This window comes from Streptomyces sp. JJ66 (assembly GCF_019303495.1).
Classification (GTDB): domain Bacteria; phylum Actinomycetota; class Actinomycetes; order Streptomycetales; family Streptomycetaceae; genus Streptomyces.
On the sequence record NZ_JAEVFI010000001.1, the window covers coordinates 224,675 to 282,345 of the forward strand.

The following is a 57,671-nucleotide window of genomic DNA, read 5'->3' on the forward strand; positions in this document are numbered from 1 at the left end:
GCCCGGCCACCTCGCCGGTTGGGTCCCGGCGGAGCACGTCCTGTTTGGCGGCGCGGCAACGCGGTCACCCGGCGGGGATGGACGGTATGGGGAAGCGGTGTGACGTGGTGGTCGTGGGCGCGGGGCTCGCTGGGCTCGCCGCCGCCCGGTCTCTGACCGCGCGCGGACTGGAGGTCCTTGTCCTGGAGGCGGGCGACGCCGTCGGCGGCCGCATCCGCACGGACAGTGTGGCCGGTTTCCTGCTGGACCGGGGCTTCCAGGTGGTGAACACCGCCTACCCCGAGGTGCGCCGCCGCCTCGACACCCAGCGGCTGGATCTGCGCCCCTTCGACCGGGGCCTGAGGGTGTTCGCCGACGGCCGCCTGTTCCGGCTGGGCGACCCGCGCCGTGACCCGCGCGCCCTCGCGCAGGCGCTGCGTGCCCCGCTCGGCCCGCTGCGCGGCCGTCTCGCACTCGGCGTGTACGCGGCGGCCACGGCCGCGCTCCCGGCCCGGTGGCTGCTGCGCCGCACCGACGAGCCCGCGCTGCGCGCCTGGCAGCGCCGTGGGCTGTCCGAACCGGTGATCCACACGGTGCTGCGGCCGTTCTTCGCTGGCGTCACCCTCGACCCGCGCGGCACGACGTCCAGCCGCTTCGTCGATCTGATGCTGCGGGTGTTCGTGCGCGGCGAGGCGGCCCTGCCGGACGCGGGGATGCAGCAGATCCCCGAGCAGCTGGCGCACGGCTTGCCGACGGGCACGGTGCGGCTGCACACGGTGGTCAGCGAGGTGACGCCGGACCGGGTGGTCACCGACAGCGGCACCGTGCACGCGCGTGCCGTCGTGCTCGCCACGGACGCCGACGCCGCCGGGCGCCTGCTGCCCGGGCTGACGGTACCGCGCTGGAAGGGGCTGACGACGCTCTATCACGCGGTGGACGGCGCCCCCGCCCCGGGCGCCGCCACCCTGCTGGTGGATGCCGACCGCTCACCCGTCGCCAACACGGTCGCCGTCAACGCGGCGGCGCCCAGTTACGGCCCGGCCGGGCGCACGCTGGTGGCGACGACGGTCCTGCACGACGACCCGCATGCGCCCAGCACGGAGGTCGAGCCTTCGGTGCGGGAGCGGCTGGCAACGCTGTACCGCACGGACACCACCGGCTGGGAGCACCTGGCCACGTACAACATTCCGCACGCGCTTCCCGCCATGACGGCCCCGCACACCTTCCGGCGGCCCGCCGAGGTGGGTGGCCTGTTCGTGTGCGGCGACCACCGGGCTACCAGCTCCATCGAGGGTGCGCTGGTCTCCGGACGCCGCGCCGCCGAGGCGGTGACGGCACGCCTGGGTCTGCCGACCGCAGCCCCGGGGGCGTCTGCCCAGGGGGCTGGTGCCGCCGATGACGTCCGCGACCGCTGAGCAGTGCCGTCAAGAGGTAAACCAACGCGGTCCCACAGCCTCACGTCCCGTGAACAAGCTGAACCCGTTCATGGCAACCGGCACCGCGCCACCCGGCCGTCACCACGCCGCCCCGCTGGTACGGACGGGTGAGCGGCCCCAGCCTGCTCGACGCCGGAGGGCGGACTGGAGGACGACGGCTCCCGGCCCTGCCCCCGCACAGCGGGCCACGCGAGCGGCAGCTACGCCGAAACCGCAGCTGACGACCCCAGTGTGAGCAGCCCCGCATCCCCCATCTCGCTGAGCCCCAGCGCCAGTGCCCCCAGCACCTCGGACCGCCCGCCGAGCGCGCCCGGTACCACCGACAGCCGCTGGGCCGCACTGGGGATCGCGTACCGCGCGACGGACTCACGGATCGGGTCGAGCACCAGGTCACCGGCGTCGGCGAGGTCTCCGCCGAGCACGACGCGGCTGGGGTTGAGCAGGTTCGTCAGATTGGCGATGCCGCTGCCGATGTGCCGCCCTATGTCGGCCACCACCCGGCGGCAGCCGGGGTCGCCCTCGCGGGCGAGCGCCACGACGCGCGGCATCGTCAGCTCCGGCCCGTGGCCCGGGGTGAGCAGCGGCAGCACGTACCGTGCGGCGGTGAACGTCTCCAGGCAGCCGCGGTTACCGCAGCGGCACACCGGTCCGGACTCGTCCAGCGTGATGTGCCCGATCTCACCCGCCGTCCCGCCGGGCCCCCGGTAGACCTGCCCGCGGAGCACCAGCCCGGCGCCAACGCCGCTGGCCACCTTGATGTAGGCGAGGTCGGCCACGCCCTGCCCGGCGCCCCACACCAGCTCGCCCAGTGCGCCGAGGTTGGCGTCGTTGTCCACGTGCACGGGCACGCCGAGCCGGGCGGCGAGGTCGTCACGCGGGTTGGTCCCGGCCCAGCCGGGGAGGATGGCGGTGGAGCCGAGCACACCGGTCTCCACGTCGATCGGGCCCGGCACGCCCAGCCCGGCGCCGATGATCTTCTCGGTGCCGATCCCGGCCTCGGCGAGCAACCGGGTGACGACGGCCTCGGCCCGGTCAAGCCCCTGCGCGGCGGAGGCGTCCACGTCGATGGGTTCGGAGTCCTCGGCCAGCACCTTGTGAGCGAGGTTGCCGACGGTGACGCGCAGGTGAGAGTGGCCAAAGTCGACGCCGAGCACGATTCCGGCGTCCCCGGAGAGCGAGACGCTGCGCGCGCGGCGTCCGCCCACGGAAGTGGGCGTGACGTCCACGGTGCCGCCCTTCTTCAGCTCGCGGACGATGTTGGAGACCGTGGCGGCCGACAGCCCGGTGGTGCGCGCGATCTCCGCCTGGGTCAGCGAACCGGCCGTGCGGACGGCCCGCACCACGCGCTCAAGGTTGGCGCGGTGCAGCGAGGACTGCGACCCCGGTGTCTCCACTGTTGATCCACTCCCGCCTGGACGCGGCGGTACGCCGCCCGCCCGCGCCGACCGGCCCACTGCGTCGGCAACGGCCCGCTTCCAACATCTGAACTCTAAGGGGACCGTGTGCGGTTCTCCTCAGTCAAGCCCGTGAGCGGGGTGGGTGCTCAGATGTGGCGTACCTGACGGCGCCGGGCCGCTCACGGAACGTGCCGGGGCGGCGGCCGGATCACTTCACCGCGCCGGCCGTCAGTCCCTCCTGCACCTGACGCTGGAAGACGACGTACACGACGAGGATCGGCAGCATGGCGATCGTCAGACCGGCGAAGAGGGCACCCCAGTCGCCTTCGTACCCCTGGTTGACGGACAGTTCCGCCAGGCCCTGGGTGAGCAGTGCCTTGTCCCGGCCCTCGGAGTTCAGGGCGAGGGGCAGGAAGAACTGGTTCCACTGCCCGAGGAAGTTGAAGATGCCGATGCTGATCAGGCCGGGGCGGGCCATGGGCAGCATGATCTGGAAGAAGGTGCGGGTGTGTGAGGCGCCGTCCACCATGGCCGCCTCGGCGACGCTGCCGGGCAGCGTCCGGAAGAAGGCCGTCATGAAGAACGTGGTGAAGGGCAGCGAGTAGGCGATGTAGACCAGCATGAGGCCGGGTCGGGTGTCCAGCAGGCCCATGTTGTCCATCACGAAGAACAGCGGCACCACGGCCAGGATGATCGGGAACATCATCCCGCCCGCGAACAGCAGGTAGACGGCCCGGTTTCCGAAGAAGGCGAAGCGCGCGATCACGTAGGCGGCCATGGAGCCCAGCAGCATGGTGCCCGGCAGCGAACCGGCCAGAATGATGACCGAGTTGAGCGCGTACCGGCCGATGCTGGCGTCCGACCAGGCGTTGGCGAAGTTCTCGAAGCTGAGGTCACTGGGCCAGCCGAAGGGCTGGCCCTGGATCGATCCGGACTCACGCAGCGAGTTGACCATGACCCACAGCAACGGGCCCGCGGCCATGATGGCCCACAGGATGAGGAAGGCGCCGGAGAACACGTTCAGCGCCGCCCCGTCCCGGGGCGGCCGTTCGCCGGAGGGCGTGGGACGCCCGGGGGTGCGGACAGGCCCGCGGCCCGGCGACTCGCCGGTGGCCTGGTCAGTGTGAAGGGCGCTCATCGGTAACCGTCTCCCCGCCTGTCTCAGTACTCGATCCGCTCACGGCGGCCGAGCAGCATCATGATCGCCGCGAACGCCATGGTCACCAGCAGCAGGACGACACCGATGGCGGTGGCATAACCGGCCTGGCCGGAGTCGAACGCCTTCTGGTACAGGTACACCGGGGTGACGAGGGTGGAATTGCCCGGTCCACCCTTGTTGATCGTCATGATGTGCACGAGGGCGAACGCGTCCAGCGCCTGGATACCCATGTAGATCCATCCGGTCCGCACGCTGTCGCGGATCAGCGGAAGCGTCACCCGGAAGAACGTCACGGTGCGGCCGGCGCCGTCCAGCAGGGCCGCCTCGTAGATGTCCTTGGGGATGGCTCCCATCGCGGCTGAGAAGAGCACGACGTAGAAGCCGATGAAACTCCAGCACAGCACGAACATGACCGACCACAGCGCCAGATCCGGGTCGGCTAGCCAGTTCACGGCGAGTGCTTCGAGACCCACGGCGCGGAATAGCCCGTTCAGCGGGCCGGTGATCGGGTCGTAGACCGCGGCCCACACGACGCCGATGATCGCCACCGAGATGACCTGCGGGAAGAAGTAGAGGACCTGGTAGAACTTCGCGCCGCGCACACCGGCGATCGCCTCGCCCCGGGCCCGCCGTCCGCCTGCCCGGAGCATGAAGGCGAAGAACAGCCCGAGCGAGAGGGTGGCCACCGGGGCGAGGACGAGCAGAGTGAGACTGTTACTCAGGGACGCCCAGAAGTCGGAGTCCTCCAGCAGCCGCGCGTAGTTGTCCAGGCCGACGAAGGTGAACTCGGCGCTGTAGCCCGTCCAGTCGGTGAGCGAGTAGGCGAACGCCTGGAAGAACGGGGACACGACGAACACGGCGTAGACCAGCAGGGGCAGCGCGAGGAAGCCGCACACGAACCGGTACCGGTCCAGGGTGCGGTAGCGCCGGTCGTGTTTCACCCGCCGGGGGGTGAGCCGGGGCGGCAGCACGAAGGCCGCCGCGAACAACGCGATATCGCCGGGCCGCAGCCGCCGGGCGGCGGGTGCGACGGCAGCCGCCGGACCCGTCGAAACGCTGCCGTCGCTCGCCATGGCCTCCCGCTTTCCTCGATGGACCGGTGAACGGCCTGCGCTGGCCCGGCTCACCCTGCTGCCCGCTGGCCGCCTCGCCGCGCCTAGGCGGCCACCGCCTGACGTCAGCGCTCGTACTTCTTGACGGAGTCGTCCCTGGCCGTCTCGTCGGCGAACTTCTGGCAGCGGGTGACGGCCTCCGCGGGCTGCACGTCACCGGCCATCAGGGCGGCGATCGTGCCGCCGATCTTGTTCTTGTGCAGGTCCAGGTACCAGTCGGGCAGGCGCGGACCGACGACGTTCTCCCCGGCCGCCTCCAGCGCCGCACTCGCCGAGCTCAGCCCTGAGCGCAGGTCCAGTCCTTCGGCGGCACCCCGTACACAGGTCAGGGCCGACACCAGCTGGGTGAAGTTGCTGGTGGACTCCTTGCCGAGCATGACGCGCAGCCACTCCAGGCCGCCGGGGATGTTCTTCGCCTGCGCGGGGACCATGAAGGGTTCGGAGGCTTCCGCCCACAGCGTCTCGAACGGCATGGCGTCGGAGGAGTCCAGACCGGTCGGCGGCGCGACCTTCATCTGGAAGTTTGGCGGTGTCGTCTTCCTGGCCTCGTTCTCCACCCAGGAGCCGTTGGGGATGAACAGGGCCTTGCCCTTGTTCCACTGGGTCTGGGACTGGGTGTGGTCGATTCCGGGCGTCCCCTTGAGGATGTAGCCCTTGGCGTACAACTCGTGGTAGGCGTCGAACGCGGCCCGGACGGCGTCGTGCTTCCAGGCGTTCGGCTGGAGGTTGTCGATGTTCCTCAGGACGTCCGCTCCGCCGATCTTGGCGATGAACGGGTACAGCGTGAAGGCCAGGTAGTACGGGTGCTTGCCCGCGTACGTCCAGCCCGCGATGCCCTCGCGTTTCGCCTTGGCGCAGACGGCGAGCATCTGGTCCCAGGTCTTCGGGTACTCCACTTCGAGGCGGTCCAGCGCGGTCTGGGAGTACCAGGTGCCGTAGACGGTGAAGGAGTAGTTGAGCTGGTACATCTCCTCCCCGCCGAACTGGCCCTTGGTGATGGTGCCGGGGACGAGGATGTCCCGCACCTTGCGGTCCGGGTCGTCGAGGGTGGGCGCGTCCAGCAGGGCGTCGAGCGGCTCGACCTGGCCCTCCGCGATGAGGCTGGCGATGTCCATCTGCTCGGCGCCGGAGTTGTTGATGACGTCCGGCGGTTCGCCCTTGATGATGCGGGGCTGGAGCAGGGTGCGGATCTTCTGCGTCTTGTCGTGCGTGACCGTGCCGTAGCTCGCCTCGTAGATCTGGTGCGCGTCCCGGGCGTACTGGTCACCGTAGCCGCCGTTGAAGATGACGACTTCCAGCGGCGCGTCCTTGTTGACGCCGAGCGGGTTGTCGGCGGTCTTCTTGCCCCCGGCCGCCTTCTCGCTGGCCCCGCCGCCTCCGGTAGCGCAGGAGGTGAGGGCGGCCAGGGCCGGGGTCACGGCCAGGCCGAGGGCCGTCGCCCTCTTGATCACGTCGCGGCGGTTAACGTCAGTGGTACCCATGCTCAAGTCCTCGCCTTCTTCAGGACTTCAGGCGGTGTACCGGCTTTCGTGGACGCTGCCGGCGAAGGGCCTTACACCGCGGTTCGGGTGGAGCTCGGGTCGTACGGCCGGGGTGCGGCTGCCGCGTGCTGGCGGGCGGCCCCCCGATTGCCGACAGGTATAGTCCACTCCCCCGCCCCGGGCAAGATCGAGTGCAAGGTTCCGCCCGTCTTTCCCGAGTTGAGACCTCACGCGCGGCTCCCGCCGCCGGTTCAGACCTTCGCTGCCGGGCCTCGCCCCGCAGCGCACCGCACCCGACCCCGCCGTCCGGCCGGACGCGCGACGGCACCGCCCCCGCCCGGAGCGGGATGCGGTGCCGTCGGCTGACGCGAACCGGGTGCGGGGCCCGGCACGGGCCTTACTTGCGGATCAGCGAGCGCAGCACGTACTGCGACGTGCTTCAGCTACGCGGTAGTTCTGCTGGATCTCGACGACGGTGGCGCTCTGAGCAGTGATCCTCGCGACAGATCACCACAATGACCATGGTTTCCGGGCGTGGAGAGCGCATCTGGCCGAGTTTTCCTACCGCTAACGCAGCACCTCGACACGCGCGGCACCGCGAGTCAACGTGCTCCGCTGGCGGTTGCCCCGTGTTCCCGAGGGGCGAGCGAGAACATGCGGAAGCGGCGGATCGTCCCCGTCACCACCGCGACCGCCCACGACAACCACTACCTCGCGGTCTTCCCCACCGAGCCACCTGCACATGGCTGCCGCCCACGTCCGTACGCCGAGCCCCGTGGTGACCACCGCCTCGACGCCCTCGTCCCTGACCACCACACCGATGGTGTCCGTCATGGCGGAACCCGCCCAGAGGACCGCGCTTCCGGCAGGCCGAGCCCCGACGGTATCGGCCGACTCCTCAAGCGAGAAGGACGGAGAAACCGCGCCCACACCTGCCGAACGCCGACAGTGCGCCGCCGCCCAGGCTCGTGCGGGGCGGCGGCGCGCGGTCGGCACCGGTCGGGAGTGGTCCTCAGCTACTGCCGAGCAGGAGGTCGCGGTGGGCGACGAACTCCGTGTTCGCCCGGTCGTAGTCCTCCGGGCGCCCGATGTCCAGCCAGTAACCGTCGAACTCGTAGGTGGCCGGGGGAGTGCCCTGCTTCAGCAGGTCCAGGACCAGTTCGTCGAAGCCCAGCGGGAGGCCAGGTTCGTAACTCCCGAGGGTCTCGCGGCTCAGCCCGTACACACCCATCGACACCTGGTAGGCCAGACTCGGCTTCTCCCGGAACTCGGTGACGTGACCGTCGCTTGTGGAAAGCACGCCGAAGTCGATGGTCACCTGACGGTTGTGCGTGGCGATGGTCAGCGGAGACCCCGCGGCGCGGTGCCGTTCCAACAGGGCGGCGTAGTCCAGCGAGGTGAGGATGTCGCCGTTCATCACGAGAAAGTGCTCGGGCAGACGGTCGCGCATCGCGACCAGCGGCCCGAGTGTGCCCAACGGGCTCTCCTCCACGGCGTACTCGACCTCCAACCCCCACTGGCTGCCGTCTCCGACGTAGGCTCGGATGATGTGGCCCAGGTGGCCGATCGCGAGGGTGACCCGGTTGAAACCGGCCGCGGACAGCTGCCGCATCACGATCTCCAGGATCGCGTGCTGGTCGCCGATGGGAACCAGGGGCTTCGGCAGCGCGGTCGTGTAGGGCCGCAGCCGGACGCCCTTGCCACCGGCCATGATGAATGCGTGCATGATCAATTCCCTTCCGCGAAGGTGGTGCGCTGCGAGGCGAGTGGTGAGGGTCAGGCGCGGGTGCCTAAAGTGAGCGAGATCGTGCTGTCAAGCCCCCCGTGGTGAGGTCGTGTTGTTCCCCTACATCGGCTCCGGCCCGTACTGCTTCTCCAACTCGCTCGCGATGGCGCTGGGCCCAGGCTCGCCCGGCACGCCGGTGCTGGAGGTGCTGACGGGGTCACCGTTCGGATTCCAGCTGCTCGAGGGAACGCTGCCGCTCTTCGACCCTTTCGGCTGGGACCCAGAACACGGACTGGAGTCGGCCCTCGGACTGCTCGGCTGGGAGTGCCGACGCACGGACGGCAAGAGCCCGGAGGAGGCTGAGGAGAGGTTGCGCAGAGCGGTCGAGCACGGCCCGGTGCTGGCGGGTCCGCTGGAGATGGGCCTGCTGCTCCAACAGCCCGGTTCCGGTAAGGCCGTCGGCGCCGACCACTTCGTCCTTGTGGTGGCCGTCGAGAGGGACACCGTCGTCTTCCACGACCCGCACGGCCATCCGTGGGCGACGCTGCCCGTGCCCGACTTCCTGGCCGCCTGGCAAGCCGAGCAGATCGACTATGTGGACCGGCCCTTTGTGATGCGGACCGGCTTCACCCGCATCCGGGACACCAGCCCGGCTGAGGCCCTGCGAGCCTCGCTGCCACGCGCCGCGGAGCTGCTGCGGGCCCACGAGACCGCCGCCGCGTCCGACCTTCCGCCCGGATCGCTCGGCGGCGCCGCGGGCCTGGAACGGCTTGCCGAGCAGGTGGCGGAGGGGCTGGACCCCGACATCCGACACGTGATGGAGAGCTTCTCGCTTCGCGCCGGTGCCCGCCGCACCTCGGACGCGGCCGCCTGCCTCGCGGGCATCGGCTTCACCGAATCCGCAGGAGTGCTGACCCGCCAGGCGCGGATTCTGGGCGGCCTCCAGTACCCGCTGGTCACCTTGGACGACGCGGCGGTGGTGGCCGGCCTGCGCCGACTCGCGCCGACCTACGAGGAACTCCGGACAGCTCTGCTCACGGAACTCGCCAGGCAGGAGGGTGCGGCCGCCCCCGAAACCCTGACCGCCGACTGAACCGCGCCGCACGCCCGGCCGCCGGACCAGCCGGTACGGTCCGCCGTGGCGGACAAAGTGCCGTCCCGGTGCGGCATGACCCGCGGACCCGGCCGGTACCGCCGACAGCGCCGGTCCAGTCGGCGGGCGTGCGGAGCCGCGCGCGGAGCGGCCGGTCGGCGTCGCGGCTACCAGCTCAGTCTGCCGCATTGAGACGCCCTTCCAGACGGCGCAGTTCGTCCCCCGGCGGTACCGGCGCGCCAGCCGGCAACTCCGCGACGATACGCAGCGCGTCGCAGGCCGGTCCGGCGACCCGGCGGCCACCGCCCTGGAGATCGAAGGCGGAGTGGTGCAGCGGGCAGCGGATCACCATCCGGTCGGCGTCCAGGTGGCCGTAGCGCATCCGGCCCTTGCGGTGCGGGCAGGTGGCGTCGGCGAGCAGCTGCCGGCCTCCCGCCTCGATGAGGATCAGCCGCTCGCTGACCTGCTGGACCCGGGGGCTCTGCGGAGCCTGCCTGGAGTCCGGATGAAGCTGGGCGCCCTCCGGGCAGGGGGTGTTCGGCAGGTCGCCCCCGGTGCCCCGCGCGTCCTCGGAAGCGGCCGTGGTCATGCCCGACCCGCCTCTCGCGCCAGGGAGATCGCCGTCTCCGTCGCGTCGTGGACGATCGCACTGGTCAGCTCAACTCCGGCCCACACCTTCGACAGATCGAGCCCGCGCGCCGCCTGGGTCTCCCGGATCGCCACCCGCATCTGCTTGCTGTGGTAGGTGTCGATGTAGAGGTGCTCGGTGTAGTACCGGGCCGACTTCAGGCCTAGCCGCCTGGCGGCCTGGGCGAAGCTGCGGAACCCGTAGAGCACACTGGCCTCGAAGTACGCGTAGCCGCCCAGGAAGTACTCCGGGGTGGGCGCGCGGGAGGCCAGCCAGTGGAACATGTTGACGTAGGCGTGACTCTGCGGGCTGGAGCCGGTCCGGTAGTCCTCGACCTCGGTCGGCATGTCCAGCTCGCGCAGCAGCTCCCGGTAGAGCTCCGAGTGCGCCTGGTCGTCGTTGCCGCAGCCCAGTTCGTCCACCATCACGCGGAAGACGGCCATGCCGGCCTTGTAGGGAAGCCTCGGCACCACCGGCAGCAGGTTCAGCGACTCGGTGAGGCCGTCGAGCGCGAACTCGCCGACGACAACCCGGAACTGGTTGAGGGTCGCCTCCTCCGCGAGGAACCGGTGGCTGTCGGAGGCCACTGTGCCCTCCCGCGCCAGGAAGCCGGAAAGCTCGCGCAGCAACTCGGTGTGCGAGGCGAACCGGGGGGCGCGCTGCCGGTGCCGCTCAGCGATCGTGTCGATCCAGCGCCCCTCCATCTCCAGCATCTCCTCGTACTCGGCGGCCGTGGGAACGCTGACGTACAGGTCGTACAACCGCTTCTGGTCGATGGCGGTGCAGGGTATCCAGGGGTCGGTCGGTGCCGTGGTCATCGCGGTGCTCCAGTGCGGCTCGGGTTGAATGTCACCGATTGGCGGAAAAGGTCAGTTGGTAGGGTGAAGCAAGTTGATCAGAGGGCGGATCGTCCTTCCGGCCATGGCGAACCGCGGGACGCGGAGGGGAACGGGGTGGTCGGGGTGGCGGCGCGACGTTTGAGAGTGGATCACCGCGATCCCTGGTTCCGGCGCTACCGCGTCGACGGCGCCCGGGTGCGCCTGGTGTGCTTCCCGCACGCCGGTGGCGCCGCGACCAGTTACCTCGGCTGGCCACAACTGCTGCCGGAGGGCGTTGAGATGCTGGCCGTTCAGTACCCGGGACGCCAGAGCCGCATCGCCGAGCCCTGCTTCGAGTCTCTCCCGGAACTCGCAACGGCGGTGACCGTGGCCCTGAAGGCCCACTCCGACCTGCCTCTGACGCTGTTCGGGCACAGCATGGGGTCCGCGATCGCCTACGAGGTGGCCCGCGCCCTCCGGCAGGACGGACGGGAAGTGCCGCGGCTGCTGGTCTCGGGCCGCGGCTCCCCGCACGTCGGGTACGGCGATCGCCGGCCCCCCGGCCTGGACGACAGGTCGCTGATCGCCGTGGTGCGGGCACTGTCCGGGAGCGACGCCGACGCCTACGAACACCCGGAAATGCGCGATCTGCTGATGCCGTCGCTGCGCGCCGACTACACCATGCTGGACCGCTACCGGCCGACGGCGCCCGCGGAACCGCTGGACGTTCCGGTGACCGTGTTCGGCGGCGAGGACGACCCCGCCTGCCCGGTGTCCGAGCTGGCCAGCTGGGCCCACGTGACCAGCGCCGGATGCGAGGTACTGACCTACCCCGGCGGCCACTTCTACCTGCGCGAGCACGAGCGGGCCCTGGTCGCCGAGGTGGCCCGCAGGCTGCCCGTCCGGAAGGGCCCTGCGGCCTGATCCCTGTCCGTCGCGGTCGGTCGCCCCCGCGCGGCGCCTGTATCCCGTCATCCGACGCCCACCTGGTGGTCGGGGTCGGCAGCGATCCGCTCCAACACCGCGAGGTAGCCCTCCGCGAGTTCCCGGGCGGCCGCCGTTCCGACGCGGAGGAAATCGTGCTCCAGCCGACCAGTGAGGCCGCCCGCGCCGTCCTCGTCCAGCGCGAGTGTGAGGTCGAACTTCGCGGTGCCGGTGTCACAGGGCACCAACTCGCATTCCAGGCCCATTAGTTGTGGTCCTCGGTGTGGAGTGCTGCCGTAGGAGAGCATCAGCTGGAAGAACACGCTATGCCCGCGGCCCCGGGCGGGCCTGAGTTCCTCCACGACTCGCTCGAACGGCACGTCTTGGCAGGCGAGCGCCTCGCGCACGGTGCGGCGCGCCGAAGACAACAGCTCACGGAAGGGCTGCCGCGGTTCCAACTCAGTGCGCAGGCACAGCGTGTTGACGAACATGCCCATGACGCCGTCGAGTTCGGGGCGGTCGCGCCCTGAAGTGAGGGTGCCCACGACCAGGTCGCGGACGCCCGTCGCCCGGTGGACCTGCTCGTAGAAGGCGCTCAGCAGCACCATGAACAACGTGGCGCGCTCGGCCCCGGCCACTTCCCGCAGCCGGGCGGTGAGCGGCGCGGGTACGCAGAAGGTGTGCACGGCGCCCCTGCCGGAACTCCTGCCACGGGACCCACGGGCCGGTGCAGGGCCGTCCGCCAAGGCGGGCAGCCGGGTTGTCTCCGGCGCGCCCGCGAGCTGCTTGCGCCAGTACGCCAGCTGCTCGTCGTACCCCTGCTCCGTGGCCTGCTGGTGCTGCTCGCGCGCCCAGTCGGAGAACTTCAGGGCGGGGGCGGGCAGCGCGGCTTCGGTGCCGGCCGCCGCGGCGGAGTACAGCGGGCCGAACTCATCGAAGAGAACCCGCGTCGAGCCACCGTCAAAGACGATGTGATGCAGCACCATGACCAGCAGGTGGTCCTCGGGCCCGCGGCGTATCAGGGAGGTCCGCAGCAACGGGCCCCGGGTCAGGTCGAAGGGCTCGCGGACCAGCCGCGCCACCGTCTCTGCGGCTCCTTCCTCGTCCTGCCCGGTCATGTCCAGCAGGGGCAGCTCCACCTCGTACGGCTCCTGTGGGACCTGCACCGGCAGGCCGTCCTCGGTTGTGAACACGGTGCGTAGCGCCGCGTGCCGTGTGACCAGGGCGCCCAGCGCCGCTTGCACCGCGGCCCGGTCCAACGGCCCGGAGAGTCGCAGCACCACCGGCTCGTTGAAGCGGGGGGAGCCAGGGGCGAGTTTGTGAAGCAGCCACATCCGTTGCTGGGCGAAGGCAGCCGGCACGGTACCGGCACTGACGTCGCCGTCCGCCGGCACCGGGTCCGGATGCGTCTGCGGCCTGGCGGCGGCCCCGGCGGTGCCGTCAAGCTGCGCTGCCAGCCCGGCCACCGTGGGCGTCCGGAACAGGGCACTCTGGTGGATGTCACCGCCGAGCCGGGCGCGGCAGGCAGCGGCCAGCCGGACGGCGGACAACGAGTCGCCGCCCAGTTCGAAGAAGTCGTCGTCCGGCCCGATCGGGGCGGTGCCCAGGACCTCCTCCCAGACCTCGGCCAGCGCCGCCTGAAGAGGGGGCAGCGGCTCGCGCGGCCCACTGCCGGTCCGGCCGGGGGCCAGGTCCAGTGGCAGGGCGTGCAGGGCTTTCCGGTCCACCTTGCCGTTGGCGTTGAGTGGCAGCGAGGGCAGGGCCGTGAACCGGGCGGGGACCTGGGCCGGCGGCAGCACCTCGCGGAGCCGGGCACGCAGGGCACGCACCTGCGGCTCCCCCGCCCACACCACGCAGGCGACGAGTTGGTCGGCGCCGGAGTGGTCCGGCCGGGCCAGTACGGCGCTCTCCAGGACGCCCGGGAACTGGACGATGGCGTTCTCGACCTCGCCGGGCTCGATGCGGATGCCGCGGATGTTGAGCTGGTAGTCGATGCGGCCCAGGAACTCCAGCGTCCCGCCGGGCAGGCGGCGACGAGCCAGATCCCGAGTCCGGTACATCCGGCCGCCGGGCCGGTCGGTGAACGGGTCGGGCGGAAACCGGTCGGCGGTGAGGGCGGGCAGCCCGACGTAGCCGCGTGAGACCCCGGGGCCGCCCAGGTAGAGCTCCCCGGCCTCGCCGTCGGGTACCGGTTCCAGGCGGTCGTCCAGGATGTAGGCGCGGACGCCCGGCAGCGGTGTGCCGATGGGCAGGCGGTTCCAGCCGCGGATCTCCTCCGGGGCGGCCGGGGCCTCGTACAGCACCTGCGAGACGGTGGCCTCGGTGGCGCCGTACTCCTGGACCAGTCGGACGCCGGTGGCGCACCAGTCGGCGACCCGGTCGACCGCCACCGGCTCGCTGCCGACGACGAGCAGCCGGAGCGAGGGCGGGGCGACCGGACCCTGTCCCCCGTCCAGCTCACGCAGCCATTCGTACCAGTAGGACGGCGTCAGCTGGAGGACGGAGACGCGTTCCCGTTCGACGAGGTCGAGCAGCCGGGCGCTGTCGGCCAGTTCACCGTCCGGATCCATCACCAGGCAGGATCCGGCAGCCCAGGTGGACAGGATCTCCTCGGCCGCCACCGAGAAGCCGACGGAGGCGAACTGCAGGACACGGTCGGCCGGAGTCAGGTCCAGGCGGTCGGCGATGCCGCGGGCCAACGCGGCGAGGGCCCCCTGGGCCAGCGGGACCCCCTTGGGCAGGCCGGTGGAACCGGAGGTGTAGGCGATCCAGCCCAGGTGGCCGGAGCTCAGCCGGGCGCCGGCGTCCGCGCCCCCCGTGGTGGGGCGGGCACCGGACGGCGCCGCCCGTGCGGTGTCCTCCACGAGCAGGACTCGGGCGGTATGCCCCGGGAGCCGGCCGGCCAGGTCGGCGCTGGTGAGCAGCACCGAGGCTCCGACATCGCCGAGGACAAACGCGAGCCGCTCGGCCGGGTATGCGGGGTCCAGCGGTACGCACGCGCCGGCCGCCTTCAGCACACCAAACACGGCGACGGCCAGTTCCACCGAGCGGTGCAGGTGGATGCCGACGGGGACGTCCGGGCTGACACCTGCCTGGCGCAGCCGGTCGGCCAGCAGCGAGGCACGGCGGTCGAGTTCGCGGTAGCTGAGCCTGGTTGCGCCGCAGCGGAGGGCGTCGGCGTCGGGGGTGGCACGGACCCGTTCCGCCAGCAGGGTGGGCAGCGTGTCCGGCACGCCCTCGGGGAGGCGGGGGGAACTCACGGGACCAGGACCACCTTTGTGGCCTGGCCGCCGTCGAACAGCTTGAACCCCTCGGGGGCCTCGGCCAGCGGGAACCGGTGGGAGATGACAAAGGTGGGGTCGAGGCGTCCTCCGCGGATCAGCGGCATCAGCCTGTCACGGGAGCTGATCGGATCGCCCACGGCGAAGCGGAGGGTGAGCTCCTTGCCGAAGGCGAGGCCGGTGGGCATCGGCATGGCCGCTGAGGCGTGCGCGCCCACGGCACAGACGGTTCCGAGCGGCCGGACGATCTCCAGCGAGCTGAGCAGGGAGGCGTCCACTCCGACGGCTTCCAGGACCACGTCGGCGCCGCGGCCCCCGGTCAGTTCACGGACCCGCTCGCCGAGGTCGTCCCCGGTCTCCAGAGGAACCGCGCCCTGGGACTCGGCCATGGCCCGCCGGCCGGCGGACGGGTCGACCGCCAGGACGCGGGCCGCGCCCATCAGCTCGGCGGCCTTCAGCGCCATCAGGCCGACCGGGCCGCAACCGACCACCGCGACCGTGTCACCGGGCCGGACCCCGGCCCGTTCGGCGGCGGCGTAGCCGGTGGCGAGGATGTCACCGACGAACAGCGCCTGTTCGTCGGTGACTCCGTCCGGGATGTGGCTGAGCACGGTGTCGGCGAAGGGTATGCGGACGTACTCGGCGTGACCGCCGGCCACCGCGGTGGCACCGACGACGGTGTCGTAGCCGAACAGGCCGACCTCGGCGCACTGGTAGTGCCAGCCGCGCCGGCAGTACCAGCAGTCGCCGCAGGCGATCACATCGGAGGCGACCACTCGGTCGCCGGTCCGGAAGCCGCGTACGGCGGGCCCCGTCTCCTCGACCACTCCGGTGAACTCGTGGCCGGTGACGGTGCCCGGCGTGAAGCCCGGGATCTCGCCGCGGTAGGGGTGCAGGTCCGTGCCGCAGATCGCGGACCGGACCACCCGGACCAGGGCGTCGCCGGGGTCCACGAGGGAGGGCACCGGGGCGTCGATGACCCGCACGTCGTAGGGGGCATGCCATTGCAGGGTCTTCATCGGATCGTACCCCCACGGGTCGCGGTGAGGAGCCCGGCTGCCGCGACGCCCATCACAGAGGCGTACTCGGCCGGGGTCAGGGCGGTGCCGTCGGGCCAGAGCGAGCTGTCGGTGGCGAGCTCACGCATCCGGGACACCGAGTCGGTCATGGTGCAGAAGGGATGGTCGGTCCCCCACAGCAGGCGGTCCAGGACGCCGAGGGAGCGGGCCCGGGCCAGAGCGGCGGCAACCGTGGCAGCCGGGCGGTACCAGCTGAAGATGGACAGGTCGGCGTAGACGTGCGGGTGTCGGGACATCAGGTCCAGCGCGGTGTCCGTCCAGGGAGTGCCGAGGTGGGCGAGGATCAGCCGCAGCTCCGGGAAGTCGGCGGCGACCCGGTCGAGCAGCCGGGGGGAGAAGAACCGCGGGTCGGCCTTCTTCGCCGGGGTGTAGCCGGTGTGCACCAGGACCGGGACGCCCAGTTCCTGGGCCACCTCGTACACGTCGTTCCAGCGCGGGTCGGCCGGGGACATGCGCAGATAGCACGGGGCGGTCTTGAGCCCCGCCAGCCCCAGCTCGGTGATCGAGCGCCGGAGTTCGTCCGCCGCTCCCGGGGTGCCGGCGTCGACCGAGGCAAAACCGGTGAACCGGTCGGGGTGCCGCGCACAGATGTCGGCGACGAACTCGTTGGGGACCTTGAACCCCTCGATCCGCTGGACGTCGAAGGCGAGGAGGAAGGCACGGTCCACCCCGGCCTCGTCCATATGGGCGAGAAGCCGGCCCTCCGGCGCGGACAGGGCTTCCGGCGGCATACCGGTGGTGGCCATCATCTCCTCGGCGAAGGCGGCCGTGTAGTGGCGGTAGAACTCACCCGCGTGGACATGAGCGTCGATGATCACGTGTGGTCCTTCCGTCGTTCGGTCCAGGTGGCCAGATGCACGGCCTTGGGGCCGAGGTCGAGGGGTTCGCTGCGCCCGTCGTGATGGAGGGTCGCGCGGACCGGTTGGGGGGCGTGGTTGATCACCAGCGCGCACCGCTCGTCGCCGCGGCCCAGTACGGTCACCTCGACCTCGGGGCTGTCCACGGTGGGACCTGCCGGATAGTGGTCGGTGACGCCCTCCGCAGCGGCGATGTCGGCGTACAGCCGGTGCCAGGGCGCCTCCTGGAGACGGTAGGGGGCGTTCAGCTGCCGCTCGAACGGGGCGTTCAGGTGGTAGGCGACCCCTTGGCCGTACCGGTGCCGGGTAAGGGCGGGCGAGCCGTTGCGGAACGCGGCGAGCACGGTGGCGTTGGTCGCCGCGAGCACCGGCAGTTGACCAGGCTCCCGGACGAACGGGTAGTGGGTACCCTGCCAGGTGAAGGAGTCGACGTCGGCCGCGCGGAGGGTGAAGTCAACGGTCCGCACCCCGAACAGCTCCTCCCCGCCGAAGCCGTGTAGCAGGTCGCCGCCGGTGTAGAGCAGGACGCCGCCGGCAGCCACGTAGTCGGCCAGAGCCTGCTGGTCCGCCAGCGTGAGGTGGCGGACCGAGGGGCAGATCACCATGCGGTGGCCGCCGGGGCCGTCCGGGGCGGCAGGGACACGTGAGGTGAACGCGTACGGTAGATGGGCGCGTTGCAGCAACTGTGCTGCGTAGAAGCCGGCCGCCGCGTCGGAGCCGCCGCTCGCGAGGTAGCCCGCGTCGCCCTCCTCCCGATGCTCCAGGAGATGGACGCCGACGGGGGCGGGCAGCTTGCGGAAGCCGGCCAGTTCACCAGTGGCCCGCCGGGCGAACTCCTGGAATGCCTCCATGGCAGGCTTGGGGGTGCCGTCGGCCCGCAGCAGTCCTACAGAGCGCTCATTGGGGCGCAGGGCATAGGGCTTGCGCACGGTGGTGAAGTCCTGCCAGCACCAGACGATCACCCCGCAGGCACCGGCGGCCAACGCGCTGTGGGCCGCGGCCCTCAGGTAGTCCCGGGCAGTCTCCTCGTCGCAGCCGTAGCTGCCGAACTCGTCGACCAGCACCGGGCGGTGGGCACGGCCGCGGCGCACCAGGTACGGCACGAAGGAACTGGCTTTGGGCGAGGCGACGGATTCCATGTGGAACGGGGTCCACACCGGGAAACCGTGCAGGCCGACGAGGTCCAGCGGATCGGCGTTCTCGGGGCGGAAGGAATGCTCCCCGGTGACCGCGGACGCCTCGTTCGCCTGGAGGACCAGGGCGCCGGGGTGCGCCTCGCGAACGGCCTCGGCCAGCATGCCCCACCAGTGGCGCACGGCTTCGGGGCCGAGCGTTCCGGATGCGGCCCCGTCGACGTGGATGACCTCGTCGCCGAGATCGTATGCGAGGACGTCACCCGCCTCGTACAGCGTCGCGGCGACGTGGCGGACAAAACCGACTTGGCGCTCGGCCATCTCCGGGTCGCGCCAGAGGTCGCGGCCGGCCCGCCAAGGTGGCTCGAAGCGCTGCCCGTTCATCCAGATGGTCAGCAGCGAAGGCAGCAACTGCAGTCGGTGCCGGGCTGCGAGGGAGGCGAAGGCGCGCATCCGCTCGATGGCGGTCCTGTCGTAGACCCCGGGCTCGGGCTCGAAGTCGGCCCAGAAGACGAAGAAGCGAACTGTGTTGAACCCGAGTTCAGCCATCCGTGCGAAGTCGGCTTCGAGCTGTTCGGAGTCCCAGTCCCGCCAGTAGTCACAACCGGTTGACGAGGGATGGTAATTGAAACCCACGCTGAAGTACGGCTCGCCGTTCCGCAGGAATGTACCGTCCTGGAGGGTGTATCGGTGGACCGCTCGCGGGCTCACGCGTCCACCCCGGCGGTCTGCGAGACGGCATCGCGCAGGGCGTGGATGACCAGGTCCGTGTCGTCGTCGGTCATGTCCACGTGCAGGGGCAGCGAGAGTTGACGTTCCATCACATCCTCGGTGACGGGCAGGTCTCCCTCCCGGCAGCCGAAGCGTGACCGGTAGGCGGTGAACAGGTGAGTGGGGGGATAGTGCACCCCGCTCTGCACACCCGCTGCGCGCAGCGCCTCCTGGACCAGGCCGCGGGCCGTTCCACCCGGCAGCAGGACCGCGAAGAGGTGATGGGCCGCGAGCTCCACGGGACGGTCGTGGTAGGGCAGCCCAAGGCCGGGCGTTCCGGCGAGGCCGCGGCGGTAGCGGGCGACGATCTCCTGCCGGCGCCGCTGTCGCTCGGGCAGGTCGGCCAACTGCGCCAGTCCGATCGCACTGCCGAGTTCGGTCGGGCGGTAGTTGAGGCCGAAGGAGTCGACATCGTAGAGGGAGGGGCCCCCACGGTGGCGGTCCTGGGCGCTGACGGTGAGGGAGTGCGAGCGCAGCCGGCGGATCCGGCCCAGCAGCTCCGGGTCCCGTGCGACCGCCATGCCGCCCTCTCCGGTGGCCAGGTTCTTGGTGGCGAAGAAGCTGTAGCACCCGATGTCGCCGACGGTGCCCAGGGCTCCGTGCGCGGAGCGGGTCGCGGGTGCGTGCGCCGCGTCCTCCACCAGGGCCACACCGTGTGTGCGGGCGAGGGCGGCGAGCGCGGGCAGGTCGGCCGCCTCCCCGCCGTAGTGCATGGCCACGATCGCTCTGGTCCGGGGGGTGATGCGGGCGGCGACGTCGACAGGGTCCACACACAGGTCGGTCGGGCCGGTGACGTCGGCGAAGACCGGGGTGGCTCCGCAGAGGGTGACGACGGCCGCGGCGGAGACAAAGCTCAGCGACGGAAGCACCACTTCGTCTCCGGGACCGAGGCCCAGAGCGAGGAAGGCCAGGTGCAGGGCGGCCGTGCCGTTGCTGACCGCGACAGCATCGCCGGTGCCCGCCGCCCGGGCGAACGCCTCCTCGAACTCCCGGGTGACCGGGCCGTTGGACAGCCAACCCGAGCGCAACACGGCTGCCACGGCGTCGGCCTCGGCCGGGCCGAGTCGCGGCCGGTAGAGGTTCACCTTCCAGTCGGACATCTTTCCACCATCCCCCCGCGCGCCGGTGGTGCGCGGTGTTTCGATCGGGTGCCGCGTGCGTGTGCATCGGGCACGGCGCATGGCGCCGGCAGCGGGGCCACCGGGAGGCATGCGCGGGCGCCCCCTGCGGTCCCTGTTCGTGCCGGACCGCCGGGGTACGGCCTAGGAAGGGCCGGGAGGCTGCGCGGTGAAACTGGCGTACACGGCCTCGACCGTGTCCGTGACCGCTTCCCAGCCCAGTTCCCGCCCGGCACGGGCCCGGCCGGACTCGCCCATCGCGGCCGCCCCGGCGGGGTCGGCGAGCAGTCGGCCCACGGCCGCCGCGACGGCGTCGGGAGTCGGCTCGCACAGCAGGCCGTCAACACCGTGCCGGACAACCTCCTCGCTCCCCGCGAAGTCAGCGGAGACGACCGGCTTCCCGCTGGCCCACGCCTCGACGAAGACCAGCGGGAAGACGTCCACGGTGGAGGGCAGGCAGAGCAGGTCGCAGGCGGCGAGGGCATCGGCCTTCTCGGCCTCGTCGACCAGGCCCAGGTCGAGGATCCGCGGGTCGCGGTGGGCTGCGAACACCTCCGCACAGTCCTCGTCCCACTCGGGACCCGCGAACACGAACCAGGTTTCGGGGTGGTCCGCCCACACGGTCCGCGCGGACCGCAGGAGCAGTTCGTAGCCCTTGGAGCGCATCTTGCGTCCGACGAACAGGACCATCGGTCCCTTGACGCCGTGCCGGGCCCGGAAGGCCGCGCCGTCGGGTGCGGTGCTGCTCAGCCGCGGCCCCTGACCGATGAGGTGCAGGGCCGACGGGGGGACGCCGGCGTCGGCGAACACCGCGCGCTCCGTCTCGGTGAGCACAAAGACGGCGTCCGCAGCCCGGGCGACCTCCAAGACGGCCGGCCGGTCCCGCCACACACCGGGGGCCGAAGCCGGTGTGAAGACAAAGGGCACCTGCCACTCCCGAGCGAGCCGAAGCGCGGCCTGCGGGTAGTCCGGCCACACGCAGTCGAGAGCGTGGACCACATCGGGCCTGTCCTCGGGCGGGGCCGCGGCCGGCAGCTCGCGCACCTCGACACCCGCCGAGGCCATCCACCGGCTGGACTCCTCGTCCATGCCGGTGCAGTAGAGCCCGACGTGATGGCCGCGCCTGCGCAGCGACTCGGCGAGGTACTGGGCCATCACCTCGGCGCCGGCACGAGCCGGGACGTAGCCTCGGTGGACAACCCGCACCCGCGTCATGTCCGCCGCTCCCGGGCGGCGAGGTACCACTCGTGAGTGCGACGGACGCCCTCGCGCAGGTCGGTACGCGGCTCGTAGCCGGTCAGGGAGCGCAACAGGGAGATGTCCGGGACGCGGCGCTCCGGCGAGAGCGGCGGGGCGGGGTGGACGTCGAGCTCCGGGTGGCGGCCCACCACGTCGAAGACCACGTGGGCGAGTTCGTCGATCCGGATCTCCTCGCGGTCGTTGCCCACGTTGACCAGGAGGGTCTCCTTCGTCGGCAGGGCAGTCAGCGCGACGATGGCCGCCACCGCGTCCTCGACGTAGCAGAACGCCCGGAACTGGTCGCCACCGAAGATCTCGAACGGGTCGGCGCCTCCGAGCAGCCGCTCGATGAACTGTGGGATGACGTGCTCGTACCCCATGCGGGGCCCGTAGACGTTGTGGAAGCGGACCATCCGCAGCGGAAATCCGTACGCCTGGGCGTAGTTGCGGCACAGCAGTTCGCCGGCGATCTTGCTGAAGCCGTACGAGGAGCGGGCCACGGTCGGGTCGGAGACGACCAGTTGCACGTCCTCGGGCGTCGGTACGGGGGCCACGCCCGCCGTGACGCTGCCGGCGTACGCCTCGCTGGACGAGGCGAAGCAGAGGGTGGCCCCGTTGAGGTCCTTGAACCAGTCCAGCACGTGGATGGTGGACAGGAGGTTGGTGCGCAGCACCCGCTGCGGTTCCTCGTTCGAGTAGACGACGCCGACGACGGCGGCGAGGTGGTAGACCTCGTCGAAGTCGCGCGGCATGCCGGCGGGAAGCGGAGTGGTCAGGTCGTGGGCGAGCAGGGTGACCCTGGACCGGAGTTCATCCAGTTCGGCGTCCCGGCGGCCACGGCTGAAGTCATCGACGACGGTGACGTCGTGCTCGTCGGCCAACCGGCGGGCCAGGTGCAGGCCGATGAAGCCGACACCGCCCGTGATCAGGATCTTCTTACGCATGGCCGAGCCTCATTACGTTCGACGTGGCGGGAAGGACGCGCCAAGTGTCGTAGACCACGGCTGGCGGCTGCATGGTGGCCACCAGCGCGTCCAGATCCTGGTCGCGGTAGGAGAGGTGGTTGTTGAGGACCACGGCGGCATGGGCACCCTCGAAGCCCTCGGCCAGGTCCACCGCGCGTACACCGAGCGCGGTGATGCGCTCGCGCGGGACCGCGAAGTCGTGGCCGACGATCTCACCGACCCGGCCGCGCAGTAGTTCCAGCAGGCCCTCATACGCGGCACCGCGCAGGTCGTCGGTCTCGGGCTGCCCCTTGTAGGCAAAACCGGACACCAGCACGCGGGCGCCCGCGGGGTCACAGCCGCGCTCCCACAACGCGGCGAGTACCCGCTCGCCGATCCGGCGCGGAAGCGACTCGTTGAGCTGCCGGGCCGCGGCGATCATGCCCGGGGTGTGGTCGTGTGGCCGGAGCGCGTACATCAGCAGGTACGGGTCCTTGGTCAGGCAGCTGCCGCCGACGAACCCGGGCAGACTGAGGTCCGGCCGCGGGTAGCCGAAGTTGGCGCTCTTGATCAGTTCCACCGCGTCCAGGCCGAGCTTCTCGGCCATCAGCGCCACCTCGTTGCCGAATCCGTAGATCAGGTCCGTGTGGCAGTTGCAGATCAACTTGATCATCTCGGCGGCCTCCACAGAGGAGACCGGCACCACCGTGGGCGTCTGCGAGGCGAACAGCTCGGTGGCACGGCGCACCGCCTCGTCGTTGATGCCGCCGACGATCTGCGGCAGGGAGAGCAGCTCGTCCAACGCCTTTCCCTGGATGGTCCGTTCGGGACAGAAGGCGACCAGCGGATCGGCGACCTTGCGACGCAGCAAGGGCAGCACCAGCTTTCGGGTGGTGCCGACCGGTACGGTGCTGCGGACGATCACCAGGGTCCGCTCGTCGATCCCCTCGGCGATGGTCTCCACCGCTGCCCGCAGGTGCCGCAGGTCGGGGTCGGTGCCGCCGGCCTCGATCGGAGTGCCGACGCAGATGATGACCACCGGCGGGAGCGGTCCGGCCCCGAGTTCGGAGGTGACCCGCAGGCGGCTGCCGCCGGACTCGCGGATGACCTCCTCGACACCGGGTTCGGCGAGCTGGAGCACCCCGGCGTCGAGGTCCTCGGCGACGGCCTTGTTGTACTCGTAGCCCAGTACGCTCTTGCCGGTCTTCAGCAGGGCCGCGGTGAGCGTGACGCCGACGTACCCCAGTCCCACGACGCAGACGTCGTAGTCCGCATTGGACATGGTTGACTCCATCATTTGGCCCCTCGACTTCGACTCGGGTCACATCAGGCGGCCGACGAGTCGCCGGTGGCGGCCCCGACGACCCAGAAGGTCTTCTCCGGCTTTCCACCCAGTTGACGTTTCTGGTCGTCGAGGCCCTTGACCTCGGAACCGCCAGCGTCCACCTCGCGGATCCCCTGCTCCCACATGAGCCGGAACACGTTCAGCCAGGCGTACTGGGGAATCGCGGTGAATCCGGTGCTGTCCTTGAAGAGGCCGGTCAGCCGCTCCCGGAATCGCATCGTCATCGTGCAGTACAGGGCAGCACGGCGCTCACTGATCCGCTCGCCCGCAAAGAACATCGCGGGGAACTTGTCACCGTCTTCGGTGACAATGTTTCCGAGATAGGAGAAGTAGTCACACTCGTTATCGCCACCTGGCTTTTTGCGAACAACGGCAAAATAGTCCTCGGGCGTCGAACCGACAACAGCACCCTGTTCGCGACGGGCCTGGAAATAACCCTCCACCACACTTCGAGCACTTTCCTTCTCGGACCCAGAATAACAGTACGGCTCGATTTCGAAGGAGAGGTGCGGATTGCGCTCCAGGAAATTCTGGAACCGCTGGTAGGCCAGCTTGTTCTTGTTCTTGTACTTCCGACGCTCCTCGCCCGCCAGCTTGGCCACCCGAAGATTGCCGTCCGGGTCCCGCTCGAACAGCTCGTCCAGATAGTAGACGCGGTTGGGGTAGGTCTCGTCCTCCTCCGGGGCGCCCAGGTGCCACGGATCAGCTTCGATTCCCGTGAATCCGGCAGCCAGGAAGGCGTCGCGGTCCCCTGCGGACAGGTGCCGCACGTACACCGACTCCTTGGCCAGCCCCGCCGCGCGGACCGCGCCGATGAACCCGCGCACCGCCTCGACCCGGTAAGGCCCCTTCGGGGCGACGATGTGGAGGTGTTTGGCGACGTGCCCTTCCTTGCTGAAGTATCCCACCCCGAAAATATTGGATCCGTCGTAGTAGACGAGCCCGTTCGGGTGCTTGCTGCTGGCACCCCGTAGATTGTATCCGTTCGCATAGAGCATAAGACCTATATGTCCCATGGCGAACGACCCGTCTTTGAATTTCTGAATAACGTCGAAAGAATCCTCGACCGGAGTTATCTGCGGCCCGAAGATGCTTCTCAACCGGTCCTCGAACTGGTCACGTTCGATCGCGAGAAGGCGCACCGGTATTCAACCTCCAACAGGCCCCTGGAACTTCGTTCTGAGCCGTGGTCCGTATGCCGCGAGCCTATCATATTCCGCTCGTCCGACACATATGAATTGGATTCTCCGTGGTCTTTCGGAATTCACTGCGGGTCACCGGCCAGGCAACACCTCGGCCCGTGAGCGACGCCCGGCCGGCGCGGGCAGCGCCTTCCGGTCCAGCTTGCCGATGGGCGTGAGGGGCAGTTCGTCCAGCTGGACGAACTGACTGGGCACCATGTGCTCCGGCAGGCTGCTTCTGAGGTGGTCCCGCAGTTGCGCCCCGGTCGGTGCGGTGGGGCCGGCGGGGGCCGTGTACGCCAGCAGGCGCGGGCCGCCGGGAAGATCGTCACGGAGTACCACCGCAGCCTGTACGACACCCGGGCAGGATGTCAACGCCTCTTCTACTTCGCCTAGTTCGACCCGAAAGCCGCGCACCTTGACCTGGGCGTCCAGTCGCCCGAAGTAGTCCAGCAGGCCGGTTCGAGGGCGCCGGCACACACGGTCCCCGGTCTGGTACATCCGGGCGCCCGGCTCGCCGGAGAACGGGTCCGGCAGGAAGCGCTCGGCGGTCAGCCCAGGGCGCCCCTGGTAGCCGCGGGCGACCTGGGCCCCGCCGACGAACAGTTCGCCCGGAGTGCCGTCCGGCACCTCGCGCAGCTCCTCGTCCAGCACATACGCCCGGACCGCCGGCAGCGGCCGCCCGATGGAGACGAGTTCGTCGTCCCAGTCGAGCAGGGTGGCAGCCGCCGAGACAGTGGTCTCGGTCGGCCCGTAGATGTTGAACACCTCGCTCACCCCGCGAGCCCGTAGCTCGGCGAGCAGCGCCCTGGGCATGGCCTCGCCGCCGGTGAGCACCGCCTTGATCCGCGGCGGCGGCCCCCCCAGGGCCACCATCTGCGCGAGGGCCGAGGGGACCGCGCACACCGCGTCCCCGGCGACCCAGCTGTCCGGCTCGACCAGGGAGAACACGTCCTGGGCGAGCATCACATGGCCTCCCGCGTGGAGAGGGACAAAGACATCGCACACCGAGAGGTCGAACGACATGGGGCAGGTGGCCACCATGGTGGTGGCGGCAACCGGCCCCAGCAAGGCCGCCGCCGCGGTGATGAACTCGCTCATCGCCGCCCGGGGCACCAGCACCCCCTTGGGCCGACCGGTGGACCCCGACGTGTAGATCACGTAGGCGAGTTGTCCGCCGAGTGCCGGGCCGGACGGGGCGGGGGTCGGGCCGTTTGGCCCGACCTCCACCAGTTCCTCCAGCACCAGTTCCGGACCGTCGTAGTCCAGCGTGCCGGCGTGCCGCCGCTCGGCCAGCACGGCCGCCGCGCTGGAGTCCTTGAGCATGTAGCCGATCCGGTCGGCCGGATAGGCCGGGTCCAGCGGGACGTAGGCGGCGCCCGCCTTGAGGATGCCCAGGAGGGCGGCGAGCATCTCCGGGGTGCGGTCGGCGAGAACGGCGACCCGGCTCTCCGCCCCGACGCCCAACACCCGCAGGCGCCCGGCGATGCGGTCGGCCGCCGCTCCCAGTTCGCCGTACGTCCAGGTACGCCCCTCGCCGGTGACCGCGGGCCGCCCGGGCTCCCGGCTCACCCACCGCCCGAAGGCGGTGACGATGTCGACGACCGGTTCAGCGCTCGGTTTCGGCATGGTGGCCTCCTCTGCTCGACATGACGTGGAGCTGGCGGTCCAGATAGGGCGCCAGGGCACTCTTGGGGTGGGCGGCGACCTCATCCGGCGGGCCGGCGGCAACCAGTTCCCCACCGTGCTCCCCGCCACCCGGCCCCAGGTCGACGATCCAGTCGCAGGACGCGGCGAACTCGACGCTGTGCTCGATCACCACCACGGTGTTACCCAGGTCCACTAGGTCGTGGACGACACCGAGCAGCACCTCCACGTCGGAGAAGTGCAGCCCGGTGGTCGGCTCATCGATCAGGTAGAGGGTTCGGCCGTCGCCACGGCCCATCAGCTCCCGGGCGAGCTTGAGCCGCTGGGCCTCGCCGCCGCTGAGGGTGGTGGTGTCCTGGCCGAGCCGGAGGTAGCCAAGTCCCACCTGGCACAGCATCCCCAACGAGTGCGCGATCACCGGCACGTCCCGGAACACTTCCAGCGCCTCCGCGACCTCCAGGTCAAGGGTCTCGCTGATGTTCCGTCCCCGACAGGTGACCTCCAGGACCCGCGGGTGGTAGCGGAGGCCGTCGCAGGAGGGGCAGCGCATCGAGAAGTCCGCGAGGAAGAGCATCTCGACGCGGATGGTGCCCTTACCCGCGCACCGGTCGCAGCGACCGCCCCTGTCGGTGTTGAAGCTGAACATGGCGGTGGACCATCTGCGCCGGACGGCCTCGTCGGTCTTCGCGAAGAGCTTGCGGATCTCGTCGAACACGCCCACATAGGTGGCCGGCGTCGAGCGGGAGGAGGCGCCGATGGACTCCTGAGTGACCGTGGCCACCCGGCTGAACTGTTCCCAGCCGGTCAGCTCGGTGAACGGCCCGGTGGGAGCGTGTCGGCGGCTCAGCGCCCGCTCCAGGGCTGGCTGCAGGGTACGGGTGATCAGGGAGCTCTTGCCGCTGCCGCTCACCCCGGTCACACACGTCAGCAGGCCGGCCGGCAGGGCCGCGTCCACCCCGCGCAGGTTGTGCAGATGTGCCCCGCGGATGGTCAGCCAGGCGTCGCCGGGCTGCCGCCGGGCCGCCCGGGGGGAGCCGACGACCTGCTCCCCACGCAGGTATGCGGCGGTCCGAGAGCTGGGGTGGCCGATCACCTCGGCCGTGGGGCCCGCCGCGATCACCGTCCCGCCCCGGGTGCCCGCGCCCGGCCCCAGGTCGACGAGGTGGTCGGCGGACTCCATGGTCTCCTGGTCGTGCTCGACGACCAGTACCGTGTTGCCCGCGTCGGCCAGCTGGCGCAGCAGGGCGATCAGCCGCGCGTTGTCCCGGGCGTGCAGCCCGATGGACGGCTCGTCCAGCACGTAGGTGACGCCGACGAGGCCGCAGCCGAGCTGCCGGGCCAGCCGGAGCCGTTGGCCCTCGCCTGCGGACAGGGTGGGCGCCGCGCGGTCGAGCGAGAGGTATCCCAGGCCCACGTCGAGCATGAAGGTCAGCCGGGTGCCGATCTGCGCCAGCAGTTCCTCGGCCAGGTCGGCCAGGAAGGTCGGGGCGAGCTCGGCGCGCACCGCTGCCAGCCACTCGACCAGCCGTGCGACCGGCAGCGCGTTCACCTCGGCGATGTTCAGGTCCGCCAAGCGCACGGCAAGTGCCTCGGGATGGTGGCGGGTACCGCCGCAGCCGGTGCAGCCGTGAGCGGACATGAACGCCTGGTAGAAGGACTTGCGTTCGGGCGAGTCAGCTTCCCGGAACAGCCGCTCCAGGTGCTGGGTCAGACCGTCGAAGGGCTTGGCCGCCAGCTCTCGGGTGAGCGGCTCGGGCAGGGGGCGCTCGGTGGAGCCGCTGAGGACCAGCTCCCGCACGCCCTCGGGGAGCAGGTGCCAGGGCGTATCCAGTCCGGCGCCGGCGCGTTCCAGCACGGTGGGCAGCTCGCGCAGCGGCCACCAGGTCTTCTTGCTGCGGGTGCGGTCACCGAAGAAGGTCAGCGCGCCGGAGCGCACGGAGGCTTCGGGATCGCCGACCAGCAGGCCCGGATCGACCCGGTAGGTGAAGCCCAGCCCTTGGCAGTCCTCGCACATCCCGGCCGGGGAGTTCGGCGTGAACCACTGCGAGGATGTGGCCCGGACCTCCGTCCCGCAGGCGGGGCAGATCCAGCCGCCCGTCAGGTGGCGGATCTGACGGCCGTCCCGGAGGGCGACCAGCCGGCTCCCCTCGCGGTGGGCGGCCTCGATGACCTGCCGCGCTCGGGCCAGCTCCTCGTCGTTCGGGCAGGCCGGGAGAAGCAGTACGCGTTCGGCCGTCAGCTCGTCGGCCGCCTCGGCGGCGGGCCGCACCAGTTCCAGCGGGCCGGCCGCGGCGGCCACCGCGAGGGCTCGCAGGTGCTCGGCGACGTCACGCGGATGGACATCCTGCCCGCATCCGCGGCATTCGTGCCGCCCGGCACGGGCGTACAACAGGCGCAATCGGTCCGAGATCTCGGTGATCGTGCCCACATTCGACCGGGGGTTGCGGCTGATGGTCCGCTGCTCAATGGCCACGGTCGGACTCAGGCCGCTGATCCACTCCACCGCGGGCTTGGGGACCTTGGGCAGCTTGCGACGCACGTATGCGGACAGGCTGTCAAGGTACTGGCGATAGCCCTCGGCGTAGATCGTGTCGAAGGCCAGCGAGGACTTGCCGCTTCCCGAGACGCCGGTGAACACCGTCACCCCGTGCCGCGGCACGGCCAGCTCCTCGATCCGCAGGTTGTGCTCGCGTACTCCGCGGAGCACGATCCAGTCGCGCGGGTCGAATGCGGCGGGGCGTGTGCCACCGCCGTGGTCGGCCTTGCTCATTACACTCACCAGTTCTTCCTGGACGTCGTTCAGTGATGCGGGCGCGGCCCGCCGGCCGGCGGCTCCACTACCAGCGCGGCAGGGCGCAGGTACCCGGGGAGCAGGGTGCGCGAGCGCTTGGTCAGTGCCGCTGTGTCCAGGGCGGCACTGATGCCGTCGTCCGAGAGGCGGGGAGTGACCCGGGCGGTCAGCACGCCGTCGGTGTCGAACCAGACGCGGGCGTCGGCCACTTCGGGCAGGGACGTCAGGGCCCAGCGGCTCTCGGCGGGCCGGACGGTGTAGCCCGCCGCGTCGATCCGCTGGTCGGCCCGGTCGCCGAGCAGTTCCAGACCGCCGTCCGCCGTCTCGCGGGCGAGCAGTCCGGTCGTACACGCGCCGCCGGGGACCGCCGGCCCCGCCGCGTGCAGTTCGCCGACGGCGCCCGGAAGCGCCCGGCGCCCGGTCGCGTCGATGGGCCACAAAGCGGGCTGGAGCGGGGCGGTGGCGTCAGCGGAGCCCTGCGGGGCCGCAGCCAGCGCCGGACCGCGGCCACGGTCGGGACCGGCCGGGACCGGCCACAGAGAGAGGCCGGCGGGCCCCACGGCACGCAGCACCACCGGGGCCGCAGGGCCGGTCAGGGTCGGAAGCCTGCCGTGCTCACCGGTGACCACCAGGGTGCGGAGCCTGGCCGCGTCCGCGGGGGCGACCCGGTGCAGGACATCGGCCGGCAGGACCGCGACGTCCACTCCGTCGACCGGCCAGGTGCCCGCAGGACCCGAGTGGGTGACGGCGGTCGCCCCTGCGGAGAGCGGCATCAGCAGTTGGAGTAGAACGGACACGGTGCCGGGCGGAGCGGCGGCCAGGCACCGGGTGCCCGGCCCGGCCTGGCAGCGGCCGGCCCAGAGACGGGCCAGCGCAGCCAGCACGGCGGGCTCCAGCCCAGGTCCCGTCCCGGTGGCGACGTCCCGGCAGTCACGGAGCGCGGCGAGCAGGCGGACGGCGGATTCGGTGGTGGGTGCCACGGCCTTGAGCGGCAGTGGGCCGTCGGCCGGGGAGCCCTGCGGCACCTCGGCAACCTGCTGCCACAGCTCCCCGTAGGTCACACGGCCCGCCGGGGTCTCCAGGGCAGTGTCGTGGGGGCGCAGCTCCGCGGCGCGGCGCACCATCGCGGCCACGTCCCGTGCGGTGTCCCCCTCCACCGCCCCGCCCGGGGTGCCGGCCCGCGCGGCAGGCGGTACGCGGGCCGGGACAGCCAAGTCGGCGGTCTCGGCCCCGGGGCGGTCGAGCGCCTCGATGAGCAGTTCCTCGTACTGGGCCACCAGGCGGGCGGCACCCGCCTCGGTGAACAGGTCCTCGGCGAGCACGAACTGCACGGCCAGGGTGTCCGGCTTCTCCACGAGCCGGACCTCGATGTCGAACGCGCTGGACGCCGTGGGCTCGCCGACGCGGGTGAAGTCAACGCGCAACTCTCCAAGGTCGGCGCCGGCAACGGAGTTCCTCGCGTGCACGCTGAGGACCATCACCTGGGTGACAGGGTTGTGGCTCTCCTCGCGCCGCGGCCGTAGCCGCCCAGTGATGCGGTGTGCGGGCATGTCGGCGTGCTCCTGCGCCTCCAGGACGGCGGCACGGGTGGCGGCGAGCAAGTCCCGGAAGGTGGCCGCCGGATTCTGCGGCGCGACCACCACCGAGATCATGTTGCCGAAGTCGCCGATCAGGTGCTCCACCTCAGGACGGGTCCGGTAGGCGGTGAGCGTGCCGAGGGCAAACGCGGGCTGCCCGGTGGCCCGGCCGAGCAACAGGTGGAGGACGGCCGTGAGAGCGATGTACGTGGTCACCCCGGACTCCCGGCACAGGGCGCGCAGTCGCTCGCTGACCGTCGTGTCCAGGTGGAGTTCGAGGACTCGCCCGCGGAAGGAGCGGACGGCGGGGCGGGGCAGGTCGGCCGGCAGGTCGAGGAGGGCGGGCAGGCCGCTCAGCCGCGACTCCCAGTAGCCGAACTCGGCCTCCATCCTGGCCTCGTCCATCCACCGGCGCTGCCACAGCGAGAAGTCGGAGTACTGCACCGGCAGCGGGCTCAGCGGGGAGGGGCGCCCAGCCCTGAACGCCGTGTAGAGCTCGCCCACCTCGTTCACCAGCACGCGGATGGACCAGTCGTCAAAGGCGATCTGATGTGTCGTCAGGGCCAGTACCGCGCTTTCCTCGCCGGTCCGCAGCAGCAGGGCCCTAAGCAGCCGGCCCTCGGCGAGCACGAACGGTCTCGTCCGCTCCTGCTCGACCAGGCTGACGAGTTCCGCCTGCTGCCGGTCCGCCGGCACCTCCCGCAGGTCGTGCTCGGTGACCATCGGTCCGGCCGGGGGTTCCTCGGCTGCCTGGACAGCGGCGCGACCCAGGACGTGGAAGCCGGTGCGCAGGATCTCGTGGCGGGTGACGATCTCGCGGAGCACCCGGTCCAGCACGGCGACGTCGAGGGGGCCGTCGAGCCGGAGAGTGGCGGAGACGTTGAACATCGGCGACGCGGGTTTCAACCGGCTGTTCCACCACACCCACTCCTGGGTGTAGGAGAGCGGGAAGAGGTTCATGACACTTCCCTCCTGCTCCACCAGGCGGCCCAGCCGGCCGCGGTCCGCCGGAGTGAGGGCGGCGAGCTTCTCGGTCCAGCGCATCGGTCAGCCCTTCCCGTCCGTCAGGGCGCCCAGCTGATTCAGCAGGTCGTCCAGGCCCGCCTCGGTGCGTGCCACCGACAGGATGGGGCCCGGTGCGCCGACGGTGGCCGCGTCGCCCTGCCGCTCGACAAGCCCGGCCAGGCGCGCGACGGTCCGGTTCTCGAACAGCGCCCGGACGGCGATCTCGGCGCCGAGCGCCTCCCGGACCCGGTGGGTGACCATGGTGGCCAGCAGGGAGTGGCCGCCCAGGGCGAAGAAGTCGTCGTTCAGGCCGACCCGGTCAACGCCGAGGACCTCCTCCCAGATCGCCGCGAGAGTCTTCTCCACCTCGGTGGCCGGGGCCACGTACGGCTCGTCCGCGTCCCCCTCGGCCGGCGGGGCTGGAGGAAGCGCCGCGAAGTCGGTCTTCCCGTTGGGAAGCAGCGGGAGGGCGTCGAGCCGGACAAGGGCCGCGGGCACCATGTGGTCCGGCAGCACTTCACCCACGTGCTCGCGCAGCGCACGAGCGGTCGGTGCGGGGCCCTCGGCCGGGATCCAGTGGGCGACCAGGCGGAGTTCCGTGCCTTCGGCGCCGTCGTCTCCGTCCGGGGCTTCGGCTCGGACCACGCAGTCGGCGACTCCGGGGTGCTCGCGCAGCCGGGCCTCCACCTCCGCGGGTTCCACCCGGAAGCCGCGGATCTGGATCTGGCGGTCGGCACGGCCACAGAAGCGGACGGTGCCGTCGGGCTGGTAGCGGCCCAGGTCCCCGGTGCGGAACCAGCGGTCCTCCGGCTCCCCGGTGACCGGGCTGGTCAGGAAGCGGGCGGCGGTCAGCCCGGGGTCCGTGGGGTAGCCGGCGGACAGGTGCGGGGAACGGATGTGGATCTCGGCGAGTTCGCCCACGCCGGCCTGTTCGCCTGCGGCGTTGAGCAGGACCAGCTGGGAACCGGGGGTGCCCGGGCCGAGCGGGATCTCGACCGCCGGTCCTCCGACCGGTACGTGGTAGGCGCTCATCACCTGGGGCGTCTCGGTCGTGCCGTAGAAGTTGACGCAGCGCACACCGGGGTTGAGCGACCGGGCCAGGGCGACGTGATGACCGCGCAGCCGGTCACCGCCGAAGAACAGGTACCGCAGGCCGGGGACGGTGCGCGCGGCGGTCCGACCGCCCAGCAGGTACTCCAGGGTGGCCGGGGTGAGGTTGGCCAGGGTAACGCCGCGCTCCTCGGCCCACTCGGCGAACCGGCCGGGCAGCGAGGCATGGTCGGGAACGCAGACGGTGGCGCCGAGGGCAAGCGGCACAAGGATGTCGCGCAGCATCGGGTCGTGGCCGGGGGCCGAGAGCAGTGCAAAGCGGTCGTCAGCGGTGAGGCCGTAGGCATCCGCGAACCAGTCCGTGAAGTGCGCGAGCGGGCCGTGGGTGCCGAGCACCGCCTTGGGGCGGCCGGTGGAGCCCGAGGTGAATGCCAGGTAGGCGGGCGAGTTCGGGCCGAGTTCGGTGACCGGCGGCCCGACGGGCCGCCGGTCAGCCTCTTCCCGACCGGGCGGCGCGGGCCAGGAGACGGCGGTGGCGCGCACCGCTTCCAGCAGTTCGGTCGGGGCCTCGGCCCCGCCGGTGCACACCAGGCCGCGAGGAGCGGCGAGGGCCGCCTGTCCGGTGACGCGGGCGGCGGGTTCTGCTGTGTCCAGGACCAGGAAGACGGCCCCTGCGGCGAGGGTGGCGAGCATGGCGCAGGCAAGTTCGGCACCGCGCGGTCCGTACAGGGCCACCACGTCGCCCGGTGCGATCCCGTCGGCCCGCAGCCGGTGCGCCAGCGAGTGGGCGCCTCGGGCGAGTTCCCCGTAGGTCCAGGAGCCGTCCCGCTCTTCGACGGCGATGCGGTCCGGCGTGGTGCGTGCCCGCTCGGCGAACGCCTCGGGGAGGCTCTCGTTCCAGGTGACCGCGAGCGGCAGGGAGGGGTTCGGCAGCACCGCGCGAGCCCGTTCCGTGACCAGGCTGTACGAGGAGATGGTGCGGCCGGGGTCGGCCGCGATCTGCGCGGCCAGGGCGACGTAGGCCTCGAGCAGATGCTCCGCCCGCTCTTCGGTGAACAGGTCGGCGTTGTGCACAAGGGTGAGCGCGCGGCCGTCGAGACCCGCGTAGAGGGTGAGGTCGAACTTGGCGCCGGCATCGGGTACGTGCAGGAACCGTGCGGTCAAGCCGGGCAGCTCCAGGCGCTGCTCGACGAACGGAACCATGTTGAAGAAGACCTGGAAGATCGGCGTGCGGTCGAGCCGTCGCTTGGGCTGGAGGTCGATCAGGATGCGTTCGAACGGCAGGTCGCGGTCGGCGTAGGCGTCGTAGGCGGTGTCCCGTACCTGCCCGAGCAGATCGCGGAAGGCGGGGTCGCCGGAGAGGTCACTGCGCAGGGCCAGGGTGTTGACGAAGCAGCCGACGAGCGGTTCGATCTCGGACCGTGTGCGGCCAGCCTCCGGGATGCCGACGATGAGGTCGTCCTGGGCGCTGAGGCGATGCAGCAGCACCTTGAAGGCTGTGAGCATGACGGTGAACAAGGTGGCCCCGGACTCCTGCGCGATCCGCCGCAGACCCTCGGCGGTCTCCGGGGGGACGATGCGCTCGGCGCGGCCCGCGCGGAAGGTTCGGACGGCTGGGCGGGGCACGTCCAGCGGCAGGGCGAGGTCCGGGAGCTCGCCACCCAGCCGCTCGCGCCAGCGGCCGAGCTGGGCGGCGCACTCCTCACCGTCCAACCACTGGGTGTGCCAGGCGGCGTAGTCCCCGTACTGGATGGGCAGGGACGGGAGGTCAGCCGGGCGATCTTCGGTCAGTGCCCGGTAGTGCGCCGCGAGTTCGTTCGCCAGGACGGACACCGACCACCCGTCGGCGACGATGTGGTGCAGGGTGAGCAGCAGGATGTGCTCGTCCTCACCGGTCCGCAGCAGGGTGGTGCGCATGAGCCTGTCCCGGGCCAGGTCGAACGGGGCGGTGGCCTCCGTCTCGGAGCGCCGCTCCACCTCGGCGGCACGCTCCGCATCCGGCAGGTCGCGCAGGTCGTGCCGGACCAGCGGGACGTGCCGCTCGGCATGGACACGCTGGCGGGGGCGGCCTCCGACATCCTCAAAAGAGGTGCGCAGCACCTCGTGCCGGGCCGTGATCCGATTGACGGCCCGCTCCAGCAGCTCGGGGTCCAGAGTTCCGGTCAGGCGGACGGCCGCGGGCATGTGGTAAGTGGGGTTGCCCGGTTCCATCCGGTCGAGCAACCACAGCCGCTCCTGGACCGGGGAGGCGGGGAGGGTGCCGTCCGCGGTGCGCGGCACCGGCTGCGGACCGTCGGTGGTGGCGCCCGCTGTCAGGAAGGCGATCAGCTCACCCTTGTGTGCGGTGATCCCGGCGCGCAGCTCCTCGGAGAGACCTCCGGAGGGTGCGCTGTAGCGCAGTCTTCCGTCCTCCACCCGCAGGTGGACGTCCTGCTCACGCAGACGGGCCAGCAGATCGATCAGCGACATGGTGCGCCGCACTCCTTACTTGTCCACCGCGATGATGCGGAACTCGCTGGTGTATCCGAGTCTCTGACTGTCTCTCAGCCAGGTCTGCTCGGTGGTCGGAAGCATCTCGCCGACCGAGATGGTCAGGCTGTCCTCCGGCTGCTCGGGGGCACCGCGGACGACGTGGGCGAAGGCGTTGACGAACAGCGGGCTGTCCAGGTCGACATAGAACGGCTTGGTCTCGTGGGCGTCCTTGACAAAGACGAACCGGGGAACCGCGTGTTCGCGGGCCCAGGCACGTGCGGCCGTGAAGCGGGCCGCCTCGTCCTTCTCCCAGGCGAATGCGAGTTCAGCCGGGTGGAACCGCCAGGACTCGCGGCACACCACCAACTTGTCCACGGTCACCCGCGGGGTGTGCCTGCGGGCCGGCATCAGCTGGAACCGGTTGACCACCTTGAAGCCGATCGCCTCCGCGAGCAGTTCGACCAGGTCGAACTCCGGACCGTCGGTGCCGGCGCGGGCCACCACCCGGCCGTCGCGCAGGCCGATGCGGACCTCCGCGGCGTTGAGCGCGCGCGGGTGACCGGTCATCCAGGAGCCCTCGTCGCCGAGCAGCAGGTGGTAGTCCCGGTCGGTGAACAGACAGGTGGAGGTGCGGGTGGAGTAGAGCCATTCCTTGGGCAGGACCGGTCGCACCCGGGGGACCTGCATGTCGGCCAGGGTCGCCCGCTCCAGCGCGTCCGGGTCCGGATGCTGGTCCACGAAGAGCAGGTTGCGCAGGGTGTTGACGCCGACGTGCAACTCACCCATGACCAGCTGGTAGTCGCCTGCGGCGACCGCCTCCTGCCCAGTGGCGGCGATCATCACGTCCGGCGCCTGGTAGCGGGCGCCGGCCCAACCCGGAGCCGCGGCCGCGAAGGTCCGGGCGACGAGCGGACGCAGCCGCTCCGAGGCGAACGTGACGCTGCGGCCCTCCAGGGGGCCGAGCACGGTGCCCCAGCGCTCCTGTAGTTCGGACACGGCACGGTCGACGATCCGCTGGTCCGGGCCGAGGACAGCTGACTGGACGTGGGGCAGGATGTCGGTCAGCCGGAGTTCCGCGTCCGGACGCCCGGCGATCAGCAGGTCGTACGCGTGCCGGAACTCCTTGCGGTACCCCTCGGCGACACACGCGGTCAGCCAGCGGGCGGAGTCCAGTATCAGGGAGAGCGGGCGGCCCAGTTCGGCGAGCAGCTCGGGACCCATCTCGACCCGGTCGGCACGCCGACAGTCCTCGTACACCAGGGTGCGGGCGCCGTAGGTCTCGCCGTGTGCCCGGGTGGCCGCGGTGCCGGTCAGCTCGGTGAAGTCGGTCTCCAGGTCGGCGAGGGCCCGCTCCAGTTCGTCGGGCTTGCCGGCCGCGGCCGCTACCCGGTCCCGGGCGGCGGTGAGACGGTTCAGCCGGGCGAGGACGTCGGCGCGCAGGGCGGGATCGCCGATCCGCTCCAGCTGCTCGCGCAGCGCCAGCTCGGGGCGGGGCTGCAAGGGCAGTGCAAGATCCCAGGCGATGAGTCCGGTGGCTTGCAGGGATTCCAGCAGGGCCAGCCCCTCGGTCTCGCCGAGTCCCAGTTCCTCGGCGACGTCCACACCGGTACGGCCGCCGTCGCACAGCGCGAGGACGGAACGCAGCACCGCGGCCTTCGCGGAGGGCAGCTCAACGGTGCGGCCGGGCAGGCGGAGAGTGGTGCCCTCCAGGCTGGCGGTCGGCAGCCGACGGGGCGGGAACCAGCGGCGCAGCTCGGCCCCGGTACCCAGGGAGCGCACCAGGGCGTCCAGGCACCACTGCTCGAAGTACACCTCACGGCGGGCCACCAGCGAGTTGCCGGGGGCGACGGTGAGAGGTGCCCCCTCAGGAACGGCCTCCGCCCAGCCGACCGGTCCGAAGAACCCAATGGAGTCGTTCTTGACCGTGTAGCGCTGCAGGTATCCGGCGACCAGGGCTTCGTGCTCGCGACGGCGGGAGTTGCGCCGTCCGTCGCCGCCGACCTTGCGCACGCCGTCGGTGTATGCCTTGCGGTTCTGCCAGAGGACGGCCTCGCGGAAGCGGGGCTCGGCGGCGGTGCGGTCGAGGACGGCGGACAGCCGGGCGAGGTCCTCGGCGAAGGCCTTGTCCAGGTCGCGTTCCGCATCGGCGACTCGTGCCTCGGCGGCGGCGAGCGCGCCCACTGCGGGCAGCGAGGCGCACTCGGGTCCGGGCAGGCCGCCCTTGTTCAGCCGGCTGATCGCACGCAGCAACGGACGCCGGCGGGTGATGTCACCCCATGCGCCGACGGCGCGCAGGGTGTCGAGTTCCGTGCGGAGCGCCTCCACCGCGGTGGCCCGGGCGGCCGCCGCCGCAGCACGGGCCTCCAGCAGCCGGTCGGCGGCCGCGGCTCCGCCTGGCGCGGCCAGGTCGAGCACCTGGCCGGCCGGAAAGCCGGTGCCGCGCAGGCCCATGGTCCGCCAGATCCGCCACTCGCCGGACGGAAGGGGGACCAGGTGGCCGGCGAAGTCGGTCACAGTTCGCCTTCCTCTCGGCCGGCGTCGGCGGAGGCCGCGCCTTCCTTGGCCCACAGCAGCGCGTCGATGATCGCCGCTCCCTGTGCGACGGTGCGGGTCTGCATCACGCTGCGGACGGGCACGTCCACGCCGAGGGCGTCGCGGACACCCGAGATGAGCTGGACGGCGAGCAGCGAGTGGCCGCCCAGCTCGAAGAAGTCGTCCTCGACGCCAACGGGTTCGACCCCGAGCACCTCGGACCAGATCTTCGCCAGTATGCGCTCGGTGTCGGTGCGGGGTGCCACGTAGCGGGTCAGGGCGTCCTCCTCGTTTCCGGCGTCGCGTGTCGCGCGCCGTGCCAGCAGTTCGGCCGGGCAGAGCTCGGCGACGGGAGTGTCGGGCCGTTCCAGGAGGTCGTCCAGGACGGTCCGGTAGTGCGCGGCCAGCCGCTCCGCGGTGGACTCGGTGAAGATGTCGCTGCTGTATTCCAGGGCCGCGTGCAACTCGGGCCCCGCGTCCACGACGGTGAGCATCAGCTCGTACTGGGCTGTGCGGTGCGGCAGCGGGTACGGGGTCAGGCGCAGCCTTCCCCACGAGGTGGCGGCCCCGGTGTCCATACCGAGGACAAAGCCGGCCGTCTCCGCGTGCGCATGCGGCCGCTGTAGCACGAACACCGCCTGGAAGAGCGGGTTGCGACCGGGCTCGCGCCGGGGCTGGACCGTCTCCAGGACCAGGGAGATCGGACAGGCCTGGTGGTCCAGGGCGGACAGCACCGTCTGGTGCAGCCTTCCGGTGAAAGCGCGGGGCGTCACACCCTCCTCGAAGCTGCCGCGGACGGCCACCATGTTGGTGAAGTAGCCGACGACGTCCTCTGCGCCCTTGGCACCGCGGTTCGCGGCGGCGGTGCCGACCACCAGTTCCGGACTTCCACTCGCGTGATGCAGAGCGATCTGGAAGGCGGCCAGCAGGACCGTGTAGAGCGTGGTCCCGGTCTCCTTGGCGAAGGCGCGGACACGCGCGGTCCGCCCTGCGTCGACGCGGAACGGAACGCGGCCGCCACGGTAGCTGGGGGTCGCCGGGTGCGGCGCGTCCAGCGGGAGGTCGAGGAGCGGCTGTGGGCCGGCGAGTTCCTGACGCCAGTAGTCCAGCATGGCCCGGCCGGTGGGTCCGGCCAGCAGCCGCCGCTCCCGGCGGACCTGGTCGGCGTAGCGACCGGCCGGGGCTTCCGGCGCCGGAGTGGTGCCGGCGGCCAGGGCCGTGTATCCGCGGCCCAGCTCGGCGGTGAGGTTGACCACCGACCACAGGTCGGCGGCGATGTGGTGGACCGTCAGCAACAGGACGTGCCGGTCCCCGGCCCTGACCAGCAGGTCGGCCCGGAACACCGGGTCGTGCTCCAGGTCGAACGGGCGGTGGGCGAGAGCGAAGGCCCGCTCGGCGAGTTGTTCCGCTCCGTCCGCCCGGGCGTCCGTCACGTGCAGCTCGACCGGGTCATCGGCGCGGAAGGGCACAATCTCGCCCTCGGTCACCCGGTAGCGGGTGCGCAGTATCTCGTGCCGTTCGGACACCTGGCGGAGGGCCGCGCGCAGCGCGTCGGTGTCCAGCGGCCCGGCCAGTTCCACGGCGACCGGGATGTTGTAGGCGGAGGCGCCCGGTGACTGCTGCTGCACGTGCCAGATCGAACGCTGCCCGAGGGTTGTCCCCGGCCCGTCGGATTCGGCGGCCGGGGCGGCCACGGTTCCCGAAGCGGCTCCGCTCTCCGCGCCGGTCGCGGGGTCCGTCACGAGGGTCGCCTCGGCAGCCAGGGCGGCGAGGTCCGCGCCGCCCAGCATCCGGCTCAGCGGTAGTTCGACGCCAAGGTCTTCGCGGATCCGGTTGACGAGCAGGACCGCGGCCAGCGAGTCGATGCCCAGGCTGGTAAGCGGCACCCCGGTGGTGGCGACCTGTTCCGTGGTGCCGCCGAGGGCGTCGGCGATCCGCCGCCGCAGCACCTCCAGAACAAGCGCCGTGCGCCCGGCCGAGTCCAGGGCGGCCACCTCGGCCGGGCCGGGCTCGGTCGAGGCGGCGGCCGTCCCGGCAGTCCCACCGCCAAGCGGTTCGAACCCCCCGGCCGCATGACGCTGGCGGCTCAGCGAGCGCTGGATCTTGCCGCTTGTGGTCTTGGGGATCGCACCGGGCTTGAGCAGGAGCACCTCGTGGACGGCGACATCGCACCTGTCCATCACAGCGGCACGCACGGCCGCCGTGGCCTCCGCCACATCGATCGTGGCCAGCGCACGGCCCTCGACCTCCTGGAGCACCACAAGCACCTGCTCGCCGTCGTGCTCGGCGGCCACGGCCGCGCCGCATCCGGAACGGAAGGAGGGGTGGGCCGCCTCGACCGCGAGTTCGATGTCAGTGGGATAGAAGTTGCGGCCGCGGACGATGATCAGGTCCTTGTGGCGTCCCGTTACAAACAGTTCGCCGCCGGCGAGGAAGCCGAGGTCCCCGGTGCGCAACCAGGTGCGCCCGTCCGCGTTGTCCTGTCCGGCGGGCCGGGCGGCAAAAGCCTCCCCGGTGGCAGCCGGGTTGTCCCAGTACCCCTGGGCGACGCTCGGCCCGTGCACCCAGATCTCACCGATCCGGCGTTCGGGCAGCGGTTCCCGGGTACCGGGCTCGACGATCAGCACCTGCTGATCGGCGGCGGGCCGACCGGTGCCGACCAGCTGTCGGGCCGGTCTGTCCGGGCCAGGCTCGTCGGCCCGGCCCGACTCCAGGCCGGCGGCGTCCACCGCGAGCACCGTCGGTTCGGCGGCCGCCGTGGCGCCGGTGACAAACAGGGTGGCCTCCGCCATGCCGTAGCAGGGCAGGAAGCTGCTGCGGCGGAACCCGCAGTCCCCGAATGCCTCTTCGAAAGCGTCCAGGGTAGACGCCCGGATGGGTTCGGCGCCGTTGAACGCAACCCGCCAGGTGCTGAGGTCTAGTTCCGCGCGATCGGCGTCGGTGGCGAGCCGGGCGCACATCTCGTAGGCGAAGTTGGGGCCACCGCTGAGCTGGGCCCCCTCGGTGGAGACGGCCCGCAGCCACCCCAACGGGCGGCGGAGGAAGCTCATGGAGGACATGAGGGTGACCGGGAAGCCGGCGTACAGGGGGGTGAGGATGCCGCCGATCAGGCCCATGTCGTGGTACGGCGGCAGCCACACGACCGCGCTGGTGTCCTCGTCGCAGCCGAACGCGTCCCCGATCATGGCGAGGTTGTGCAGCAGGTTGCCGTGGCTGAGGACCACGCCCTTGGGCGCCGCGGTCGATCCCGAGGTGTACTGCAGGAAGGCCGGGCTCCCGGCGTCCGGCAGCTGCCCGGCCCACCGGTTGGCGAGTCTGGCGTCCAGGCCGTCGGTGGCCTCCGCGCGCAGAGCGTCCAGGCCAAGGCCGGCGCCGTCGCGACCGAGCAGATCGAGCACCGGGGACACGGTGAGGGCGAACCCGGCTCGGGCGTCGGTGGCGATCGAGCCGAGCCGGGAGGCGTTGCGCACGGAGCGCGGCGGATAGACCGGGACCGGGACCACACGGGCGTACAGGGCGCCGAAGAAGGCCCTGATGTAGTCGAGGCCCGGCGGGTACAGCAGCAACGCACGGTCGGTGGCCTTGGCGCCCCGCTCGCGCAGCAGCCCGGCCACCGCCCGGGCGTCCCGGTCCAGTTCGGCGTAGCTGATGGTCTCCGCGGAGTCGTCGTCCCCGAGGAAGCGGTAGGCGGTGCGGTCCGGTGCCGCTTCGGCCCGGACGCGCAGTAGCTCGACGAGAGTCAGGGTCATGGGCGTCTTTCCCCCTGGTGGCGTGTGCGGCTCCGGACGCCAGCAGCGGCCACCTCGGCGCGCCGGATCTTGCCGGATGAGGACTTCGGAAGCGCGGCGACGAACTCGACGCCGCCAGGCACCTGGTACGGCTGGAGCCATTCCCTGCACCAGGCGCCGAGTTCGGCGGCCGTCAGCGGTCCGGTCGCGACAACGGTGGCCCGTACCCGCTGGCCGCCTTCCGGCAGGTCCTCCCCCCACACCACGGCCTCGGCCAGCAGCGGGTGCCCCAGCAGGACCTGCTCGACCTGCGTCGGATTGACCTTCTTGCCGCCTACGTTGACAAACGTGTCCTCGCGGCCGATCAGGTGCAGCCGTCCTGCGTCGTCCAACCGTGCCAGGTCACCGGTCCGGTACCAGCCCTCGCGCAGCACCTCCGCGGTGGCGCCGGGACGGTCCAGGTAGCCCAGGAACATGGCGGGAGTCCGGACGAGCAACAGGCCCTCGTCACCCGGGGCGACGTCCGCGTCCGCCTTGTCGACCAGCCGCACCTCGACGCCCGGTGCCGGGCGGCCGACTTCCCCGGCCGGTGCCGGCGCGGCGTCCGACTCCGGCTGCCGGCTCGCGATGATCCCGGCCTCGGTGCAGCCGTAGACCTCGCTGATACCTGTGCCGAACCGATCCGCGAACCGTTCGGCGGTCGCCGGTTGCAGAGCCGCCCCGGAGGACAGGCACAGCCGCAACGCGAGGGGGCCGGCGGGGGCCGCCGCGCCAGCGGATCGGACGAGCAGGTCGCAGGCGAGCGGAGTGGCGACGAGCACGGTGGCGCCGGTGCGACGGAGCTCGCCCAGAAGGCGGCCGGGGGTGAAGCGGCCGAGTACCACCAGGCGGGCGCCGGTCAGCAGCGAGGTGACCAGACCCGCGACCATCCCGAAGGAGTGCAGCAGTGGCACGGCCGCGAGCACGGTGTCCTCGGGGCCGTAGCCGAACGAGGCCCGGTAGATCAGGGAACCCCGCACCAGGTTGTGCTGGGTGTGCACAGCCGCCTTCGGCGCTCCGGTGGAGCCGGAGCTGAACTGGTGCAGGAACGGGGCGTTCCCGTCCGGCTCCGGTGGGGCCGGACGCCCGGCCGGTCCCACCTGCGGCAGGCCGTCGGTTTCCATGACCGGGCCCCGCCATCTGCCGGCCGCGTCCAGGGCGATCAGCCGCTCGGAGCGGCCGATCAGCACAGGGGCTTCGGCCTCGGTGGCCAGCCCTTCGAGTTGGGTCAGGGTGGCGTCGGGCTCGGCGGGTACCAGCCTGACGCCCGCCCTGGCGGCCGCCAGGAAGGCGACCACGCAGTCCGGTGTGTTGTCGAAGAGCAGGACGGCGGGACCGGCGCCTGCCGCGGCGAGCCGGGCGGCCGCCCTCTCGGTCTGCCGGTGCAGGTCGGCGAAGTCCAGTCGGACCCCGTCCTGTTCGACGGCGGTGCGGGCGGGCCACCGGTCAGCGGCCGCGGCCAGCAGCCCGCCCAGGGTGCGGGGCGTGTCAGCGGAGGACTGCATCGGCGTCCTCCTTGGCGGCTTCGAAGTCGAGCGTCTGGTGGCGGAAGTAGTGGTCGTACAGCTCGGCGTACCGACCGCCGGCCGCCCGCAGGGAGTCGTGCGTGCCCTGTTCGGCGATCCGTCCGCCGTCGACGACCAGGATCCGGTCCGCCTTGCGGACCGTGGGAAGCCGGTGCGCGACCACGACGGTCGTGCGGCCCGCGGAGGCGGCGTCCAGCCCTTCCTGCACCAAGGCCTCCGTGAGCGGATCCACGCTGGCGGTGGCCTCGTCGAGGATCAGCAGGGACGGGTCTCCCAGCATCACCCGGGCGAGCACGATCAGTTGCCGCTGGCCTGCGGAGAGGCTGCTGCCGCCCTCGTTGACCGGCGTGTCGAGACCCTCCGGTAGGACATCGAGCCAGTCGCCACCGGCCACCGAACGGGCGGCGGCCAGGATCTCCTCGGGCGTGGCACCGGGCCGGCCGAAGCCGATGTTCTCACCGACGGTGCCGGAGAAGAGGAACGGCGCCTGCGGGACGATGCCGAGGTGGCTCTTGTACGCGTCAAGATCCAGCGTGCGGATGTCCTGTCCGTCGATCAGCAGTTCGCCGGCGCCGAACTCGTAGGCCCGTGTGATGAGCCGGATGATGCTCGACTTGCCGGCTCCGGTGTGGCCGACCAGAGCGACCGTCTCACCGCCTTCGATCCTGAGGTCGAGTCCGGTCAGGACGGGCCGGTCGGCCCGGTAGCCGAAGTCGACGCCGCGGAACTCGACGGTGCCCGAGAGCCGGGGTACCGGGAGTCTGTCGCTCTGCCGGACGGCGGGTTCCCGGTCCACCAGGGCAAAGATCCGCTCGGATGCGGCCAGGCCCTGCTGGAACTGGTTCCAGAAGGAGGCGATGCTGGTCAGCGGGAACCAGAACAGCATCAGGGCCTCCAGGAACAGGGACCATTCCCCCGCCGTGACGGCACCCTCGGTGAGCAGCCCCCCGCCGAGCACAACAACACCGACTGTGCCCAACCCGGTGAGGGTGAGCAGCAGCGGGAAGATTCCGCTGAACAGCCGGTTCAGCCGGACGGTGGCCCGGTACCAGCGCTGGTTGACCTCGACCAGACCGGCGTGGGTGGACTCCTCCCGCTGGAAGTTGCGGGCCACGGCGATACCGCGGAGCGTCTCCTGTACGTACGCGTTGATCTGCGCGAGGGACCTCTGCTGCTGCCGCGAGGCACGCCGGGACACCCACCGGAACCCCAGGCTGACCAGCACGATCAGGGCCGCTGTGCCGGCGGTGACCAGGGCCAGCGGAAGGTTGATGACCATCATGGCGAGCAGCAGCAGGCCGATCATCAGGACCTGGCCGACCAGCCCGAGGGTGAGCGTGGCCAGGGTGGCGAACGCCTGGGTGTCCGCGGTGATCCGGCTGGCCACCGATCCTGACGACTGGGCGTCGTGGAACGACATGTCCTGCCGGAGCACCGCCTCGAAGGCACGCCGCCGCATCTCCAGCACCACGTCGCCGACCAGGACGCCCACGGCACGCTGCTGCAGGAAGGTGAGCAGCCAGGCGACGACGCCGGTGCCGAGCGCGGCCGCGGTCAGTGGCAGCACCGCGTCGCCGAGGCTTTCCTGCTCGGCGTTGTCCACGATGTTGGCCACCAGCAGCGGGAACGCGGCGCCGGCCACCGCCGCGCCGACCACGGCCAGCGCGATCAGCGCGACCGTCCTCCTCCTACCGGCGAACAAAGGGCGGATCCGGCGCAGCAGTTCCCGGTCCCCGTAGGCTCGGTCGTAACTGTCCGCGGAGATCCCGTCGAGTATGTGTGCCATCAGTGGACTTCCTCTCCGGACCGGCCGGCCGTCTCCCGCAAGTGCGGCGCGAAGATCCGGTGGTACAGATCGCAGCTCTCCAGCAGTTCCTCGTGTGTGCCTTGGCCGACGATGCGGCCCCGGTCCAGTACCAGGACCAGATCGGCGCTGCGGATCCGGGAGAGCCGGGGGGTGACCATGAAGGTGGTGCGGCCCGCGGCGGCACGCCGGACGGCCTGCTGGATCTTCTGCTCGGTAGCGCTGTCCACGGCGCTGGTGGAGTCGTCCAGCACGAGGATCCGTGGGTCCGCCAGCAGGGCGCGGGCGATGGCGATGCGCTGCCGCTGACCGCCGGACAGGGTGGCCCCGCGCTCGCCGACCAGAGTGTCGTAGCCGTGCTCCGTGGCGGTGATGAACGCGTGGGCGTGCGCGGCCCGGGCAGCCTCCTCCAGCTCGGCCCGGGAGAGTTCGCGGTCCGTGCCGAAGGCAAGGTTGTCCGCGATGGACCGGGAGAACAGCACGACGTTCTGCTCGATCACCGAGATCTGTGAGCGCAGCGTCTGGGCGTGCCAGCCGGTGGTGGCCACCCCGCCCACCCGCACCTCACCGGAGTCCGGCGTGTAGGTGCGGTTCAGCAGTTGGAGCAGAGTCGACTTGCCGCTGCCGGTAGGCCCCACGAGGGCGACGGTCATGCCCGGTTCCACGGAGAAGGAAACGTCTTCGAGGACCGGTTTGCCCTCGTGGCCGAAGGAGACCCGGTCGAAGACCACCGTGCCCTCGATCTCCGCCCGATGGCCGGTCTCGGAGTCCTCCGAACCTGCCCGGTCGGTGATGACCTCAAGGATCCGGCGGGCACCGGCGATACCCAGGAAGACTAGGCCGATGCTGAACGAGGCCAGCTGGGTTGGCGCCCGCAGAGCGCTCATCAAGCCGAGGAAGGCGATGAACTGACCAATCGTCAGGGATTCGGTGGAGACCAGGTGGGCGCCGTGCAGCAGGCCGGCCGCCAGCGCGGCCACCAGCAGCAGGGTGGGCAGGTACAGGGCCTGCGTCTTGGCCTGGTGTACCGAGGCGTCCCGGTAGGCGGTCGCCCGCTCCATGAAGCGGCGCTGCTCGGCAGCCCGGCGGCCGGTGGCTTCGACGGTCTCCATGCCCGCGATGGTCTGCGAGACCTGGGCGCTGAACTCGCCGAACCGGGCCCGGGTGGCCCCGGCGGCCGGATCGAGCCGGCGGCCGTACTCGGCCAGCGCGACGGCGAACAGCACGAGGAACACCAGCGGTACCAGCAGCAGCCGGGCATCGATCAGGCCGATGAACACGATCGGCACGATCAGGCCGAGCAGCATGTCGAGGGTGAGGTCCATGCCGGGCGAGAGCGCCAGGTTGACGGCCTGCGCGTCACCGGTGGCCCGGGCCGAGAGGTCACCGACCGGGCGCCGGTTGAAGAAGTGTTGCCCCTTCTGGAGCAGCGAGGAGAACAGCGTGGCCCGCACGTCGCGTTCCAGACCGCAGGCGTAGGCCTCCAGCGAGTACGTGGCGACAAAGCCGGCGATGCCGCGCACCGCGACGAGGAGCAGCAGCACCATCACCATGGTGTCGAACCGGTTCTGGTCCGGGGTGCTGCCCAGCAGGGAGTCAAAGGCTGCGCCGATGACAAGCGGGACCGCCGCGGCCAGCAGGTGCCATGCCAGCGAACCGGTGAGGTGGGCGGCGATCCAGCCCTTGGACCGGGCCAGGTGTGCCTTCAGGAACGGGCCGACCCGCTCGCCAGACGGCGGGGGCGGGGCCGCTCGCCGCTGCTTCGCAGTGGTCATGCGTTCTCCAGGGGGGTGTCGTCCAGGTCCGGGCCGGGAGCCTGGAGGTAGCCGCTGCGCACCAGTTCCGCGAGGTAGGTGTGCAGCAGGCGCTGATCGATCGTCGGGCAGGCGGTGCCGGACTCCAGGTACGCCGGCCGGGCCGGACCGGGTTCGGCGGCCTCAGGGCCGCTGGGGCCCGGTCCGGGGCCACCCTGCCCAGGGGTGGTGAACAGCTCCAGGAACGGGAACAGGGCGTTCTGCCAGGAGTGTGCGGCCGACTCCTGGAGGGCGGTGAGCCAGTCGGCGTAGGAGACCTTGCGGAGCCGGTAGCCGAAGGCGATGACCCATTCGAAGACCGTGTCCAGGCCGACCGGTTCGGGGTGGGCCAGGTCGAAGGAAGCCGGCTCCGCCCCCGGGCGGGAAGCGAGCGCCAGCAAGGCCCCGGCGACCCGGTCCACCGGCACCAGCTGCACCGGGAAGTCCAGGTCGGGGTAGCACCCGAGCTGAACACTGCCCTTGATGATCGCCCAGATCAAGTCCTTCGGGTTGCCGATTCCGGTGGCGCTGTGCCCGCCGACGTAGTCGGGGCGGTACACGTCGACCGGGACACCACGTCCCCGGGCGGCGACCGCCAGGTGCTCGGCGGCCCACTTGCTCTGGTTGTAGCCGCCGGTAACGGGCGCCGCCGGGGTGGTGCCGGGCTCAGGTACGGACGCGGTGGAGACGTGATGCACCGGAACACCGCCGCCGCGTGCGGCCAACCGCAGAACCTCCTGGGTGCCGTCCACGTTGGCGGCGCGCAGAGTGGTGTACGGCAGGGTGAAGCTCACCCAGGCGCCGCTGTGGTAGATGGCGTCAAGCCGGCTGGTGAGTTCGTCGAACCGCGCGGCACCGAGACCGAGCAGCGGCTTTTCCAGGTCTCCGGGCTCGACCACAACCCGGCCGTCCGCGGGCGCGGGCACTCCGTACCCGGCGAGGGTCTTTATCAGCCGCCGGGCGCCTTCCTCGGGGTTCTCGGCGCGCAGGAGGCAGTGGACGGTCGCCTCGGTGGTCCGCAGCAACCCGTCTAGCAGGTGGGCGCCGAGGAAGCCGGTGGCACCGGTGAGCAGCACGACCCGGGGTTCCGCGTCGCGCTTCCGCCGGGCTTCCGGCGCCACCGTGATCTCCGCGTCCAGCTCCGGCAGCGCGGTCAGCTCCCCGCCCGGTCCGCCGCTCCCTCCCGCGGGCGCAGGGGCGGTACGGGCGGCGTCCACCCGCTGGGCCAGCTCGGCCACCGTGGTCGCCTCGAACAGGGCGATCAGCGGCAGATCCACCTCGGTTGCCCGGCGCAGTTCAAACAGGACACGAGGCACCAGCAGGCTGTGTCCGCCGACTTGGAAGAAGTCGTCCTCGGGGGTGACCTCCTCGGCTCCGACGACCTTGCGCCAGATGTCGGCGACGAGTTCCTCGGTAGCCGTGGCGAACACGGCGGCGGGTCGCTCGGTGGGTTCCTCGGCGGGCGCGGGCAGCGCCTTGCGCTCGTGCTTGCCGTTGGCGTTCAGCGGTATCCGGTCGAGCAGGGTGATGGTCGACGGCACCATGTAGTACGGCAACTGGGTGCGCAGGTGGTCCTGGAGCTCCGCCGCATCGGCCGTGCTGCCGACCCGCAGCTCGACGTACCCGGCGAGGCGGCGTTCGCCCTTGGCGTCGGTGTGGACAACAACGGCGGCGGCCTGAACGGCGGGGTGCTGGCCGAGGACCGACTCGACCTCCTCCAGCTCGATCCGGAAGCCGCGGATCTTCACCTGGCGGTCCACCCGGCCCAGGACCTCCACATCGCCGGTTGGCAGCAACCGGGCCAGGTCGCCGGTGTTGTAGAGACGGGCGCCCGGCCGGTCGCTGAAGGGGTGCGGCAGGAACCGTTCGGCGGTCAGCGCGGGGCGGCCGACATACCCGCGGGCCAGGGCCAGGCCGCCGATGTACAGGGTTCCGTGGACGCCGACGGGTACGGGCTGGAGCCTGTCGTCGAGCACGTAGAACTCGGTGTTGGGCAGCGGCCGACCGATGGGGACCGGTTCCTCCTCGGACCGCTCCGGCATCGGGGTCTCGAACAGCCCGCTGTCAACAGTGGATTCGGTGATCCCGTACGAGTTGACCAGCCGGGTGCCGGGCGGGCAGAGCTTCTTGAGGTTCCAGTAGTCCCGCATGAACCAGATGTCTGCGCCGACCGCCAGCACCTTGAAGTTGTCCAGCAGCCGGCGCTGTTCGGCCACGTGGGCGCTGAGCAGGCGTATCACCACGGGGACGAGGTCTGCGAAGTCCACCCGCTCGCGCTGGAGCAGCTCGTACAGCCGGGCCGGGTCCAGCAGCGTCTCGCGGTGGCAGAGCACCAGGGTGCCGCCGGAGCACAGGGCGCGGACCATGTCGCCGGTGAAGACGTCGAAGGCGATGTTGGCGGCCTGGAGGTGGCGGCGGACCACGGTCCCCAGCTCGTAGACCCGCTCCCAGGAGCGGTAGGCGCTCATCAGCGCGCCGTGAGTCAGCATCGCGCCCTTGGCCCGGCCGGTGGAGCCGGAGGTGTAGACGAGGAAGGCGAGATTGTCCGAGACCGGCTGCGGAGCCTGCGCCGGGTCGGCGGCCGGGGCGTCGCTCGTGTCCTCGGCGCCCGCACCGGCGAGCCAGTCGTCGAGCCAGCCGACGGACATCCCGTCGGTCAGGCCCGGCATGGACTCGGCGATGTCGTGCCGGGTCAGCAGCAGTCTGACCGAGGCGTCGGCGAGGATGAACCGGAGCCGGTCGGCGGGGTTGGAGGGGTCGAGCGGTACGTAGGCGCCGCCGGCCTTGAGAACGCCGAGCACCGCGGCCACCGAGTCCGCACAGCGCGGCGCGCACAAACCGACCCGTACCTCGGGCCCGACGCCGAGGGCGCGCAGCCGGGCGGCGACGATCCCGGCTCGGCGGTCCAGCTCTCGATAGCTGACACGGTCCTCACCGTCCACCACGGCGATGGCGTCGGGGGCGGTCCGGGCATGCTCCTCGAACAGCGGATGGACGCACTCTGCGGGTCCGACCCGCACGGACACCGTGTTCTCCCGGGTCAGGACGTCGGTGCGCTCGGCGTCCGTCAGCAGCGGCAGAGCCGACAGGCGCCGCTGCGGGTCGGCCACGGCTCCGCCGAGCAGCCGCTCGAAGTGGCCTGCCATCCGCTCGATCGTCGCGTCGGTGTACAGGTCGGTGTTGCACTCCCAGTCGCAACGGAGCTGTTCGCCCTCGTCGACCACGTCGAGGCTCAGGTCGTACATGGCGGTGCGCCTGCCCTCCCCGGCGAACGGGGAGATGCGCAGGCCGGCCAGGTCGAGCGAGGCACGCGGCACGTTGTGCAGCGTGAGCATGGTCTGGAACAGCGGCGCGCGACTGAGGTCGCGGTCTGGCTGAATCTCCTCCACCACCTGCTCGAACGGCACGTCCTGGTGCGCGAAGTCGGCGAGGCAGGCCCGCTTCGTGCGAGCCAGCAGCTCGTCGAACGCGGGGTCGCCGGACAGGTCGGCCCGCAGGGCCAGGGTGTTGACGAGGAAGCCGATCAACGGCTCGGTTTCGGGCCGGCCGCGGCCGGCCACCGACGTGCCAACAATGATGTCGTCCTGACCCGAGTAGCGGTGCAGAAGCGCGGAGTAGCCGGCGAGCAGAGACATGAACAAGGTGGCGCCGTTGTCGGCGGCCAGCGCCCGCAACCCGCGGGTGACGTCAGCGGACAGGTGGAACGAGCGGGTGCGGCCGGCGTACGTCTGCACCGGCGGGCGGGCCCGGTCGGTGGGCACGCCGAGGCTGGGCGACTCGCCGCGGAACCGCTCTCGCCAGTGGGCCAGGCCGGCGGCCCGGCTCTCGGTGCTCAGCCCGCGCTGCCAGTGGGCGTAGTCGGCGTACTGGACCTCCAGCGGCGGCAGCGGATCGCCGCCACCGTCACGTAGCGCTGTGTAAAGGGTGGCGAACTCCTGGGTCAGGACACCCATCGACCAGTCATCGGTGATGATGTGGTGCAGGTTGATCAGCGCGACGGTCTCCTGGTCGGCCAACCGGACCAGGGTCACCCGGAACAGCGGGCCGTCGCCGAGGTCGAACGGGGTGGCCGCGTGGGCTGCGGCGAGTCGCCGCACCTCCTCCTCGGCCTCCTCGGCGCCCTGCACTTCTCGTAGGTCGACCCTCTCAGGGTGCCACCGGACGTCCTCCGGGGGCGTGACGACCTGAACCGGTTCACCGTTGACCGAGCGGAAGGTGGTCCGCAGGGTCTCGTGGCGATGGACCAGGGCCCGGAAGGCGGCCGTCGCCACCTCAAGATCGACCGGGCCCTCCAGGCGCAGCGCGTACGGCATGTTGTACGCGGTGTCGCCAGGGTTGAGCTGGTCGAGGAACCACAGCCGCTGCTGGGCGAACGACAACGGCGCCCCCGCGCTCGCGGGGCGGCGGCCGATCCCCGCGGGTGCCGCCGCGGCGCGACTGCGCAACCGGCTCAGGAGCAGGGCGTACTTGGCGGGCGACTGCTCACGTAGCTGCCGCAGTTTCTCCTGTGTATCGGTCATGCCGCGCCCTCCGATGCCGTCGCGGCGATCTGTGCGAGCGCCGCCGCGGCTGCGTCGGCGGCCGCGGCGGGCGCCGGGGTGCCGACCCAGTCGAGGTGGAGGCAACCGTCGCGCAGGTAGCTGACCACGTACGGAGTCCGGAGGCGGACTCCGAACGGGGCGGCCAGGTCATGGTCGGCGGAGCCGGCGTGCCGCAGTGGACTCCCAGCGGCGGGCAGGCCGTCAAGGTCGCCGAGGTGGGCGATGCCGACCGGAACCGCTCCGGCGGGAGCGGTGACCGGGGCATCGAGGGCCGAGCGGACCCGCTCGAACGTCAGTGCCGCCCCGGCTCCCGCCTCCGCACCGGCGACACCGGTCACCGCGAACAGGCCCGCCGGGTGGATGAGCGCGCCCGTGTGGTCGGTGACGGCGAGGAGTACGCCCGTCGCCCCGCAGGTCTCGGCGAGCCCGTGCGTCACCGCGGTGGCCACCAGGGCGGCGAGCGGGGTACCGGTGGCCGCGAGCGCCGCGGTCCGGTCGGCTTCGAGCACGGTGTGGCGTACCGGGTCGAGCGGACCGTCCCGCTCCACCGCCGGCGGCGCCCACAACTTACCGGCGGCGGGGGGCGGGTCGGCGGGCTCCGCCGCGCTCCGCGGCGCGGGTGCGGCGGGCAGCCCGGCGGACCCGCCGGCCGCGATCCTGCCGAGGGCCGTGCCGAGGTCGTCGAGCAGGCGCCGCCAGGCCTCGACGTCGACGGCGAGTTCGTGGACGATCAGCAGCAACTGGGGTTCGGCCTCGCGCCGTTCGACGAAGGCGGCCGCGAACAGCGGCCCCCGCGCCACGTCCAGCCGGGCCCGCAGCCGCTCGGCGGCCACCCGCAGGGCCCCGGCGACCCGCGTCGGCTCGTACCTGGTCAGGTCAAGGGCGGCCACCGGCACCCCTCCGGTCAGCCCGGCCACCTCGCGCCGCCAGCCGCCATCCTTGCGGCTAAACCGGGCGCGCAGGGCTTCGTGCCGCTGGACCAGGGCAAGCACGGCCTTGCGGACGTTCTCCGCCGTGGTGGCCTCCGGCAGGTCGAGCAGCAGGGCGCGCGCCCGGCCGTCGGGGCCGGCGCCATCCTGCTCCAGCAGCAGCCGCTGGGCGGGCGTGGGCCTGCCCGCGTCGGGCGCGCCGACGGGTGCCTGCGCCTCGGCGGTGTCCGGTGCGAGTCGTCTGCCTGTGCCGGGGGCCGGGTCGGGCAGGGCCTTCCGGTCCACCGCGCCGTCGGCCGTTCGTGGGAGCTCGGCGACCTCCACCCAGTGCTCCGGCAGAAGGATCTCCGGCAGCCGGGCGGCTACCGAGGCCCGCAGCTGGTCCGGGGGCAGCACGGTACGGGGCACGTAGTACGCGGCCATGCGCCGGCCGAGGCGGCTGCGGTCGCCGGGGTCGGTGTAGCCGATGGTCGCAAGCATGGAGCGGACCCGTCGCGTGTTGACCGGGGTGCGTAGCTCGGCATCGGCCTCGGCCCGGGACAGGTGGCCGAGCCTGACCTCCCAGCGGGTCGGCGACTCGTAGTTGTGGTAGCCCCGCTCCAGCCGGTGAACGTACACGCCGACGTCGTTGATCATGCAGTTGGAACTGCAGAAACCGGTGTCCTTCGGCGCCGCCCAGAGAGTCTCGGCCTCCGCCAGGAAGGCCCGGATATCGTCCTTGGTGACGTCGGAGTAACGGTAGTAGTCGACCACCTCGACGGAGTCGAGCATCCCGTCGGAGAGGTCAGAGCCGACCTGGTGGTAGACCTTGCGGCCGACCTCGAGCTGCTGCTCGATGCGCGCGGGGTCGAACTCACCGTTGCGGTAGAACCACAGCAGACGCTCGTCGATGATCTGCCCGCGGGAGAGTCCGGTGACTATGCTCGGGATTCCCCGCTCGTGGGCGAGCCGGTGGCTGAGGTCGAGCAGCGAGCGGAAACACCCGTTGCAGACGCTCTTGTGCTGTTCCAGGCTGCGCAGGAACACGCGGTTCTGATCGGCCCGGGTCATCGTGACGTGCTCGATACCCAGGGACTTGGTAATCGTCTCGACGTTCTCCAGCGCGGTCCGCGAGATGAACCCGTTGTCAAAGGTGAAGGTCATCACCCGCAGACCCATCCGGACCAGCTGGTGCAGCACATAGGTGCTGTCCTTGCCGCCGCTGAACAGCAGCAGTGCGTCGAAGCCGGACCCGGCCGCCTCCGCCCGTTCGCGCAGAACCCGGGTGAACTCCTCCACCTCGCCGAAGTAGGCGAGGATCTCCGGGCCGTTCTCGGCGTACATCAGGCACAGGTCGCAGACGCCGTCCCGGTCCAGCCGGGTGCCGGGGTAGGCCGCGTCCATGCCGCAGCGCACGCAGCGCTCAGCCGGCACGGAGTCGACGGCGACGCCCTGGAAGACGACGGCGCAGTCGGCGACCCGGTCGTCGGCGAGCAGCGCATCCTCGATCTGCCGCTCCAGGACCCGGATGTCGTCGCGGTCCAGGGAGCCAGCCTGCTCGGGGGCGGTCGTGGTGTCAGGAGGGGTGGTCACGTCAGTTCCCGCCGTTCTGGGCCAGCAGGCGCTCGGCCTCGGCCTCGTCGAGTCCGTCGAGGTCCGCGAGCAGGTCGTCCAGGTCGGAGCCGGCCGCGAGGAGGGCTTCCTCGATCTCTGCCGCCAAGCCCTCGATGGTCGGGGCCGCGAGGAACTTCTGGAGGTTGACGTCCACGCCGAACTCGGCGGTGACCGCGGCGATCAGCCTCATGACAAGGAGCGAGTGGCCGCCGATGTGGAAGAAGTCGTGGGTGACGCCTGGCTTGTCCACCGGCAGGAGCTTGGCCCAGATACCGGCGAGGGACTCCTCGGTGGCGTTGCGCGGGGCGACGTAGTCCTGCTCCGCCTGCTGCCGCGGCGGCAACGGCACAGGCAGGGCGCGGCGGTCCACCTTGCCGCTGATGGTGCGCGGCAGCCGCTCCACGGGGACGAACACCCGCGGCAGGTGGGCGTCGGGTACCCGCGGCGCGAGGTGCGCGCGCAGGTCCGCCGCCTCAACGGGCTGAACGGTCTCCACGAAGGCGCACAGGTACGCCGGGTTGCCCTCGTCATCCGGGACCGCGGTCACCGCCGCGTCCCGCACCGCGTGGTAGGCGCGCAGCAGGTGCTCGATCTCGCCAAGCTCGACGCGGACGCCACCAAGCTTGATCTGCTGGTCCCGCCGGCCGACGTACTCCAGGCTGCCGTCCGGGAGGGCACGGGCGAAGTCCCCTGTGCGGTAGACGAAGTCCTCCGGATCGTCGCCGAGCGGGTTGGGTACGAAGGCGGCGCGGGTGGCGTCGGGCTGGTGGAAGTAGCCCAGGGACATGTAGGGCGTGCGGATGTGGATCTCGCCCACGGCGCCGGGCGGGCACGGCTGGTTGCGGCCGTCGAGCAGGACCACCCTGGCTCCGGGCATGGCCTTTCCGATGGGAACGGTGGATCGCTCGGCATCCGCCGGGGTGACAAAGTGGAACATCTTCGTCATGGTGGTCTCGCTGGGGCCGTACAGGTTGAGCAGGCGGATCCGTTCGCCGTACCGGGCGAACCAGGTGGCGGCGTCGCTCGGCGCCAGCGGCTCGCCGGCCAGCGCGACACAGCGCAGTTCGGCGAGCTCGGGCCCGTCGGCCGTCAGCGAGGGCAGCATCCCGCGCCACACGGTGGGCACGGTGTGCACGAGGTTGATCCGCTCCTCGTCGATCCAGCGGGCCAGGGCCGGGCCGTCCAGGATGAGTCCGGCAGGGGGAACGCACACGGTTCCGCCGGTGGTGAGAGGCACGAACAGGTCGCGCAGGATCGCGTCGAAGGCCGGGGACGCCAACTGGCTGACCCGCGTGCCGGGGCCGATGCCCAGCAGTTCGGTCTCCCACCGGACGAAGTGGTCGATGCCCTGCATCCGGCCGACGATCGCCTTGGGCTGCCCGGTGGAGCCGGAGGTGAAGAAGGTGTACGCCGCGTCGTCCGGGCCCGGCTGGTGGATGCGCTCGGGGGCCGCGCCGGTCTGCTCGGCGTCCAGGTCCAGCGGCACCCGCCTCGCGAGCGCCAGGGACTCCAGGATCTCCTCCCCTCTCTCGGCGGCCGAGGCACCGACGATCACCCACTCGGGCGCGGTGGTCGTCAGCATGGTGCGTAGCCGCAGCGGCGGGGTCGCCAGGTCCACGGGGACGAACACGCCGCCCGCCTTGAGAACGGCCAAGATCGACACGACCAGCTCGCGCCGGTCTTCGGCCAGGATCGGCACCACACAGCCGGCGCCCGCGCCGGAAGAGCGTATGGCGACGGCCAGTTCGTCCGAGCGGGCGATGAGCTCCGCGTAGGTCAGCCGACCCTGCGGGCACTCAACCGCGATGTGGTCGGCGAAGCGCTGGGCGGCCTGCTGGACAAGGCCGTGCACTGCTTGGAAGGCCATCGAGCTTCCTCCATCAGACGGGGGGCCGGCGGCCACCCCAGTGGTTCAGGCGTCGGGAAGGGAATAGGTGTCGAGCAGTACGCCGAAGGTGAGGACGACCAGCATGAGGTCGTCGCCGAGGTGCGGGTGGACCTCGTAGCCAGGCTGTCGGTACTGCCCCTTGAGGTGCTCGACCACGTCGGGATCGAAGTAACCCTGCCGCTTGATCCGGTCGTACGAGAGCAGGTCCTCCACCCACTCGATCCGTTCGCGCAGCAGCGCGGGGCTGCCCTGGGCCCGGAACCCGAACTTCTCCCGGTGGATGATCTCCTCCGGCACCAGCCCCCGAGCGGCCTCCTTGAGCACGTACTTCTCGGTGCTTGCAGTCACCTTCAGGCGGGGCGGGACGGTTGTCGCGAAGCGGACGAGATCCGGATCGAGGAACGGGTACCGGGCCTCAACCGAGTTGGCCAGCGCCATCCGGTCCCCATGGTCGGAGAGCAGGTGGTCGGACAGCCGGAGCTTGAAGTCGAGGTATGAACGCTGGTGCACCGGGTGGCGCCCGCGCAACATCTCCGGGTCAACGACGGGGCAGGCGAGGCAGTCGAACTCAGCGTGGGCGTCCCGAAGGTCCGGGGCGTACAGGTCGAGCTTGGACTCCCTCCAGGCGTGGTAGTCCCGTTCGTAGAAGAGGTGCGGATCGCCCCACATGGTGCGGCGCAGGTCCTCCTCGAAGGGGTCGCCACCGGCCGACCGCCGGCCGCCGAGGTCGAAGCGGTAGCCCAGGTAGCCGGCAAAGAGTTCGTCGGCGCCCTCGCCGGTGAGGATCACGCGGGTACCGGAATCCCGCACCGCCGCCGACAGCGCCATCGAGCAGGTGTTGTAGGTCTCCTTGACCGCGCATTCGGCGTGCTTGACCATCCGGACCAGCCCGGCTGCGATGTCGCCCGGGCGGAACTCCCTCTCGGTGTGCACCGACCCCAACTGCCGCGCCATCAGGCGCTGGTGGCGGGACTCGTCGATGTCCCGGCCGGGAAAGGTGATGGAGAAGGACCGGGGCACCGCCCCCGTGGTGGCGCGGTGCACGAGCGCGCCGATGAGGGAGGAGTCGAGCCCGCCGCTCAGGTAGTAGCCGACGGGCACGTCCGCCTGGAGCCGCCGGCGCACCGACTGCTCCAGCAGTTCGCGAAGGGTGCCCACGTAGTACCGGTCGGAGTGCTCGGCCGGCTCCCCGGGCACGTCCACCGGGTAGTCCAGGTCCCAGTACTTCTCCGTGCGTACCGCCCCGTCCTCCACCAGCAGGAAGTGGCCGCCCTCCAGGCTGCTCACTCCCTGGAACAGGGTGCGCGCGCCGACGGTGCCGGGAAAGGTCAGCACCTGGTCGAGGCCGGTCAGGTCGGCCCGCCGGGGCACCGCCGGGTGCGCCAGCACAGCCTTGATCTCGGACCCGAAGACAAACCGGCCACCCGCCACCGCGTAGTACAGGGGCAGGATGCCCATGTGATCGCGGGCGAGGAAGAGCCGCTGGCGCCGGGTGTCGTGTACGGCGAACGCGAACTGACCGTTGAGTCGTTCCAGCAGCCTAGTGCCGTGCTCCTCGTAGAGGTGGACGATGACCTCCACATCGGTACGGGTGCGGAACCTGTGGCCTCTGGCCTCCAGTTCCGCCCGCAGCTCGCGGTGGTTGAAGATCTCGCCGTTGCACACCATCGCAACGGAGCCGTCCTCGTTGGTGATCGGCTGGTCCCCGTCCTCCAGTCCGACGATGCTGAGTCGGCGAAAGCCCAGCGCGACCCCGGCTCGCACCAGCCGACCGCCGGAGTCCGGGCCGCGGTGCAGCAGGGTCGCGGTCATCCGGTCAAGCACCTCGTCAGCCTCGGTGAGGCCGCTGCCGGCCAGGTCCGCGTATCCGGTGACGCCGCACATCTCAGAACCCCCCGAGGTCGTCGTTGAAGCCCGCGGCGCTGCCGGCCGGGCCCGCGGAGCCCAGGTCGAGCGCGGAAACCGGACGGTCGGGATCGGCGCACGCGTCGGTGAGCAGCGCCAGGTACTGCTGGGCGGTCCGCTCGATCGTGGAGTGGTCGAACAGCCGGGTGC

At 71.3% G+C, this 57,671-nt stretch carries 33 protein-coding genes (1 of these 33 cut by a window edge); 3 read left to right on the forward strand and 30 right to left on the reverse strand.

What is annotated here, in order from left to right; genetic code table 11:
* The first annotated feature begins 86 nt into the window (after positions 1-86).
* Positions 87-1,394, forward strand: a complete 1,308-nt coding sequence (locus JJV70_RS01010; protein ID WP_257573120.1) for an NAD(P)/FAD-dependent oxidoreductase — start codon at positions 87-89, stop codon at positions 1,392-1,394.
* A gap of 221 nt (positions 1,395-1,615) precedes the next feature.
* Here JJV70_RS01010 and JJV70_RS01015 read toward each other — a convergent pair whose 3' ends face one another.
* The 5 genes from JJV70_RS01015 to JJV70_RS01035 all read right to left on the reverse strand — a co-directional run bounded on the left by JJV70_RS01015 (position 1,616) and on the right by JJV70_RS01035 (position 8,290).
* On the reverse strand, positions 1,616-2,809 hold the full coding sequence (locus JJV70_RS01015) for an ROK family transcriptional regulator (protein WP_219045560.1): 1,194 nt from the start codon (positions 2,807-2,809) through the stop codon (positions 1,616-1,618).
* A 211-nt stretch (positions 2,810-3,020) separates the two neighbouring features.
* Complete coding sequence (locus tag JJV70_RS01020; RefSeq protein ID WP_219045561.1) at positions 3,021-3,950, reverse strand: carbohydrate ABC transporter permease; 930 nt, start codon at positions 3,948-3,950, stop codon at positions 3,021-3,023.
* A gap of 23 nt (positions 3,951-3,973) precedes the next feature.
* The gene (locus JJV70_RS01025) at positions 3,974-5,044 is read right to left on the reverse strand and encodes a carbohydrate ABC transporter permease (protein ID WP_219045562.1); all 1,071 of its coding nucleotides are present in this window, start codon (positions 5,042-5,044) and stop codon (positions 3,974-3,976) included.
* 104 nt (positions 5,045-5,148) lie between these two features.
* Positions 5,149-6,564, reverse strand: a complete 1,416-nt coding sequence (gene ngcE, locus JJV70_RS01030) for an N-acetylglucosamine/diacetylchitobiose ABC transporter substrate-binding protein (RefSeq protein ID WP_219045563.1) — start codon at positions 6,562-6,564, stop codon at positions 5,149-5,151.
* A 1,012-nt stretch (positions 6,565-7,576) separates the two neighbouring features.
* Positions 7,577-8,290, reverse strand: a complete 714-nt coding sequence (locus tag JJV70_RS01035) for a sugar phosphate nucleotidyltransferase (protein WP_219045564.1) — start codon at positions 8,288-8,290, stop codon at positions 7,577-7,579.
* A gap of 112 nt (positions 8,291-8,402) precedes the next feature.
* On the opposite strand from JJV70_RS01035, the gene JJV70_RS01040 reads away from it, so the two are divergent.
* Complete coding sequence (locus tag JJV70_RS01040; protein WP_219045724.1) at positions 8,403-9,383, forward strand: hypothetical protein; 981 nt, start codon at positions 8,403-8,405, stop codon at positions 9,381-9,383.
* A gap of 175 nt (positions 9,384-9,558) precedes the next feature.
* Here JJV70_RS01040 and JJV70_RS01045 read toward each other — a convergent pair whose 3' ends face one another.
* Positions 9,559-9,972 carry a Rieske 2Fe-2S domain-containing protein gene (locus tag JJV70_RS01045; RefSeq protein ID WP_219045565.1) on the reverse strand — a complete coding sequence of 138 codons (414 nt, stop codon included), beginning with the start codon at positions 9,970-9,972 and terminating at the stop codon, positions 9,559-9,561.
* Positions 9,969-10,829 carry an iron-containing redox enzyme family protein gene (locus JJV70_RS01050; RefSeq protein ID WP_219045566.1) on the reverse strand — a complete coding sequence of 287 codons (861 nt, stop codon included), beginning with the start codon at positions 10,827-10,829 and terminating at the stop codon, positions 9,969-9,971. Before JJV70_RS01050 ends, JJV70_RS01045 begins: the two co-directional genes overlap by 4 nt.
* Positions 10,830-10,994: 165 nt before the next feature.
* Between JJV70_RS01050 and JJV70_RS01055 the strand changes: the two genes are divergently transcribed.
* Positions 10,995-11,753 carry an alpha/beta fold hydrolase gene (locus JJV70_RS01055; protein ID WP_308294624.1) on the forward strand — a complete coding sequence of 253 codons (759 nt, stop codon included), beginning with the start codon at positions 10,995-10,997 and terminating at the stop codon, positions 11,751-11,753.
* 47 nt (positions 11,754-11,800) lie between these two features.
* Here JJV70_RS01055 and JJV70_RS01060 read toward each other — a convergent pair whose 3' ends face one another.
* From JJV70_RS01060 to JJV70_RS01170, 23 genes are all read right to left on the reverse strand, one after another.
* Positions 11,801-15,013, reverse strand: coding sequence for a non-ribosomal peptide synthetase (locus JJV70_RS01060; RefSeq protein WP_219045568.1), 3,213 nt, complete (start codon positions 15,011-15,013; stop codon positions 11,801-11,803).
* On the reverse strand, positions 15,010-16,053 hold the full coding sequence (locus JJV70_RS01065; RefSeq protein WP_219045569.1) for an alcohol dehydrogenase family protein: 1,044 nt from the start codon (positions 16,051-16,053) through the stop codon (positions 15,010-15,012). The genes JJV70_RS01060 and JJV70_RS01065 overlap by 4 nt, the downstream gene beginning before the upstream one ends.
* Entirely contained in the window at positions 16,050-16,931 is an 882-nt protein-coding gene (locus JJV70_RS01070) for an amidohydrolase family protein (RefSeq protein ID WP_219045570.1), read from the reverse strand. Before JJV70_RS01070 ends, JJV70_RS01065 begins: the two co-directional genes overlap by 4 nt.
* On the reverse strand, positions 16,928-18,814 hold the full coding sequence (locus JJV70_RS01075) for a beta-galactosidase trimerization domain-containing protein (RefSeq protein ID WP_219045571.1): 1,887 nt from the start codon (positions 18,812-18,814) through the stop codon (positions 16,928-16,930). The genes JJV70_RS01070 and JJV70_RS01075 overlap by 4 nt, the downstream gene beginning before the upstream one ends.
* Positions 18,811-19,974, reverse strand: coding sequence for a DegT/DnrJ/EryC1/StrS aminotransferase family protein (locus tag JJV70_RS01080; RefSeq protein ID WP_219045572.1), 1,164 nt, complete (start codon positions 19,972-19,974; stop codon positions 18,811-18,813). The genes JJV70_RS01075 and JJV70_RS01080 overlap by 4 nt, the downstream gene beginning before the upstream one ends.
* A gap of 162 nt (positions 19,975-20,136) precedes the next feature.
* Complete coding sequence (locus tag JJV70_RS01085) at positions 20,137-21,207, reverse strand: glycosyltransferase family 4 protein (protein ID WP_219045573.1); 1,071 nt, start codon at positions 21,205-21,207, stop codon at positions 20,137-20,139.
* Complete coding sequence (locus JJV70_RS01090; RefSeq protein WP_219045574.1) at positions 21,204-22,175, reverse strand: NAD(P)-dependent oxidoreductase; 972 nt, start codon at positions 22,173-22,175, stop codon at positions 21,204-21,206. The genes JJV70_RS01085 and JJV70_RS01090 overlap by 4 nt, the downstream gene beginning before the upstream one ends.
* Entirely contained in the window at positions 22,168-23,457 is a 1,290-nt protein-coding gene (locus tag JJV70_RS01095; protein WP_257573121.1) for a nucleotide sugar dehydrogenase, read from the reverse strand. The genes JJV70_RS01090 and JJV70_RS01095 overlap by 8 nt, the downstream gene beginning before the upstream one ends.
* Positions 23,458-23,501: 44 nt before the next feature.
* Positions 23,502-24,662 (reverse strand): hypothetical protein, encoded by a 1,161-nt coding sequence (locus JJV70_RS01100; protein ID WP_219045575.1) that lies wholly within the window; start codon positions 24,660-24,662, stop codon positions 23,502-23,504.
* Between the two features lie 132 nt (positions 24,663-24,794).
* Positions 24,795-26,330, reverse strand: a complete 1,536-nt coding sequence (locus JJV70_RS01105; RefSeq protein WP_219045576.1) for an amino acid adenylation domain-containing protein — start codon at positions 26,328-26,330, stop codon at positions 24,795-24,797.
* Positions 26,311-29,118: an excinuclease ABC subunit UvrA gene (gene uvrA, locus JJV70_RS01110; protein WP_219045577.1), complete on the reverse strand. Its 2,808-nt coding sequence runs from the start codon at positions 29,116-29,118 to the stop codon at positions 26,311-26,313. The genes JJV70_RS01105 and uvrA overlap by 20 nt, the downstream gene beginning before the upstream one ends.
* A 29-nt stretch (positions 29,119-29,147) precedes the next feature.
* On the reverse strand, positions 29,148-31,760 hold the full coding sequence (locus tag JJV70_RS01115) for a condensation domain-containing protein (RefSeq protein ID WP_219045578.1): 2,613 nt from the start codon (positions 31,758-31,760) through the stop codon (positions 29,148-29,150).
* Positions 31,761-31,763: 3 nt separating this feature from the next.
* Entirely contained in the window at positions 31,764-35,240 is a 3,477-nt protein-coding gene (locus tag JJV70_RS01120; protein ID WP_219045579.1) for a non-ribosomal peptide synthetase, read from the reverse strand.
* Between the two features lie 15 nt (positions 35,241-35,255).
* Positions 35,256-37,757, reverse strand: a complete 2,502-nt coding sequence (locus JJV70_RS01125; protein ID WP_219045580.1) for a lantibiotic dehydratase — start codon at positions 37,755-37,757, stop codon at positions 35,256-35,258.
* Positions 37,754-41,524 carry a condensation domain-containing protein gene (locus JJV70_RS01130; protein WP_219045581.1) on the reverse strand — a complete coding sequence of 1,257 codons (3,771 nt, stop codon included), beginning with the start codon at positions 41,522-41,524 and terminating at the stop codon, positions 37,754-37,756. The genes JJV70_RS01125 and JJV70_RS01130 overlap by 4 nt, the downstream gene beginning before the upstream one ends.
* Positions 41,521-43,047 carry a class I adenylate-forming enzyme family protein gene (locus JJV70_RS01135; protein ID WP_219045582.1) on the reverse strand — a complete coding sequence of 509 codons (1,527 nt, stop codon included), beginning with the start codon at positions 43,045-43,047 and terminating at the stop codon, positions 41,521-41,523. The genes JJV70_RS01130 and JJV70_RS01135 overlap by 4 nt, the downstream gene beginning before the upstream one ends.
* Positions 43,031-44,854, reverse strand: coding sequence for an ABC transporter ATP-binding protein (locus tag JJV70_RS01140; RefSeq protein WP_219045583.1), 1,824 nt, complete (start codon positions 44,852-44,854; stop codon positions 43,031-43,033). The genes JJV70_RS01135 and JJV70_RS01140 overlap by 17 nt, the downstream gene beginning before the upstream one ends.
* Positions 44,854-46,647 (reverse strand): ABC transporter ATP-binding protein, encoded by a 1,794-nt coding sequence (locus JJV70_RS01145; protein ID WP_219045584.1) that lies wholly within the window; start codon positions 46,645-46,647, stop codon positions 44,854-44,856. Before JJV70_RS01145 ends, JJV70_RS01140 begins: the two co-directional genes overlap by 1 nt.
* Positions 46,644-51,185, reverse strand: coding sequence for a non-ribosomal peptide synthetase (locus JJV70_RS01150; RefSeq protein ID WP_219045585.1), 4,542 nt, complete (start codon positions 51,183-51,185; stop codon positions 46,644-46,646). The genes JJV70_RS01145 and JJV70_RS01150 overlap by 4 nt, the downstream gene beginning before the upstream one ends.
* On the reverse strand, positions 51,182-53,707 hold the full coding sequence (locus JJV70_RS01155) for a condensation domain-containing protein (RefSeq protein ID WP_219045586.1): 2,526 nt from the start codon (positions 53,705-53,707) through the stop codon (positions 51,182-51,184). The genes JJV70_RS01150 and JJV70_RS01155 overlap by 4 nt, the downstream gene beginning before the upstream one ends.
* Position 53,708: 1 nt before the next feature.
* Positions 53,709-55,595: a non-ribosomal peptide synthetase gene (locus JJV70_RS01160; protein WP_219045587.1), complete on the reverse strand. Its 1,887-nt coding sequence runs from the start codon at positions 55,593-55,595 to the stop codon at positions 53,709-53,711.
* 45 nt (positions 55,596-55,640) lie between these two features.
* Positions 55,641-57,500: an asparagine synthase (glutamine-hydrolyzing) gene (gene asnB, locus JJV70_RS01165; protein ID WP_219045588.1), complete on the reverse strand. Its 1,860-nt coding sequence runs from the start codon at positions 57,498-57,500 to the stop codon at positions 55,641-55,643.
* A gap of 1 nt (position 57,501) precedes the next feature.
* Positions 57,502-57,671, reverse strand: partial view of a condensation domain-containing protein gene (locus tag JJV70_RS01170; protein WP_219045589.1) — the 3' portion only. It continues 1,267 nt past the right edge of the window; 170 of the gene's 1,437 nt are visible here — the last part of the coding sequence; the start codon falls outside the window, past its right edge — the gene reads right to left on this strand; it ends in the stop codon at positions 57,502-57,504.

Bases quoted from the DNA above. Each gene is read 5' to 3' on its own strand.
- JJV70_RS01010 (WP_257573120.1), top strand. From the start codon at position 87: ATGGGGAAGCGGTGTGACGTGGTGGTCGTGGGCGCGGGGCTCGCTGGG.
- JJV70_RS01020 (WP_219045561.1), bottom strand. From the start codon at position 3,950: ATGAGCGCCCTTCACACTGACCAGGCCACCGGCGAGTCGCCGGGCCGC.
- JJV70_RS01025 (WP_219045562.1), bottom strand. From the start codon at position 5,044: ATGGCGAGCGACGGCAGCGTTTCGACGGGTCCGGCGGCTGCCGTCGCA.
- ngcE (WP_219045563.1), bottom strand. From the start codon at position 6,564: ATGGGTACCACTGACGTTAACCGCCGCGACGTGATCAAGAGGGCGACG.
- JJV70_RS01035 (WP_219045564.1), bottom strand. From the start codon at position 8,290: ATGCACGCATTCATCATGGCCGGTGGCAAGGGCGTCCGGCTGCGGCCC.
- JJV70_RS01045 (WP_219045565.1), bottom strand. From the start codon at position 9,972: ATGACCACGGCCGCTTCCGAGGACGCGCGGGGCACCGGGGGCGACCTG.
- JJV70_RS01050 (WP_219045566.1), bottom strand. From the start codon at position 10,829: ATGACCACGGCACCGACCGACCCCTGGATACCCTGCACCGCCATCGAC.
- JJV70_RS01065 (WP_219045569.1), bottom strand. From the start codon at position 16,053: ATGAAGACCCTGCAATGGCATGCCCCCTACGACGTGCGGGTCATCGAC.
- JJV70_RS01080 (WP_219045572.1), bottom strand. From the start codon at position 19,974: ATGTCCGACTGGAAGGTGAACCTCTACCGGCCGCGACTCGGCCCGGCC.
- JJV70_RS01085 (WP_219045573.1), bottom strand. From the start codon at position 21,207: ATGACGCGGGTGCGGGTTGTCCACCGAGGCTACGTCCCGGCTCGTGCC.
- JJV70_RS01090 (WP_219045574.1), bottom strand. From the start codon at position 22,175: ATGCGTAAGAAGATCCTGATCACGGGCGGTGTCGGCTTCATCGGCCTG.
- JJV70_RS01095 (WP_257573121.1), bottom strand. From the start codon at position 23,457: ATGTCCAATGCGGACTACGACGTCTGCGTCGTGGGACTGGGGTACGTC.
- JJV70_RS01105 (WP_219045576.1), bottom strand. From the start codon at position 26,330: ATGCCGAAACCGAGCGCTGAACCGGTCGTCGACATCGTCACCGCCTTC.
- uvrA (WP_219045577.1), bottom strand. From the start codon at position 29,118: ATGAGCAAGGCCGACCACGGCGGTGGCACACGCCCCGCCGCATTCGAC.
- JJV70_RS01115 (WP_219045578.1), bottom strand. From the start codon at position 31,760: ATGCGCTGGACCGAGAAGCTCGCCGCCCTCACTCCGGCGGACCGCGGC.
- JJV70_RS01120 (WP_219045579.1), bottom strand. From the start codon at position 35,240: ATGTCGCTGATCGATCTGCTGGCCCGTCTGCGTGAGCAGGACGTCCAC.
- JJV70_RS01130 (WP_219045581.1), bottom strand. From the start codon at position 41,524: ATGACCCTGACTCTCGTCGAGCTACTGCGCGTCCGGGCCGAAGCGGCA.
- JJV70_RS01135 (WP_219045582.1), bottom strand. From the start codon at position 43,047: ATGCAGTCCTCCGCTGACACGCCCCGCACCCTGGGCGGGCTGCTGGCC.
- JJV70_RS01140 (WP_219045583.1), bottom strand. From the start codon at position 44,854: ATGGCACACATACTCGACGGGATCTCCGCGGACAGTTACGACCGAGCC.
- JJV70_RS01145 (WP_219045584.1), bottom strand. From the start codon at position 46,647: ATGACCACTGCGAAGCAGCGGCGAGCGGCCCCGCCCCCGCCGTCTGGC.
- JJV70_RS01150 (WP_219045585.1), bottom strand. From the start codon at position 51,185: ATGACCGATACACAGGAGAAACTGCGGCAGCTACGTGAGCAGTCGCCC.
- JJV70_RS01160 (WP_219045587.1), bottom strand. From the start codon at position 55,595: ATGGCCTTCCAAGCAGTGCACGGCCTTGTCCAGCAGGCCGCCCAGCGC.
- asnB (WP_219045588.1), bottom strand. From the start codon at position 57,500: ATGTGCGGCGTCACCGGATACGCGGACCTGGCCGGCAGCGGCCTCACC.